This window comes from Geobacillus sp. FSL W8-1251, from assembly GCF_038005945.1.
Lineage (GTDB): Bacteria > Bacillota > Bacilli > Bacillales > Anoxybacillaceae > Geobacillus > Geobacillus stearothermophilus.
Genome location: NZ_JBBOUF010000001.1, coordinates 1,746,122 through 1,802,925 on the forward strand (window position 1 = coordinate 1,746,122; position 56,804 = coordinate 1,802,925).

Consider the following 56,804-nt stretch of genomic DNA (forward strand, 5'->3'; position numbering starts at 1 on the left):
GAGCGAACGCTTCCGCCAAAAATCGAGCGTCAGCGGCTCGGCACGCGTCAGGTCGCGTTGGATCGCCCGCTTGACCACCTGCGTGAACGCGCGGTCGAATACATAGCAGTTGATTTCGCCGTTGAGAAACAGACTGCGCCGGTCAAAGTTGGCGGTGCCGACATCGCACCATTCCTCATCGACGACAATCGTTTTGGCGTGGTAAAATCCTTGGTAAAAGCGGTAAATGCGCGCTCCGGCCTTCAGCATTTGATAAAAATACGGGTAAGCGGCCTCGCGGACAAATAAATGGTCCGCCCGCAGCGGCACAATGACCGTGACGCGCACCCCGCGCCGGATCGCGCGCATAAGCTCGTCAAACAACGGCCGGCTCGGGATAAAGTAGGGGCTGCCGATCATAATTTCTCGTTTTGCCTGCCGGATCGCATCGATATACTGCTCTTCAAGCGCGGCGCCGTCAGTCGCGACAAGCTGGTGGCGGATGGCGCCGGCGTGAAGGGGTGGGAAGTAGCGGCGTTTGTCAGCGACGGTTTTGCCCGTCGCCTCCTCCCAATCGTGCAAAAATTGTTCTTGCAAGTCGTGCACCCCTTCTCCGCTGATTTTTAAGTGATAGTCGCGCCATTCTCCGATGTTAGCGTCCTTTCCACTGTATTCGCGGCCGATGTTAAAACCGCCCATATACCCGACCTTTCCATCGATGACCGTAATTTTTCGGTGGCTGCGGCGGTTGAGGCGGTAAATGAAAAACGGAAAGCGCGGCGGGCGGGCGTAGGCGAATTCGACACCGCTTGCCTTCAGCGAACGGATGAGCGTTTTCGGCAACCCGAGGCTGCCGACCCAGTCCGTCAACAAGCGCACTTCCACCCCTTCCGCCGCTTTTTCCTTTAAAAGTTGGAAAAATGGCGCCGTCGTTTCGTCATGCTTGATGATATAAAACAAAATATGGATATGATCGCGGGCGCGGCGCAGCTCGGCAAAATAATCGGCAAATAAATGCCGTCCATTCACATACAAGGCCATATCGCTCCGCCGCTTTGGGTACACGACTTTTTTGCGCCCGTTGCGGAGGATCAGCCGGCCAAGCTTGTCATCAAGATAAACGAGTGCGAATATGATCACAATAACGGCAATGATGAGCATATTTTTCCCTCCTGTGCGTCGCTTCAGTACTTATTAATGTGTCCTACAACGCGCAAAAATAGCAGAGCGAACACCCGCTTCCGACCTGTCCGCGTTCTTCGCTGCTTGACGTTCCGCTGCACGGGCCCGGCAACGGCATGAGCATGATTTGGCATGGCGAGGAAGCGACATGGAGCGAACCGGTCGCCTCGCTCATCGCTGGCGCGTTTTCCTGGGTTGGGGAAACCAGCCATTTTTGAGCATATTTTGCGCACCTGCGTGGAAAGCGGGGCGCTGTTAGGCGACCGGATCCGGATGAATGCCATCCATTCGCCGCGCGTCTATATGCGGAGCCTTGCGACGCGCCATTCCCGCTCTGAGCTGTCGCCGGCGATCCGCGACGCCATTTCGGTCGTCAAAGCGGCCGGTTTTGATCTCGTCATTGTCGAAACGAGCGGGATCGGCCAGGGCGATGCCGCCATTACCGAAGTATGCGATGTTTCGATGTATGTGATGACAAGCGAATTCGGAGCGCCAACGCAGCTTGAGAAAATCGATATGACCGATTACGCCGATTTGATCGCCATTAACAAGTTTGAACGCAAAGGCTCGGAAGATGCAAAACGGCAAGTGCAGAAGCAGTATCAACGAAGCCATCAGCTGTTTGACCGTGATCTATCGGAAATGCCGGTATACGGCACGATCGCCAGCCAGTTTAACGACCCGGGCACGAATACGCTTTTTGTCGCACTTGTCGATACGAGCAACCGGAAAACGGGAACGAACTGGAAGACGAATTTGAAAACCGTTGCCAACGTTGAAAAGCATAACGTCATCATCCCGAATGAGCGCCGCTACTATTTGCGCGAAATCGCGGAGACGGTCCGCTCGTACCACCGCCGCGCCGAGCAGCAAGTCGAGGTGGCCCGACGCCTCTTCCAAATCGAAGGGGCCATCGAAGCGGCGAAGGAACGGGACGAAGCTGAAGACGTGATCCGCGCGCTCGAAACGCTCAAAGCCGATTACGAAGCGAAGCTGACGCCCGAATCGAAGCGCATTTTGGCGACATGGGAAGAGACGAAAGCGAAATATGCGGCGAAGACATTCGTGACAAAAGTGCGGGACAAAGAAATTGTCACCGAACCTCTCTTTTGCTTTTTTCGCCAAATATGTAGCATAAACCCCGACAATTTGTTTATAATGAATGGTATGTATTCCACTTGCATTCATTTGTTTCATTATATAGAAGGGGAGTGCTGAACTTGAGCCTGCAGCAGCAATACTCGCCAGAGGAATTGCAGGAGATGTCGTTCGTCGAACTGGCGAACCTCATTTTGCTTGACAAGCGCGAGGCGCTGCCGTTCGACCAAATCGTCCGCGAAGCCGCGGCATTAACCGGCATGGCGGAAGACGACATCGCCGCGCGGCTTGCCCAATATTATACCGATTTAAACATCGACGGGCGGTTTATTTGCGTTGGGGAAAACGTCTGGGGGCTGCGTGCGTGGTATCCGTTTGACCAGACGGAAGACGAAACGGTGACGATCGTCAAGCCGAAGAAGAAGAAAAAAGCGCTTGATGATGAATACGATGATTACGAAGAGCTGCTTGACGAAGAGGATCTCGATTACGACGATCTTGATGACTACGATGAGGAAGAGCTCGAGCTTGACGACGAAGAGCTGCTCGAAGACGAGGAATTCGATCTGGACGAAGACGTTGCTTTTGACGATGAGGACATTCTCGACGAAGAACCGTTTGATTTGGACGATGAACCGCTTGACGAAGAGCTGGATCTCGAGGAAGCGGAGGAAGACGAATAACCGCTTGACTTTGTTTGAGGAACTCAGTACAATGTGTGTTGGGCTCTTGAAAAATGGACGAATTCATCAGTCGCTCCCTTACATATGGTAAGTGGAGCATTTTTTATTTGCCCTTTCGCAAACACTGTTATTGTAACTTCGGCAAGGGGGAAGACAAAATGACGAAATACATTTTTGTGACGGGCGGTGTCGTTTCTTCGCTCGGAAAAGGGATCACAGCTGCGTCGCTCGGGCGGCTCTTGAAAAATCGCGGCCTGAACGTGACGATTCAAAAGTTCGACCCGTACATTAACGTCGACCCGGGAACGATGAGCCCGTATCAGCACGGCGAAGTGTTCGTCACCGATGACGGCGCGGAAACGGATTTGGACTTAGGCCATTATGAGCGGTTCATCGATATTAATTTGAACAAATACAGCAACGTCACGACCGGGAAAATCTACTCCGCCGTCATCCGCAAAGAGCGGCGCGGCGATTACCTCGGCGGCACGGTGCAAGTCATTCCGCACATCACGAACGAAATCAAAGAGCGCGTCTTCCGCGCCGGCCGGGAAACGAACGCCGATGTCGTCATTACGGAAATCGGCGGCACGGTCGGCGACATTGAATCGTTGCCGTTTTTGGAAGCCATCCGCCAAATCAAAAGCGACGTCGGCCGCGAAAATGTCATGTACATTCATTGCACGCTTGTGCCATACATCAAGGCAGCCGGGGAAATGAAAACGAAGCCGACGCAGCACAGCGTGAAAGAACTGCGCAGCCTCGGCATCCAGCCGAACGTCATCGTCGTCCGTACAGAAATGCCGATGCCGCAAGAGATGAAAGACAAAATCGCTCTCTTTTGCGACATCGACCCGAAGGCAGTCATTGAGTGCCGCGATGCGGACACGCTCTATGCGGTGCCGCTTATGCTTCAAGAACAAAAGCTCGATCAAATCGTCTGTGAACATTTGCGCCTCAACTGCCGTGAAGCAGATATGACGGAGTGGAAAGCGCTCGTCGAGAAAGTGCGAAACTTGTCGAAAACGACGAAAATCGCCCTCGTCGGCAAGTATGTTGAACTGCCGGACGCCTACATTTCGGTCGTCGAGGCCCTTCGCCATGCCGGCTATGCATTTGATACGGACATTGAGATCCAATGGGTGAATGCGGAGCACGTCACGCGCGACAATGTGGCGGAGTTGCTGAAAGACGCGGACGGCATTTTGGTTCCGGGCGGGTTTGGCGACCGCGGCGTGGAAGGGAAAATCGAGGCGATCCGCTACGCCCGCGAGCAGCGCGTGCCGTTTTTGGGCATTTGCTTAGGAATGCAGCTCGCCTCGATTGAATTTGCCCGCCATGTTGTCGGGTTGTCTGGCGCCCATTCGTCCGAGTTTGACCCGAATACGCCGCATCCGATCATCGACTTGCTTCCAGAGCAAAAGGATGTCGAAGATTTAGGCGGCACGCTTCGCCTCGGCCTGTATCCGTGCAAGCTGCAGGAAGGAACGCTCGCCTACGCTGCGTACGGCGATGAAGTCATTTACGAACGCCATCGCCATCGGTATGAATTCAACAATCAATACCGCCATCTATTAGAAGAGCATGGCTTCGTCTTCTCCGGCACGAGCCCGGATGGACGGCTTGTGGAAATTATCGAGCTGAAAGACCATCCGTGGTTTGTCGCCGCGCAGTTCCATCCTGAATTCACCTCGCGCCCGACGCGGCCGCAGCCGCTCTTCCGCGAGTTTGTCAAAGCGGCGCTTCAATCAAAAGAAGGATATGCCGCCCTAGGCAAGGGGACGGTATAGCCTCCGGCGGCGCAGCAAGAAAGAGGGTGTCCCAACGCAACGGGACACCCTCTCTTTTTAGGCATATTCTTGCAAAATGTCATCAAGCAACACGACAAGCCCATAGTAGATGAACGAAGCGGCGGTCACGGTCGGCATGGCGATGCGACGCCCGTCTTCCGTCGGCACGAGCGGGCGGGACAGTTTGCTGTCGATATGGACAGCGGCCAGCTCCGCCAAGCCCGGCTCGTCTTTGACGAGCGCTGAGACGGCAACCGTATCAACGCCGTGCCCCTGCAGCTGTTCCACGAGGCGGATCGCTTCGTTGTCGTTGGAAAAACGGGCGAATACGAGCGCCCGGTCCGTTTCGTTCCAATCGCCCACTTCCCTTGATTCGATGCGGGCCGCCTTTGGCAGCCGATCCGGACCGAGAAGCGCGGCGGTGACAACCGCGTCCAATTCGCCTGCTCCGTACAGCCAGATGCGCCCGTCGCCGACGACCGCCTGGGCGAGCAGACGCGCCCCGTCCTCAAGCGCCCACTCCTCGTCCGCCGCGATTTTTTGCAGCAACCCGATCGTTTGCGTCGCCAAAATTTTCATCATTTGGCCTCCTTTCTCCGCTATTATACAAAATCCGTAAATGATCCGAAAAGCAAGCAGGAAATACGTTCGGGAAATGCGAAACATTAATAGGGAGAAAACAGGGAATAGAGGTGCATAAATGTGGGAAACAAAATTTTAATCGTCGACGACCAGTACGGCATCCGCATCTTGTTAAATGAAGTGTTTCAGCGGGAAGGGTACGTGACTTATCAGGCGGCCAACGGCATGCAGGCGTTGGAAATCGTCCGCAAACACCATCCCGACCTCGTGCTTCTCGATATGAAAATTCCCGGCATGGACGGCATTGAAATTTTAAAGCGGCTCAAAGACATCGACCCGGACATCAAAGTGATCATTATGACCGCGTACGGCGAGCTGGATATGATTCAGGAAACGAAAGAGCTTGGGGCGCTCATGCATTTTGCCAAGCCATTTGACATCGACGACTTGCGCGCCGCCGTCAAAAGCCATCTTTCTTCGTAAAGCTCTTTTTTGTGTCAGCTGCACTAACGAAGGGAATGGTTGCTGTTTTGCCGGCAAGTTGGTATGCTTATTAACGTAGATGCATTTTGCGCCTGTCGGCCTATGTTTCGCCATGGCGACAAAGACGATAATCAATTAAGGAGGATGGAACCATGCTGTTAGTATCGATGAAAGAGATGCTCAACGAGGCGCTGCGCGGCAAATATGCGGTCGGCCAATTCAACATCAACAACTTGGAATGGACGCAAGCGATTTTAGCGGCCGCCGAAGAAGAAAAATCGCCGGTCATTCTCGGCGTCTCCGAAGGGGCGGCTCGTTACATGGGCGGGTTTAAAACGGTCGTCAACATGGTAAAAGGCTTAATGGAAGACATGAACATCACCGTTCCGGTCGCCATCCATCTTGACCATGGTTCGAGCTTTGAAAAATGCAAAGCGGCGATCGATGCTGGGTTCACCTCGGTCATGATTGACGCCTCCCATCATCCGTTTGAGGAAAACGTCCGCATTACCTCACAAGTCGTAGAGTACGCCCATGCGCGCGGCGTCTCGGTTGAAGCCGAGCTCGGCATTGTCGGCGGACAGGAAGATGACGTCGTCGGCGAAGGCGTCATTTACGCCGATCCGAAAGAATGTGAAGAACTTGTCAAACGGACAGGCATCGACTGCCTTGCTCCGGCGCTCGGTTCGGTGCACGGCCCGTACAAAGGGGAGCCGAAGCTCGGGTTTGCCGAAATGGAGAAAATCCGCGATTTGACCGGCATTCCGCTCGTTTTGCACGGCGGCACCGGCATTCCAACTGAACAAATTCAGCGCGCCATTTCCCTTGGCACATCGAAAATCAACGTCAATACGGAAAACCAAATCGCCTTTACCAAAGCGGTCCGTGAACTGCTTGCCAAAGACCCGAACGTCTACGATCCGCGCAAAATTATCGGTCCGGGCCGCGACGCGATCAAAGCGACGGTCATCGGCAAAATGCGCGAATTCGGCTCGTCCGGAAAAGCGGCGCAATAACGAGCAAACGGCAAGATCGGCCTGGCAGGCAGCTTTCGGTCGTCACCCGGGCTTGCCTGCCTGCGTCCAAATAATGACAAGGAGGGATACGTAGTGAAATTTTTCATTGATACCGCCAATTTGGAAGAAATTAAACACGCCCATGAGCTCGGCATTTTGGCCGGCGTCACGACCAACCCGAGCTTAGTGGCGAAAGAAAACGTTTCGTTCCATGACCGGCTGCGCGAAATTACATCCATCGTCTCCGGTTCGGTGAGCGCCGAGGTCATTTCGACCGATGCGGCCGGCATGATTGAGGAAGGAGAAGAGCTGGCGAAAATCGCTCCGAACATTACCATTAAAGTGCCGATGACGCCGGAAGGGTTAAAAGCGGTAAAAACGTTCAGCGAAAAAGGCATTAAAACGAATGTGACGCTCGTGTTTACCGCCAACCAGGCGCTATTGGCGGCGCGCGCCGGCGCGACATACGTTTCTCCGTTCCTCGGCCGCCTCGATGACATCGGCCATAATGGCTTAGAGCTCATTTCCACGATTGCGGACATTTTCAACATTCACGGCATCGAAACGGAAATCATCGCAGCTTCGATCCGCCACCCGCACCATGTGACGGAAGCAGCGTTGCGCGGGGCGCACATCGCCACCGTCCCGTACAAAGTGCTGATGCAATTGTTCCACCATCCGCTCACCGATCAAGGAATCGAGAAGTTTCTTGCCGACTGGAATCGGCAACAATGAAAATAAGGCGTTTGCCTCTAAAGGCAAGCGGGCTCACCCCGCCCGGCCTTGTCTTCTCATCCGAAAGGTGAAGCCACTTCCGAGCAAAGAAGGGAGACGACGATGGATAAAATCAAAATCATCGGCGGGGATCGGCTGCAGGGAACAATCAAAGTGAGCGGCGCGAAAAACAGCGCGGTCGCCTTGATTCCGGCAGCGATTTTGGCCGAGTCGCCGGTGACGATCGAAGGATTGCCGGACATTTCCGATGTGCGCATTTTAGGAAGCTTGATCGAAGAAATCGGTGGTTCGTTTTCATTTGACGGCAAGAAGGCGGTCATCGACCCGACGAACATGGTTTCCATGCCGCTTCCGAACGGAAAGGTGAAAAAGCTGCGCGCCTCCTACTATTTGATGGGCGCGATGCTCGGACGCTTCAAAAAAGCGGTCGTCGGCCTGCCGGGCGGTTGCCACCTCGGACCGCGCCCGATCGATCAGCACATTAAAGGGTTTGAAGCGCTCGGCGCCACCGTCACGAACGAGCAGGGCGCCATCTATTTGCGCGCTGAGGAGCTTCGCGGAGCCCGCATTTTTTTGGACGTCGTCAGCGTCGGCGCGACGATCAACATCATGCTGGCGGCGGTGCGCGCCAAAGGACGGACGATTATCGAAAACGCGGCAAAAGAGCCGGAAATCATTGATGTGGCAACGCTGCTCTCCAACATGGGCGCGAAAATTAAAGGCGCAGGCACCGATGTCATCCGCATCGACGGCGTCGAAAAATTATCGGGCTGCCGCCACGCCATCATTCCGGACCGGATTGAAGCCGGCACGTACATGATTGCCGCTGCAGCGATGGGCAATGAAGTCGTCGTCGACAACGTCATCCCGCAGCACGTCGAATCGCTGACGGCCAAACTGCGCGAAATGGGCGTGCGCGTCGAGAAGGGAGAAGACCAAATTCTCGTCTGCGGCTCTGATGTTTTGAAAGCGGTTGACGTCAAGACGCTCGTCTACCCCGGTTTCCCAACCGATTTGCAGCAGCCGTTTACCGCCTTATTGACAAAAGCGAACGGCACAAGCATCGTCACGGATACCATTTACAGCGCCCGCTTCAAACACGTCGATGAGCTGCGGCGCATGAACGCCAACGTAAAAGTGGAAGGCCGCTCGGCCATTGTCACCGGACCGGTCCAATTGCAAGGGGCGAAAGTGAAGGCGAGCGATTTGCGCGCCGGGGCCGCGCTTGTGATTGCCGGACTGATGGCTGATGGGGTGACGGAAATTACCGGCGTCGAGCATATCGACCGCGGCTACAGCGGCTTAGTCGAGAAGCTGTCCGCACTCGGCGCCGTCATTTGGCGCGAAAAAATGACCGATGAAGAAATCGAGCAAGTGAAAAACGCGTAACGTCCAGTCGACAAAGGGGAAAGGGAGAACGACGATGGAACGAAGCTTATCGATGGAACTCGTGCGCGTCACCGAAGCGGCGGCGCTTGCCGCCGCCCGCTGGATGGGGCGCGGGAAAAAGAATGAGGCTGATGACGCTGCGACGTCGGCGATGCGCGATGTGTTTGACACCGTGCCGATGAAAGGGACGGTCGTCATCGGCGAAGGGGAGATGGACGAAGCGCCGATGCTGTATATCGGGGAGAAGCTCGGCAACGGCTACGGCCCGCGCGTTGACGTCGCCGTTGACCCGCTCGAAGGGACGAACATCGTCGCGTCCGGGGGCTGGAACGCCTTGGCGGTCGTCGCGGTCGCCGACCACGGCCATTTGCTTCATGCGCCCGATATGTACATGGAGAAAATCGCGGTCGGCCCGGAAGCGGTCGGCATGATTGATATTGAGGCGCCGATCATCGACAATTTAAAAGCGGTGGCGAAGGCGAAAAACAAAGATATTGAAGACGTCGTCGCGGTTGTTCTCAACCGTCCGCGCCATGAGCGTCTCATTCATGAGCTGCGTGAAGCCGGCGCCCGCATTAAGCTCATCAATGACGGCGATGTCGCCGCCGCCATTAACACGGCGTTCGACCATACCGGCGTTGACATTTTGTTCGGCTCGGGCGGCGCGCCGGAAGGAGTGCTCGCGGCGGTTGCGTTAAAATGCCTCGGCGGCGAGCTGCAAGGAAAACTACTGCCGCAAAACGAGGCCGAGCTCGAGCGCTGCAAGAAAATGGGCATTGACGTCAACAAAGTGCTGTGCATGGACGACCTGGTGAAAGGGGACGACGCCATTTTTGCCGCCACCGGCGTCACGGACGGCGAACTGTTGCGCGGCGTTCAGCTCAAGGGGGCGTACGGCCTCACCCACTCGGTCGTCATGCGCGCCAAATCCGGCACCGTCCGCTTTATCGAAGGGCGGCACAGCTTGAAGAAAAAACCGAATTTGGTCTTTAAGTGAGACGTTCCGCCGACGGGCCGGAGCGCCTACACCGCTCATTGGAATCAAACGACAACAATCCCGCGGCTTTCCTTTCCATCCGTCTTGGCGGCGCCGGCATCGAGAGGCGCCGCTTTGCCCGGAACGAAAAAAAGATTGATTAAAAAGCGGAAAAAAGGGTAAAATAGTCGTGTTGCTTATGCAAAAATAAGCTCTGCCATTCTACTTCATTTCAGCCTTCATCCTATTTCGCGCAGGAGACTCCCACTTCAACGACCAAAGGGAGTAAGTGGGAGAGGAATGCGCGTTCCCCCTTTCTTTTGTGTATGATAGAATAAAGGCGTGGAGAAAACCGTTCAATAAAGGCACTCCAATCACGGCTACTCGATGTATGGAGTTGGTTACAGGAAACGTTGTAACCGTAAAACATCGAGCGTAGGTCCGTCTGTTGTGTGTGGAAGCCAAGTACTGCCAACAGACACACCGAGAGAATCGGTAACGATGCAGGCATGACCTGCGTCGTTGGGTAGTCGTCAACCTGCCCCCTGATGCAACCCCAAGTCAAGGAAGGAGGACGAAGTCCGTTTGCACTTCTGGGGAGTTGCAAGCCCCCACTTCAAGCGTTCGCGAAGTGGGGGTAGTTGACTATCTTCTTATACGAAATGAGATCCCTTCGCCTGTCGAACGATGCCCGAACAAACACGATGGGAGAATAGGAAACTTTGCAAAGTGTGGTGTCAAAATGGAATTAACGTTAGCGGCTTTAGAAAACATGAAGCTCAAAGAGCTGTATGAGCTCGCCAAGCAATACAAAATTTCTTATTACAGCAAGTTGACGAAAAAAGAGCTTATTTTTGCCATTTTGAAAGCACGTGCCGAACAAGACGGCCTCTCGTTCATGGAAGGCGTTCTCGAAATCATTCCGTCGGAAGGATTCGGTTTTTTGCGTCCGGTCGGCTATTCCCCGAGCTCGGAAGACATTTACATTTCCGCTTCCCAAATCCGTCGTTTTGATCTGCGCAATGGAGACAAAGTATCCGGCAAGGTGCGGCCGCCGAAAGAGAACGAACGCTACTTCGGCTTGCTTCATGTCGAAGCGGTCAACGGCGAAGACCCGGAAACCGCCAAGGAACGCGTCCACTTTCCGGCGTTGACACCGCTTTATCCGAACCGGCAAATGAAGCTCGAAACGACCCCGGACAAGCTGTCGACCCGCATCATCGACTTGATCGCGCCGGTCGGCTTCGGCCAGCGCGGATTGATCGTCGCGCCGCCAAAAGCTGGGAAAACGATGCTGCTGAAAGAAATCGCCAACAGCATTACGACGAACCATCCAGATGTCGAGTTGATCGTCTTGCTCATTGACGAGCGGCCGGAAGAAGTGACCGACATTGAGCGGTCGGTGCAAGGAGAAGTCGTCAGCTCGACGTTTGACGAGGTGCCGGAAAACCATATCCGGGTGTCTGAACTCGTCCTGGAGCGGGCGATGCGGCTTGTTGAACATAAGCGCGATGTCGTCATTTTGATGGACAGCATCACGCGCCTCGCCCGCGCGTACAACCTGGTCATTCCGCCGAGCGGGCGCACGCTCTCGGGCGGGATCGATCCGGCGGCGTTTCATCGGCCGAAGCGCTTTTTCGGCGCGGCGCGCAACATTGAAGAAGGCGGCAGCTTGACGATTTTGGCGACCGCCCTCATCGACACCGGGTCACGAATGGATGACGTCATTTACGAAGAGTTCAAGGGGACGGGCAACATGGAGCTCCATCTCGACCGCTCGCTCGCCGAGCGCCGCATTTTCCCGGCCATCGACATTCGCCGCTCCGGGACGCGCAAAGAGGAGCTGCTCATCCCGAAAGAACATTTAGAAAAACTGTGGGCGATTCGCAAAACGATGGCCGACTCGCCGGATTTTATCGAGCGGTTTTTGAACAAACTGCGCCGCACAAAATCAAACGAAGAGTTTTTCGCGCTGCTTGAGCAAGAATGGAGAAACGGCGGCCCGCTTCGCCTATAACAAGCTGGTGGAATTTGTCGGGAATCGCCCGTTGCAAATGAGCGGAAAAGCTGTTATAATCTTAACATGTGTGTTTGGACCATCATCGATGTGTTCATACGATGAACCGTCTGCACCGGCCGGGCCGCTTCCGCGAAGCCCCGGCCGTTCCATGCGCGGCGCCCGGCCAAACCGGGAGAAGTCTTGGCTTGGCTGAGCCCGCGCGAACGAATAACTCTGTTTCGATGAGATACAGGGCGGAAGGAGATGAAAACGATGAAACAAGGGATCCATCCAGCGTACAAAAAAGTAATCGTCCGCTGCGCATGCGGAAACGAGTTCGAAAGCGGTTCGGTCAAAGACGAACTGCGCGTTGAGATTTGCTCGGAATGCCATCCGTTCTTCACGGGCAAACAAAAATTCGTTTCGGCAGCGGGCCGCGTCGATAAATTCAATAAAAAATACGGCCTTAAGTAATCAAGGACGGACGAAAGCAGGCAAGCGGTGCGCTTGCCTGCTTTTTCGTGAAACTAGATGGACGGCCCCTGTCGCCAGGGCGCTCCGGCCGTTTTGGCCTGGCCTGGCAGGGGCGCTCATCGTTTCGATGACAGTGTGGAGCGAAAGGAGAGGGCCCGATGTACGTGATGACGCAGTCCGGCTGGCTCGAAGTCATTTGCGGCAGCATGTTTTCCGGCAAATCGGAAGAGCTGATCCGCCGCATCCGCCGCGCTCAGTTTGCCAAACAGGAAGTGAAGGTATTCAAACCAACGATCGACAACCGTTACCGCGAAGATGCCGTCGTGTCGCATAACGGCAATTCGGTGATCGCCATTCCGGTCGCGACGCCTGCGGAAATGTTTCGTTACATTTCCGCCGCCACCGATGTCGTCGCCATCGATGAAGTGCAATTTTTTTCTGATGACATTATCGACGTCGTCCAAACGCTCGCCGACCGCGGCTATCGCGTCATCGCCGCCGGGTTGGATCAAGATTTCCGCGGCGAACCGTTTGGGCCGGTGCCAGCGCTGATGGCGATCGCCGAGTCGGTGACGAAGCTGCAAGCGGTATGCACGGTGTGCGGCTCCCCGGCCAGCCGGACGCAGCGGCTCATTAACGGGGTGCCTGCCTCTTATGATGATCCGGTCATTTTGGTCGGCGCCAGCGAAGCGTACGAACCGCGCTGCCGCCATCACCATGAAGTGCCGGGCAAACCGAACAAATGGTACGGCCGCCCGCTTTCCGAACGGGCAGGCGAATGAAGGCGTACATATTCTTGCCTGTTGCGGACATCCTAACAGCAGGGAGGCGAAATGATGAAACGCATCTGGCTGTTAGGGGTTGTTTTGCTTCTTTCTGCCTGTTCGCTCAACCCGGATCACCCGTCCTACCGTCAGCAAAGCGAAGACAAAAACGGCACGCGGCTGATGACGGATGGACGGCCGAAAATCGATGCCGACCGCGACTTGTACAACAACTTTGACGATCCGGAAAAAACGCGGCAAAATCCGAACTTCATCAGTTTGACCGAAGGAAGCGAAAATCAGCGCGCCGATACGCGCAAAGCAATGCAGCTGATCGAGCGGCGCACCGACTATCGCCCCGTTTCCGTTTGGTTTCACGGCGGCAATATGTATGTCACCGTCGATGTGCCGGATGAGTTGTCTGCTGCAGAGCGGCGGCGCGAGGCGAGCCGCATCGACAAATTGTTGACAAAAGCGATTCCGACATACGAAATTGTTGTGCGCTTGAACTAAAAGCTCCCGCTTGCGAACAGCGGGAGTTTTTGTTTGGCCTTTTTTCATGATATAATTTGAAATTAGACTGTGTGGAAAAACAGAGGTGAGTGATGTGTTTGACCGGTTGGAAGCTGTCGAACAACGGTATGAGAAGCTGAATGAACTTTTAATGGATCCGGAAGTCATCAATGATCCGAAAAAACTGCGCGATTATTCGAAAGAGCAGGCTGATTTGGCGGAAACGGTGCAAACGTACCGTGAATACAAATCGGTTCGCGACCAACTCGCGGAAGCGAAGGCGATGCTTGAGGAAAAGCTCGATCCGGAGCTGCGGGAGATGGTGAAAGAGGAAATTGACGAGCTGGAAGAACGGGAAGAGGCGCTTGTTGAAAAGCTGAAAGTGCTGCTTTTGCCGAAAGACCCGAACGATGAGAAAAACGTCATTATGGAAATCCGCGCGGCCGCCGGCGGTGAAGAGGCAGCGCTGTTTGCCGGCGACTTGTACCGGATGTATACGCGCTATGCGGAATCGCAAGGGTGGAAGACGGAAGTGATCGAAGCGAGCCCGACCGGCCTCGGCGGCTATAAAGAAATCATTTTTATGGTCAACGGAAAAGGCGCATATTCGAAGCTCAAGTTTGAAAACGGCGCGCATCGCGTCCAGCGCGTCCCGGAAACGGAGTCAGGCGGGCGCATCCATACGTCGACGGCGACGGTCGCCTGCCTGCCGGAGATGGAAGAAATCGAAGTCGAAATCAATGAAAAAGACATTCGCGTCGACACGTTCGCCTCAAGCGGACCGGGTGGGCAAAGCGTCAACACGACAATGTCGGCCGTGCGCCTCACCCATATTCCGACCGGCATTGTTGTCACGTGCCAAGACGAAAAATCGCAAATCAAAAACAAAGAAAAAGCGATGAAAGTATTGCGCGCCCGCATTTATGACAAGTACCAGCAAGAAGCGCGCGCCGAATATGACCAAACGCGCAAGCAGGCAGTCGGCACCGGCGACCGTTCCGAGCGCATCCGGACGTACAACTTCCCGCAAAACCGCGTCACGGACCACCGCATCGGATTGACGATCCAAAAGCTCGATCAAGTGCTCGATGGCCACCTCGACGAAATTATCGAGGCGCTCATTTTGGACGATCAGGCGAAAAAATTGGAGCAAGCGAACGATGCGTCGTAACGTCCACGAAGTCCTCGCCTGGGCTTCTTCTTTTTTGCGCGCCCATGGAAAAGAAGAACGGGCGGCGGAGTGGCTGCTGTGCCATCATTTGGCCGTCGATCGGGCCGGGCTGTTCGCCCGCTGGCGGGAGCCGGTTGAGGAAGCGTTGTACGAACGGTTTGCGGCCGATGTGCGTCGCCATGCGATGGAGCATGTGCCGATTCAATATTTGATTGGCTATGAATGGTTTTATGGCCGGCCGTTTCTCGTCAACCGCCACGTGTTGATCCCACGTCCGGAAACGGAAGAGCTTGTACTCGGGGTGCTCGAGCGCCTTCCCCGCCTGTTTGCCGGCCGCCGACGGATCGATGTCGTTGATGTCGGCACCGGCAGCGGGGCGATCGCCATCACGCTGGCGCTTGAAAACGAGCGGCTGTCCGTGACCGCCACCGACATTTCCAAAGAAGCGCTCGCTGTCGCCAAGGAAAACGCCGAACGGCTTGGCGCGCGCGTCGCATTTCGATGCGGCGATTTGCTGCAGCCGTTTATACAAGGCGGACAGACGGTTGATGTTGTCGTGTCCAACCCGCCGTACATCCCGGAGATGGATGCGGCGGTCCTTTCGCCTGTCGTAAAAGAGCATGAGCCGCATACGGCGCTGTTTGGCGGCCGCGATGGGCTTGACTTTTACCGCCGCTTTGCCCGCGAGCTCCCGCTTGTGCTCGGTGTCCCTTCGCTCGCGGCATTTGAAATCGGCGCCGGGCAGGGAAAAGCGGTGGCGGCGCTCTTGGCTGCAGCGTTTCCAGATGCTGAGATTGAGGTCGCCGTTGATTTGAACGGCAAAGAGCGGATGGTATATATGACAAGAAAAAAATTAGATTGATAGGTTTAAAATGAAGCGGCGCCGTCCACAATGGAAGATGAAAGGACGGTGCCGATCATGGTGATCAAGGGACATTCGCTCGCGATTTGTTTATATATCACTCTATTAATCACAGGTGTGCTCATTAACTTGTACGGCCAGCAGACGAACGCCGGGGCAAACGCCGTTGTCGCCATTCCCGATGAGGCGATTCGCCTGCGCATCTTGGCGAACAGTGACGCCGACAAAGATCAACAGCTAAAGCGAAAAGTGCGCGATGCGGTCAATGCGCAAATCAACGGCTGGGTGGCGGAGCTTACGTCGGTGGACGAAGCGAAGCGCGTCATCCGCTCGCACTTGCCGGAGATCGAGCAAACAGTCGCCCGCGTGCTTCGCCAAGAGCAAAGCAGCCAGTCGTACCATGTGCAGTTTGGCTCAGTTCAGTTTCCGACGAAAGTGTACGGCAATTATGTGTATCCAGCCGGCACGTATGATGCCCTTCTCATTACGCTCGGGGAAGGAAAAGGGGCAAACTGGTGGTGCGTCTTGTTTCCACCGCTTTGTTTTCTCGATTTTTCCAACGGCGATGCGGTCATGATGGCGGCGAACCGATCGCCTGCCGGAAAGAATGAACCGGTGTCGGCTGAGAGCGCCCGGTCAATGGAAGCCGGGTCGACGCAAAACAGCGAGGCCGTCGAAGCGGAAGCTGAGGCGATGCGAAGCGGAGAGCAGGCCATCGAGCAGGACGAACCGAAAGAGGAGAGGGATGCGATGGCGGAAACCGAAGATCGCGCCGCTTCGTCCATCCATGCGGATGGCGAGAAGGACAAAGGGGACACGGATGGTCAAGAATCGTCCTTCGTCGTCATGGCCGAGCCGGAACAGCAGGTGGAAGTCAAATTTTTCTTCAAAGAATGGTTCAGCCATCTCATTCCATAAGCATCTATCCACAAAGTTATCCACAAAAACAACAAGTTTATTCACAATTTGTGAATAACTGTGGGAAGAAATCGGGCGGCGATCTGACGCTTGTAAAAAATCCGCCATTTTCAAGATGAATCACGGCGATGGAGAAGGTGAAACGAGTGAAAACACGTGTTTGGATTGTGGATAATATTGTGGATAAACAGCAAGTTTATCCACAAATACGAGAGGCGGCCGAATGGCTGCGGGCGGGGGAAGTAGTCGCGTTTCCGACCGAAACGGTGTACGGTTTAGGAGCGGATGCCGCCAATACGGCGGCAGTGGAGAAAATTTTTGAAGCCAAAGGGCGGCCAAGCGACAACCCGCTCATCGTCCACGTCGCCAGTCGTGCGCAAGCGGAGGCGGTCGCCACGCCGCTTCCGCCAGTGGCTGAGACGTTAATGGAGCGGTTTTGGCCGGGGCCGCTCACCCTCGTTTTGCCGAAACGAGCGGGGGCCGTGTCCGAGCGAGTGACGGCCGGGCTGCCGACGGTGGCGGTGCGCATGCCGGACCATCCGCTCGCCCTCGCCTTGATTGAAGCGAGCGGTCTGGCGCTTGCCGCTCCAAGCGCGAACCGCTCCGGCAGGCCGAGCCCGACGACAGCCGCGCATGTGCTCGCGGACTTAAACGGGCGAATCGCTGGGGTGATTGACGGCGGTCCGACGGGCATTGGCGTGGAATCGACCGTGCTCGACTGCAGCGGGGACGTGCCGGTGATTTTGCGTCCGGGCGGGGTGACAAAAGAAATGTTAAGCGAAGTGATTGGTCATGTCGCCGAGGCGGCCGGCGGCGGGGACGAACAGGCAGCGCCGAAAGCGCCCGGCATGAAATATACGCATTATGCCCCGAAAGCGCCGCTTTGGATTGTCGCCGGCCCACCGGCGTTTTTGCAGCAGCTCGTGGACGAAAGCCGGGCGGAAGGGAAAACGGTCGGCGTGTTGACGACCGAGGAAAACAAGGACCGGTATGCGGCCGATGTCGTGCTGCCGTGCGGAACGCGCCGCGAGCTGACGACCGTCGCCCATCGCCTGTACGACACGCTGCGTCGGTTTGATGAAACGAATGTCGATCTCATTTACAGCGAGGCATTTCCGGAAGAAGGCCTCGGCGCGGCGATTATGAACCGGCTGCGCAAAGCGGCCGGGGGGCGCGTGATCAGCGGCTAGATGATGGATGACGCGGCCGGCAGGCGAGAAAAAGCGACGCCGCCGGGCTGAACCGGCAACAAAACGGAGACGGTTTGGGGCGGTCTATCTTTCATCCGCGCGGCTCGCAACAAAATGGAGACGGTTTTCAAGGGCGGTTGCAACGGCCTTTGGAAATCGTCGTTTTTTTGTCCATCGCTGCTTTGCCGGGCTGCGGCCGTTCCGTGGGCGTGCAGGGCGGGACAACGCCGTCATTCGCCTTTGGGTTGGCAGGAAGCGGCTGGGCCACGCGCCGCTTCTAAAGAGCTCCGGACGCGCATATGCTAGCAGTAAGGCCAGTCCGGGAGGGAAGAGAAATGGGCGCGTTAATCGGCGAGATCATCGCCCTGTCGCTGATGGCGCTGGCGTTAGGGATGGATGCTTTTTCGGTTGCCCTAGGGATGGGGCTGCTGCGCCTTCGGCTCCGGCAAATTTTTTATATCGGGGTGACGATCGGGTTATTTCATATTGTAATGCCGCTAATCGGCATGTTGGTCGGCCGTTTGTTGTCGCGCGAGTTTGGAAGCATCGCGACATATGCGGGCGGGGTGCTGCTGTTATGGCTTGGCGGGAAAATGATCATCGCCTCGTTCCGGAGGGACGATGGCTCGCCGCTGTTTCCGCGTGGGGTGGGGTTGCTTTTTTTTGCGTTCAGCGTCAGCCTAGACAGCTTTTCCGTCGGGCTGAGCCTCGGCATTTTCGGAGCGCGGACGATGGTGACGATTTTGCTGTTTGGTCTGTTCAGCATGGTGCTGACATGGCTTGGGCTTTTTGTCGGCCGCCATTTTCAACAATGGCTCGGCTCGTACAGCGAAGCGCTCGGCGGCAGCATTTTGCTCGCGTTCGGGCTCAAGTTGCTTTTTCTATAAACGGCGGCAGGCGGTTTTCCTTCAGCGAAAAAAGGCGGACTGCCTGCTTTTTTGCGCCTCTTCGCCAAAAAGTTGCGCTTGCTTTTTTCTGAACAATACCCTATTTACGCTTGTAAGGAAAAATCAACACTTTTTGCCGATCCTTGCGCAGAAAACCGCATTGCTTGTCAAGTACGTGTTGCGTTGAAGAGCTTTTTTTGCTCTTTTCCCTATGGTATATTGATGGTAAGTCATTGATATGAAGAGGTGGTTGTATGCCATATCGCATTTTGTTCGTTTGCACGGGCAATACATGCCGGAGCCCGATGGCCGCTGCGCTGCTGGAGAATAAGCAGCTGCCAGGCGTCGAGGTGAAATCGGCCGGCGTGTTTGCGGCGGAAGGGAGCGAGGCGTCGGTTCACGCCAAGACGGTGTTGAAGGAAAAAGGAATCGAAGCGGCCCACCGCTCCTCGCAGCTGAAAAAAGAGCATATCGACTGGGCGACGCACGTGCTGGCGATGACATCCGGCCATAAAGACATGATCGTCGAGCGTTTCCCAGAAGCGAAGGACAAAACGTTTACGTTGAAGCAGTTCGTCTCGGGAACAGACGGCGACATCGCCGATCCGTTCGGCGGCCCGGTCGAGGCGTACCGGGCGGCGCGCGATGAGCTGGAGACGCTCATTGACCGCTTGGCGGAAAAGTTGCAAACAGAACAATGAGGTAAAGAAGTGAGGGGAAACACAAATGGGGGGGACAAGTCGTAAGTTCAGTTTGCGCCTGAAGCTCATCGTTTTTACGACAGCGTTGGCGCTGATCACGTATTCAACGAGCGCCTTTTTCTTGTACGTTTTGTATGATCAGTGGTTCGCCTCATGGAACAAAAGCGTGTTCACGATGATCGTGCTGCTCCTTGGCATCTTTTGGTCCGGAGTGCTTGCCTATTTGGCCGCTGGCTGGATTACAAGGCCGCTGCAACGGCTCGAGGAAGCGGCGGCAAAGGCGACAGAAGGGCATATCGATGAGGATGTTCCGCTGCCCTCTTCCCATGATGAAATCCGCTCGCTGGCTGTCGCGTTCAACCGGATGCTCGGCCATTTGCGCGCCGTCGTCGCCAATGTGGAAGAGAGCGCAGCGCGCACGACGGAAAAGACAGCGGAAATGAGGCAGGCGTCCGAAACAGCGTCAAGCCGTGCACGCGATATTGCAGCGACGATTGACGACATTTCCAAAGGGGCGGCGTCTTCGGCCGAGGCGATCCAAGAAGCGGCTGCGGCGGCCGAGGATGTGCTTGCTATCGCCGTGCAAGTCAAAGAAACAGCCGAGCGAGCGGAACAGTCGGTATATGGGATGGCCGAAACGTTGAAGGCAAGCCGCGATATCACCGATTCGCTCATTAGCGGCATCGATCAGCTGGCTGACGATCAAGAACGGTCGCGGGCGGCTGTCAAGCAGCTCGAAGCACACGCCAATCAAATCGGCAACATTACGTTGCTTGTCGCGGACATCGCCGAACAGACGAACTTGCTTGCGCTCAATGCTTCCATTGAGGCAGCCCGCGCCGGCGAGCACGGCCGGGGGTTTGCCGTTGTCGCCGAGGAAGTGCGCAAGCTGGCGGATGAGAGCGCCAAGGCGGTCAAGAAAATCGCGGAACTGGTCGGCAACATTCAAAATGAAGTCGCCCGTGTGGTGGCGCAAATGGACAAGCAGGTGGCTGCTGCCAACGCTGAGGCGGCGAAAGGGGAGCGCACGAATGAGGCCATTGCGGCCATGGCGGCCTCAGCTGATGAAGTGATCCGCGCCGTCCATGACATCGCTGAGCTGGCGAAGCGTCAAATGGGGCATATGGAGCGGGCCGCGGCGCAAACGCAAGAAGTGGCGGCGATTGCTGAGCAGACGTCCGCCGGCGCGCTCGAAGTGGCGGCGGCGACCGAGGAGCAGGCTGCATCGATCAACGATGTGCATAAACTGGCTGGCGAGTTGGTGGAACAGGCCGAACAATTGCAGGCGGCTGTCGCCCGGTTTCGCACCCGTTGATGCACAGGCAAATATGATTTATCGAAAGGAGGAAGGGCGATTCCTCCCTGGCTTTCGCTATCACGGCGAAGCCTAGGGTTCCTCGCCCGAACGTGATGAAAGTTGCGATTGCTTCTGACCATGGTGGAGTTCGCATTCGTGAGGAAATTAAAGCACTGTTGGATGAAATGGGAATCGAGTACACCGATTTCGGCTGCGATTGCGAAACATCGGTCGATTATCCGGATTACGCGCTCCCTGTCGCGGAAAAAGTGGCGCGCGGCGAATTTGACCGCGGCATTTTGATTTGCGGCACCGGCATCGGCATGACGATCGCCGCCAATAAGGTAAAAGGAGTGCGCTGCGCTCTTTGCCATGACGTCTACAGCGCCAAACTGACGCGCATGCATAACGACAGCAACATCCTCGCGATGGGCGAGCGCGTCATCGGGCCGGGATTGGCACGCGAAATTGCCAAAGCGTGGCTCGAAACGGAATTTGAAGGCGGCCGCCACGCGCGGCGGATCGGCAAAATCGCCGAGTATGAAAACGGACGCTAAGAAACGGTCGAGGCTTGGCTGTTTGGGCGGAATGAGCGGGCGTTTGCAGCGCGCCCGAAGAGAAGGAGGGGGAACATGGACGCACGATTGACCGAATGGCAGCAGCAATGGCAAACGATTTTGCGCGAATTTCGCCGGCAGGCGCCGCTTGGCCGCGGCCAGATCGTGGTGGTCGGCTGCAGCACGAGCGAAGTGCTCGGTGAACGAATCGGCACCGCCGGGTCGACGGATGTGGCAGCCATGTTGTTTGCTGAACTTGATGCATGGCGGCGCGAAACGGGGATCGAGCTCGCCTTTCAATGTTGCGAACATTTGAACCGGGCGCTCGTCGTCGAACGGGAAACGGCGCGTGTCCATGGCCTCGAGATCGTGTCCGTCATCCCAGTGCCGCAAGCGGGCGGAGCGATGGCCGCCTACGCCTATCGAAAGTTCGCTGACCCGGTCGTTGTCGAGGCGATTCGCGCCGATGCCGGCATTGACATCGGCCATACGCTCATCGGTATGCATTTGAAGCCGGTTGCCGTCCCAGTGCGTGTTTCGGTGAAACATGTCGGCCATGCGTACGTCACGCTGGCGAAGACGCGGCCAAAGCTGATCGGCGGCGCCCGCGCCGTCTATACGTTAGAAAACCCGAACGATTTCTGTTCTTTCTAACAATTTCATTCATTTTTCCTTTGAACTTGCCTAGCTGAAGCTGATAAAATAAAAACGAATATTCACTGATTTCGCATAAGGGGGAGCTATTGATGAACTACTTGCCACAACAAGATCCGCAAGTGTTTGCGGCCATTGAGCAAGAGCGGAAACGGCAGCATGCCAAGATTGAGCTCATCGCCTCGGAAAACTTTGTCAGCCGCGCGGTGATGGAAGCGCAAGGATCGGTGCTGACGAACAAATACGCGGAAGGCTATCCGGGCCGCCGCTATTATGGCGGCTGCGAGTACGTCGACATCGTCGAAGAGTTGGCGCGCGAGCGGGCGAAGCAATTGTTCGGGGCGGAGCATGCGAACGTCCAGCCGCATTCGGGGGCGCAGGCGAACATGGCCGTTTATTTCACCGTTCTTGAGCACGGCGACACGGTGCTTGGCATGAATTTGTCGCACGGCGGCCATTTGACGCACGGCAGTCCAGTCAACTTCAGCGGTGTGCAATACAACTTTGTCGCATACGGCGTCGACCCGGAAACCCATGTCATCGATTATGACGACGTGCGCGAGAAAGCGCGCTTTCATCGGCCGAAGCTGATCGTCGCCGGCGCGAGCGCCTATCCGCGCATTATCGATTTCGCCAAATTCCGGGAAATCGCCGATGAAGTCGGCGCCTATTTAATGGTTGACATGGCCCATATTGCCGGTCTTGTTGCGGCAGGTCTCCATCCGAACCCGGTGCCGTACGCCCATTTCGTCACGACGACGACGCATAAAACGTTGCGCGGCCCGCGCGGCGGGATGATTTTATGCCAGGAGCAGTTCGCCAAACAGATCGACAAAGCCATTTTCCCTGGCATTCAAGGCGGGCCGCTGATGCATGTCATTGCCGCCAAGGCGGTGGCGTTCGGCGAAGCGTTGCAGGACGACTTTAAAGCGTACGCGAAGCGCGTTGTCGATAACGCCAAACGGCTTGCCTCCGCCCTGCAAAACGAAGGGTTCACCCTCGTATCCGGCGGCACGGACAACCATTTATTGCTTGTCGATTTGCGCCCGCAGCAGCTGACCGGAAAAACGGCGGAAAAAGTGTTGGATGAAGTTGGCATTACAGTGAATAAAAACACCATTCCGTACGATCCGGAAAGCCCGTTTGTCACGAGCGGCATTCGCATCGGCACGGCTGCGGTGACGACGCGCGGCTTCGGATTGGAAGAGATGGACGAAATCGCCGCGATCATCGGCCTTGTGCTGAAAAACGTCGGCAGCGAACAAGCGCTTGAGGAAGCGCGCCAACGCGTCGCCGCTTTGACGGAAAAGTTTCCGCTCTATCAAGACTAAGCGCCGCCGCTTCGTCCGAAACCGTACGGTGCACCGCCTCCGGATTTGGCGGTGCGCCTTTTTCCGTTCGTTCGGCAGTTGAATAGGCGCTCGTTTTCCAGTAGAATGTATAGAAGTGTAGTGCATACATACGGAAGAGGAGAGTTGACCCATGGGAAAAGTGTACGTCTTTGATCATCCGCTCATCCAGCATAAATTGACCTACATTCGCGACAAGAATACGGGCACGAAAGAATTTCGAGAGCTTGTCGACGAAGTGGCGACGTTGATGGCGTTTGAAATTACACGTGATCTGCCGCTTGAGGAAGTCGAGATCGAAACCCCCGTCAGCAAAGCGAAAGCGAAAGTAATTGCCGGCAAAAAGCTCGGCGTCATCCCGATTTTGCGCGCCGGCATCGGCATGGTTGACGGCATCCTGAAGCTCATCCCGGCGGCGAAAGTCGGCCATATCGGCTTGTATCGCGATCCGGAAACGTTAAAGCCGGTCGAATATTACGTCAAGCTGCCGAGCGATGTCGAAGAGCGCGATTTTATCATCGTCGACCCGATGCTCGCAACCGGCGGATCAGCGGTGGCGGCGATCGATGCGCTGAAAAAGCGGGGTGCGAAAAGCATTAAATTTATGTGCCTGATCGCGGCGCCGGAAGGAGTCAAAGCGGTGGAAACCGCGCACCCGGATGTGGACATTTACATCGCTGCCCTTGATGAGCGGTTGAACGACCACGGCTATATTGTCCCTGGTCTTGGCGACGCCGGCGATCGGCTGTTTGGCACGAAATAACCCGAAGCAGGCCGTTGCCCGTACGGTCGAAAGAGGGGGCCGTGTCCATACCCATCAAGTTAAGAATTTTGGTCTTTGTGCATCGTCAAAAACACGGTATCCTTTCTAACGAACACTCCACGTTAGAAAGGATTTTTTTCATGGAAAAACAAATGAAAGCATGGATTCAAACCATTCGTCAACTCTTTTCTCCCGAAGAATGAACCCGTCTCGCACGGAAAACAGGCTTTATCCGGCGGCAGCGTTCGTTAACGGCGGAAGCCTTTCTGACTCTCTGTGCATGGGGATGTTTCAAGCTCGGATGTATTGGCATCAAAAGGAAGACATTGAAATCAGTGAACGGAAAGCGCTCGATCTTCTCCAATCGTATTGGCACCAGTTGCTTTTGCGTTCGCATATGGCGGAAATCAACCTTTTCTCTCTCCTTTCCCTGTTACGAAAACATGCCAAGAAAGGTCGAAGGAAAGGGGAAGAAACGGCATCAGATATCTTAACGAAATTAGAGATATGGTAGAATTAGATATGGATATAAATACCAAATACCCCTCTTCTGGAGGGGTATTTGGTATGCCCAATAATGGATGTGATCCCCATCATTCACTGCGGGGATGAACACGAGTATCGTCTTAAAAATTTTATACCGCTAAACTTGACGGGTGTGGGGGCCGCGTCCAAACGGGGCCCCCTCTTTCGACATCGAAACAGGGACGCGTCCAGAGTGAGTCGGTTGCTGTAGGCAGGGAAGTGTCCAAAAAAATATATCATTATACACCATTTTTGTGAAAAGAAAATGAGGAATTGTCCCAAATTATTAATATTTACTCTGTGTGAATGATGTTTTATGTGGGAACACATTGACATGGACCAAGCGGTATTGTATGCTTACAATAGGTAGATGCTTACAATTAGGTAGATTGAGAAGGTTTTCACTGTCGGAAATGATCTCTGGTCTAAACGGGCGAGGTATGGTAACCATTATGAAAAAAAATAACCGTCATCCTTTTCGGGCCATCGGCTTGATGTCAGCGATCACATCACAGCTAGTCGGCTGTACATTAGTTGGTTTATTTGGCGGCAGATGGGTTGACCGACAATTGGACAGTGAACCGCTTTTCCTTGTTATTGGTTTGTTGCTCGGCTTAGCAGCGGGGGTGTTCGCCACGCTGAAAACAATTCGGCGTTTTTTTGGGGAATAAGAAACAATGATTGATAGGATCATAAAACGAATACAAAAGCAATCGTCGGTGCTAATGGTGGGTTATGCGGTAGGATGGATATTGACCAGTTATGAAGCGTGGTTTTTTAGTTTGCTCATTGGAACAGCAACAGGGCTGTACAGCATTCGCTTGCTGGCCCGGCGTGTCATAAAAGCAGGAGAAGCGATGGCCGAGGGACGGCGCCCTCCTTCGCTTGGGACCATGATTCGATTTGCGCTGGCTGCCGCCGTTGCGCTGTTTGTGTCCCGGTATCCCCAACATTTGTCCGTTATGCCGGTCGTCCTCGGCTTGGCCACCCCATATATCCTATTGGTAGCAAATCATTTTTTACATAATGACTAATCAGCTGTGTAGAAAGCGAGGTGAGAGAGGATGGAGCATAAAGCGCCGCTTGTCGAATTTTTAGGCCTTACGTTTAATTTATCTGATATGTTGATGATTACGATCACCTGTTTGATCGTTTTCATCATTGCTGTTGCGGCTACTCGCTCGCTTCAGTTGCGCCCGACGGGGATGCAAAACTTTATGGAGTGGGTCTTTGACTTTGTTAGAGGCATCATTAACAGCACAATGGATTGGCAAACGGGCGGCCGCTTTTTGACGCTGGGGGTCACGCTCATCATGTATGTGTTTGTGGCCAATATGCTTGGACTGCCGTTTTCCGTCCATGTCAACGGCGAACTTTGGTGGAAATCGCCAACCGCGGATGCGACCGTTACGTTGACGCTGGCGGTGATGGTCGTCGCCCTCACCCACTACTATGGGGTGAAAATGAAAGGGGCATCCGACTATTTGCGCGATTACACCCGTCCAGTCGCCTGGTTGTTCCCACTTAAAATCATCGAAGAGTTTGCCAACACGCTGACGCTCGGTTTGCGTCTTTTCGGGAACATTTACGCCGGGGAAATTTTGCTTGGCTTGCTCGCCAGCCTTGGCACGCATTACGGTGTGCTTGGCGCTGTTGGCGCAGCCATTCCGATGATGGTGTGGCAAGCGTTCAGTATTTTTGTCGGAACGATTCAGGCGTTCATTTTTACGATGTTAACCATGGTTTATATGGCTCATAAGGTCAGTCATGACCATTGAGCATTCCTTATCATTTCATTAAGGACTTGAAACATTACTTTAACATGGTGAAGGAGGATCTATCAACATGAGTTTGGGTGTACTTGCAGCTGCGATTGCGGTAGGTTTAGGGGCGTTAGGCGCCGGCATCGGCAACGGATTGATCGTCAGCCGTACCATCGAAGGGATTGCTCGTCAACCAGAATTGCGTCCGGTTTTGCAAACGACGATGTTCATCGGGGTCGCGTTGGTTGAGGCGCTTCCGATCATCGGTGTCGTCTTCTCGTTCATTTACTTAGGTCGATAAGAAATCGATATGGAAAGTGATGGCGAAGTTCGTGTCAACGACCACCTTCGCCATTCCTTTATGTGCGGTTTTGCGAGACCGCGTCGGTGCGATAGCTGTCGAAAGGAGTGAAACGCGGTGTTGTGGAAGGCAAACGTATTGGTGCTCGGCGAAGCGGCGCATGGCATCAGCGGCGGCACGATTATTTACCAATTGCTGATGTTCATTATTTTGCTGGCCTTGTTGCGCAAATTCGCTTGGCAGCCGTTAATGAATATCATGAAACAACGTGAAGAACATATCGCGAACGAAATCGACCAAGCGGAAAAACGCCGCCAAGAAGCGGAAAAACTGCTGGCAGAGCAGCGTGAACTGATGAAGCAATCGCGTCAAGAAGCGCAAGCGCTCATCGAAAATGCGCGCAAGTTTGCTGAAGAGCAGAAAGAACAAATCGTCGCCTCGGCCCGTGCGGAAGCGGAACGGGTGAAAGAAACGGCGAAACAAGAAATCGAGCGCGAAAAAGAACAGGCAATGGCCGCGCTCCGCGAACAAGTGGCGTCGTTGTCTGTCTTCATCGCCTCGAAAGTGATTGAAAAAGAGTTGACCGAGCAAGATCAACGCAAGCTGATCGAAGCGTACATCAAAGACGTTCAAGAGGCAGGAGGAGCGCGATGAACCAAGAAGTGATCGCCAAACGGTATGCATCCGCTTTGTTCCAAATCGCGCTCGAACAACAGCAGCTTGACCGGATCGAGGAAGACGTCCGCGCCGTACGCCAAGCGTTGGCGGAAAACGGCGAGTTTTTATCGCTTCTTTCCAACCCGAATCTTTCTTTAGAAAAGAAAAAAGCGCTTGTTCGTGAGGTGTTCGCCGGCGTTTCTGCTCCGGTGAAAAACACGCTTTTGCTTCTTCTTGAGCGCCATCGCTTCGGCCTTGTGCCTGAACTGGCCGATCAGTTTATCGCCCTTGCCAACGATGCGCGCGGCATCGCTGAAGCGATCGCCTATTCGGCGCGCCCGTTGACGGACGAAGAACTGCAGGCGCTTTCTGACGTGTTTGCCAAAAAGGTTGGCAAAGCAACGCTCCACATTGAAAATATCGTCGAGCCGGAACTGATTGGCGGCGTGAAGCTGCGCATCGGCAACCGCATTTATGACGGCAGCGTCAGCGGGCAGCTTGAACGGATTCAGCGGCAGCTCATTGGTTAACATTTGGAGACAGGGGTGAAAGGCATGAGCATTAGAGCGGAAGAAATCAGCGCGCTCATTAAGCAGCAGATTGAAAACTACGAATCGCAAATCCAAGTGAGCGATGTCGGCACCGTCATCCAAATCGGCGACGGGATCGCGCGCGCTCATGGGCTTGATAACGTCATGTCCGGCGAGCTTGTTGAATTTGCCAACGGCGTGATGGGCATGGCGCTCAACTTGGAAGAAAACAACGTCGGGATTGTTATTTTAGGGCCGTATACCGGCATCAAAGAAGGAGACGAAGTGCGCCGCACAGGCCGGATCATGGAAGTGCCGGTCGGGGAGGCGCTCATCGGCCGCGTTGTCAACCCGCTCGGCCAGCCTGTCGATGGCTTAGGCCCGGTGGAAACGACCGAAACGCGCCCGATCGAGAGCCCGGCGCCGGGCGTTATGGACCGGAGATCGGTGCATGAGCCGCTGCAAACCGGGATTAAAGCGATCGACGCGCTCGTGCCGATCGGCCGCGGCCAGCGCGAGCTCATCATCGGCGACCGGCAAACGGGGAAAACGTCCGTCGCCATTGACACGATCATCAACCAAAAAGACCAAAACATGATTTGTATTTATGTCGCCATCGGGCAAAAAGAATCGACGGTCCGCACCGTTGTCGAAACGCTCCGCAAACACGGCGCGCTCGACTATACGATCGTCGTCACCGCTTCGGCGTCGCAGCCGGCTCCGCTTTTGTTCTTGGCGCCGTATGCCGGTGTGGCGATGGGCGAGTATTTCATGTATAAAGGCCAACACGTGTTAGTGGTCTATGACGATTTATCGAAACAAGCCGCGGCATACCGTGAATTGTCGCTCTTGCTTCGCCGTCCGCCGGGTCGTGAAGCGTATCCGGGGGATATTTTCTACTTGCACTCCCGCCTGCTTGAGCGCGCAGCGAAATTGAGCGATGCCAAAGGCGGCGGTTCGTTGACTGCGCTTCCGTTCGTCGAAACGCAAGCGGGCGACATTTCCGCCTACATTCCGACGAACGTCATCTCGATTACGGACGGGCAAATTTTCTTGCAATCGGACTTGTTCTTCTCCGGCGTCCGCCCAGCGATCAACGCAGGGTTGTCCGTTTCGCGCGTCGGTGGGGCAGCACAAATCAAAGCGATGAAAAAAGTAGCCGGGACGCTTCGTTTGGACTTGGCCGCTTACCGTGAGCTCGAAGCGTTCGCCCAATTCGGCTCCGACCTCGATAAAGCGACGCAGGCGAAGCTCGCCCGCGGGGCGCGCACGGTCGAAGTGCTGAAGCAAGATTTGCATCAGCCGATTCCGGTCGAAAAACAAGTGTTGATCATCTATGCATTGACGCGCGGCTTTTTGGACGACATTCCGGTTAAAGATGTGCGCCGTTTCGAGAAAGAGTTTTACTTGTGGCTCGACCAAAACGGCCAACACTTGCTTGAGCACATCCGCACGACGAAAGATCTTCCGAACGAAGACGATCTCAATCAAGCGATCGAAGCGTTCAAGAAAACGTTTGTCGTTTCACAATAAGGCCGGCGGGGGCATATCGCCCCCTCATGCCTGTTAGAACCCGTGCAGCAAAAAGGTGGTGAAACCTTTGGCATCGTTACGCGATATTAAAACGCGCATCAATGCGACGAAGAAGACAAGCCAAATTACAAAAGCGATGGAAATGGTCTCGACGTCGAAGCTGAACCGCGCGGAGCAAAACGCGAAATCGTTCGTTCCATATATGGAGAAAATTCAAGAAGTCGTGGCCAATGTGGCGCTTGGCGCCGGAGGGGCTTCGCATCCGATGCTCGTTTCGCGCCCGGTGAAAAAAACCGGTTATCTCGTGATCACGTCGGATCGCGGTCTGGCTGGCGCGTACAATAGCAACGTGTTGCGCCTCGTGTACCAAACGATCCAAAAACGCCATGCTTCTCCGGACGAATATGCGATCATTGTCATCGGCCGCGTCGGGTTGAGCTTTTTCCGCAAGCGGAACATGCCGGTCATTCTCGACATCACCCGCTTGCCGGACCAGCCGTCGTTTGACGATATTAAAGAAATCGCCCGCAAAACGGTTGGGTTATTCGCCGACGGTACGTTTGACGAGCTGTATATGTATTACAACCATTACGTGAGCGCGATCCAGCAAGAGGTGACGGAACGGAAGCTTCTTCCGCTCACTGACTTGGCGGAGAATAAGCAGCGCACGGTGTACGAATTTGAACCGTCGCAAGAAGAAATTTTGGACGTCTTATTGCCGCAGTATGCGGAAAGCCTCATTTACGGCGCATTGCTCGATGCAAAAGCAAGCGAACACGCCGCCCGCATGACGGCGATGAAGAACGCAACGGACAATGCGAACGAGCTCATTCGCACATTGACGCTTTCCTACAACCGCGCTCGCCAAGCGGCGATTACGCAAGAAATTACGGAAATTGTCGCCGGAGCAAACGCCTTGCAATAGCGGACTAGCAAGTTAGGAGGGAAAACGATGACAAGAGGACGCGTTATCCAAGTCATGGGTCCGGTTGTAGACGTCAAGTTTGAGAACGGCCACTTGCCGGCGATCTACAACGCCCTGAAAATTCAACATCAAGCGCGCAACGAAAACGAAGTCGACATCGACTTGACATTGGAAGTCGCCTTGCACCTTGGCGATGATACAGTACGGACGATCGCGATGGCGTCCACAGACGGCCTCATCCGCGGCATGGAAGTCATCGATACCGGTGCACCGATTTCGGTGCCGGTCGGCGAAGTCACGCTTGGCCGCGTGTTCAACGTCTTGGGAGAGCCGATCGACCTCGAAGGCGACATTCCGGCTGACGCCCGCCGCGACCCGATTCACCGTCCGGCGCCAAAATTCGAGGAATTGGCGACCGAAGTCGAAATTTTGGAAACGGGGATTAAAGTCATTGACTTGCTTGCCCCGTATATTAAAGGCGGAAAAATCGGTTTGTTCGGCGGCGCTGGCGTAGGAAAAACGGTCTTGATTCAAGAGCTGATCCACAACATCGCCCAAGAGCACGGCGGGATTTCCGTCTTTGCTGGCGTCGGCGAACGGACGCGCGAAGGGAACGACTTGTACCATGAAATGAAAGACTCCGGCGTTATCAGCAAAACCGCCATGGTGTTCGGGCAAATGAACGAGCCACCGGGGGCGCGGATGCGCGTCGCCTTGACCGGTTTGACGATGGCGGAGTACTTCCGCGATGAGCAAGGGCAAGACGTGCTGCTGTTTATCGACAACATTTTCCGCTTCACGCAGGCTGGTTCGGAAGTATCGGCATTGTTAGGACGCATGCCGTCGGCTGTTGGTTACCAACCGACATTGGCGACGGAGATGGGCCAATTGCAAGAGCGGATCACGTCGACGGCGAAAGGCTCGATCACCTCGATTCAAGCGATTTACGTCCCGGCCGACGACTATACGGACCCGGCTCCGGCCACGACGTTCTCGCACTTGGATGCGACGACGAACCTGGAGCGGAAGCTCGCGGAGATGGGGATTTATCCGGCCGTTGACCCGCTCGCCTCGACGTCGCGCGCGCTGGCGCCGGAAATCGTCGGCGAGGAGCACTATCAAGTCGCCCGCAAAGTGCAGCAAACACTGCAACGTTATAAAGAATTGCAAGACATCATCGCCATCTTAGGGATGGACGAACTGTCGGACGAAGACAAACTCGTCGTTCACCGCGCCCGCCGCATCCAGTTCTTCTTGTCGCAAAACTTCCACGTGGCGGAGCAGTTCACGGGCCAACCGGGCTCCTACGTGCCGGTCAAAGAAACGGTGCGCGGCTTTAAAGAAATTTTGGAAGGCAAATACGACCATCTTCCGGAAGATGCGTTCCGCTTAGTCGGCCGCATTGAAGAAGTCGTTGAAAAAGCGAAAGCGATGGGTGTCGAAGTGTGACCCGGGATAGGGGGATTGGACAATGAAAACGATCCACGTGAGCGTCGTTACTCCTGATGGCCCGGTGTACGAAGACGATGTTGAAATGGTCAGCATCAAAGCGAAAAGCGGCGAGCTCGGCATTTTGCCGGGGCACATCCCGCTTGTCGCCCCGCTCGAGATCAGCGCGGCCCGGCTGAAAAAAGGCGGCAAAACGCAATACATTGCTGTCAGCGGCGGCTTTTTGGAAGTCCGCCCGGACAACGTGACGATTTTGGCTCAAGCTGCTGAACGGGCGGAGGACATTGACGTCCTCCGCGCCAAAGCGGCGAAAGAGCGGGCGGAGCGCCGCCTGCAAAGCCAGCAGGATGACATCGACTTCAACCGGGCCGAACTGGCGTTGAAACGCGCCTTGAACCGCTTGAATGTAGCGGAAATGAAGTAAGCAGAGGAGCGGATGTTCCTCTGCTTTTTTTATCTTAATTAGGCGAGAAGACTCCCACTTCAACGAAGCGAAGCGGAGTAAGTGGGAGATGAATCGCCTTAACTATATTTTGCTGAAAATAGGATAGATTCAGTAAAATATAGACGGCAGATCATTCATCATTGATGGGCGGAGATTAAAAAGTATAAATCAATGGTTTAACAAAGAAAATGCCAGACTTCAAAGCATAAAAGATAAGCAAAAAATCAAAGGCACCACTCGTAAACAGGCTTTGCTTGCTATGAATCGCAATAATAAAGTGAATGATTATATCAACAAGACTTGCCGTTACATCATTAACTACTGTATTGAAAATCAAATTGGCAAACTTGTCATTGGCTATGCGGAAACATGGCAACGCAATATTAATCTAGGAAAAAAGACAAATCAAAACTTTGTCAATATTCCTCTCGGTAACATAAAAGAAAAACTAGAATATCTTTGTAAATTTTACGGCATTGAATTCTTGAAACAGGAAGAATCATATACGTCTCAAGCCAGCTTTTTTGACGGCGATGAGATTCCTGAATATAATGCCGACAATCCAAAAGAATATAAGTTCAGCGGCAAACGTATTAAGCGCGGCTTGTATCGAACAAAGTCTGGCAAACTAATGAATGCTGATGTCAATGGCGCATTAAACATCTTAAAGAAAAGTAAAGCTGTAGACCTGAGTGTCTTATGCTCTAGCGGCGAAGTGGACACGCCTCAAAGAATAAGGATTGCTTGAAGCAGTCAAACTTCTTTGGAAGCCCCCACTTCAAATTTTCGCTAGAAAATTAAGTGGGGGTAGTTCACTGCCAGATCACTTGAAGCTGCGGCTTTCTCCTCTGCGTTGCGGTCTTTCTGCAAGCCGAAACATGCGTCATTCCTCGTCCTTTCCCCTTTGAGGCGGCAACGATCAAGGGGCATCATTGCAGCCATGGCATTGGCATCATACTCCGCGGAGCTTTGCGTGTGAGTAAAATATTTGTGGGTGACATTCAGGAATGATTCCCGACGAGAGTTGCGAACTTTTGTTCGCGACGATCGTCGGGGCCACCAAGCGAAGCGTGGTAGAAAAAAGCAAATGTCATGCAAAAAGGACTCTCTCCCTGCTATGATGGTGATTGTCAACATCAACCGAAAACAGGAGGGAGAGAGTCCATGAAACATCTTACCACAGAATGGCCTTTATTAAAAGAGCTGGAGGAACAATTAGTCAGAACTCTTCAAAAGGTGTTCGCTGTCTTGTTGGCGGCCCTTTTGGAGGAGATTGATCAACAACTGGCGGAAGCGCGGGACAAGCGCCGGTATCAGCTGAAAGACAAACGGCCGACTACGATCCAAACGCTGTTTGGAGAAGTGACGTTTCGACGGAACGACTACTATGACCGGCAAACGGGGAACTATACCTTCTTGCTGGATGCCGAATTAGGCTGCTGGAAAGACCAAGGGCTTCGGGCGTTTCTGAGGGCGATGGCGGCCCGAATCGACGGGATTTGGCGGAGAAATGGGCAGTTGGTGGAGGAAGAAGAGACCCGAACGGCGGCCTCGGCCTCAACAAAGTCCAAGCGGATCGAACAGGCCAAACGGAAGGCCGGACGGTTATGGGCAGATGTGGTGCGTCAGAATCTACCGTGTCTGCAGCGGTCATCCGGGACGCCGATCCATCAAGCGTTGTCGGCGCTTCGGGATTTTGGTTGGGTGTAAAAAAATGGAATACAATATCATCACTTCAAGATGAGGGATGAGAGTCCGAAAGCGCTTACGATATGAATTCCTGAAAATGGTTCGCTAACTAGTGATTGACAACGCCCGTAGTGAACCGAAAAAATGTTCTCCACAAAGTCTTGACTGACTCCGCCCAATTTGGGCATTTTGGCGATTTTTTGCCGTAACGGTACAATAAGGGGAGAGGGAACCCTCTCCTCTTTTTTGTTGAACAGAGGGGAAACCGCCTCATCAAGAGGATGGGGGACGTTTGCATGGTTTAGGAGGAGGTGGAGCGCGGTGATGCCCATCATCGGTCAACAGGCGCTGCTGTCGATTATCATTCATTTAGTGTTCATGGCGGTGACGTGGTGGACGCTGCAAGCTGTCCGGCTTGAAGTGCTTCTGAAGCCGAACCGCGTCGTCCAAGGGCGGCTGCTGTACATTTTATTGACGATTGCGATCGGCTCAACGGTTGCGAACTTTTTCCTCGACTATTGGGCATGGTCGACCGATTTGCCGTATTTGTTTCGCGACTAGCAGCGCCCCGTCCGCGGCAGGGCAGGCTTCATGCCGCCGACACGCTCGTTTTGGCCGCAACAGGCTATGCGATCGGCCGCGCGCGGCCGACGCATCTTCCATATGGCGCCATTGATCTGCATGGGTGGCCGGGTCTTTTTCGGCCGAGTGGACGATCCGTCCACTCTATTTTTATGCATGAAAACGATTTCAAAAATCGCCGGTTGTCGATTTTTTGGACGTATGTTCCCTGTCCTGGTGGCAACAATAACAAGTAAGGAGAGGAAGGGAACGAAGATGAGAAAAAACCGGATGAAATGGCTGCTGGCGCTCATGCTGGCCAGCCTGTTTTTCGCCGCCTGGCAATACCGGACAGAAGGCGCGCAGGGGGACGAATGGTCAAAACCGATGGAAACGATGGCGCGCACGCTGGCGCAACACGGTGCTTCGCTTGGCCGCTGGGTCATTTACACAAGAGAGTATGCCCGCGATATTCAAAATGATGCGGACTTTTTCAAAAAAATGGCGGAATTGAAACAAACATATCGTTCGTTTCACTGGTCGTTTGCCAAAAGCGGACATTGGCAAAAAGCGATCGGCAAAAACGAGCACGCCTTCTTCCAAGAACAAATCCAGCTCGTGATGACCGTCACAAACGGTACGCCGCAAACGTATATCCTCTATGAAGCAACGGGCCCCAAATGGAGCCGGATTGGGTGGAAAGAAGCAGCACGCCAGATTCAAATGAAGACGAACGGCCTATTTGTGAACGACCCTACATTTTATGCTTGTATTGAAGGCGAATTCAATGGTAATATGAAAGGTGGTTTGTTCGATCAGGCTTCTCGGCTGGTGCGCGACTTTCAAGCGAAACCGGTTGAGTGGTTGCGGGAAGAGTCATTCGTTTCCCTGTCTGCATATACTGGGCAGTGGAAGAACGTTCTCCCGGCCGCCAAGCAACAGCCGATCAACCTGCAACTCGCCTTGAGGGAAAGATTGGGCGGCAAGACGCGCGTCGTTGTTGGAACCCCAATCATTACCATTGAATATTAATATAGAGAAATTGGACGCGGAGGGGAATACCTTGGAAAAGATCATCGTCCGTGGCGGAAACCGGTTGAGCGGCACCGTCAAAGTGGAAGGCGCAAAAAATGCCGTTTTGCCCGTCATTGCTGCCACCTTATTAGCGACAAAAGGAACTAGCACGATTCATGATGTGCCTGCTCTTTCCGATGTATATACAATCAGTGAGGTGCTCCGCTATTTAGGCGCCGATGTGCAAATCGCCGGCAATACGGTAACGGTCGATGCGACCGCTCCGCTGACGGTGGAAGCGCCGTTTGAATATGTGCGGAAAATGCGCGCTTCCGTGCTCGTCATGGGACCGCTGTTGGCCCGCAACGGCCGCGCCCGCGTCGCCTTGCCGGGTGGCTGTGCCATTGGTTCGCGCCCGATCGATCAACATTTAAAAGGATTTGAAGCAATGGGCGCCTCCGTGAAAGTCGGCAACGGCTTTATCGATGCAGAAGTGAACGGCCGTCTCCGCGGCGCCAAAGTATACTTGGACTTTCCAAGCGTTGGGGCAACGGAAAATATTATGATGGCCGCGGTGCTCGCGGAAGGTACAACTGTGATCGAAAACTGCGCCAAAGAGCCGGAAATTGTCGATTTGGCGAACTTTTTGAACGCGATGGGCGCCAAAGTGCGCGGCGCCGGGACCGGCACGATTCGAATCGAGGGAGTTGACGAGCTCGTCGGCACGTCCCACACCGTCATCCCGGATCGCATTGAAGCTGGCACCTTTATGGTGGCAGCCGCCATCACCGGCGGCAACGTCCTCGTGCAAGGAGCGGTTCCCGAACATTTAAGCTCGCTCATTGCCAAGTTGGAAGAAATGGGCGTGACGATTATCGAAGAAGAAAACGGGGTGCGCGTCATCGGTCCGGAAACGTTGAAAGCCGTCGACATTAAAACGATGCCATACCCAGGGTTTCCGACCGACATGCAATCGCAAATGATGGCGCTCTTGTTAAAAGCCGAAGGCACAAGCATGATCACCGAGACGGTATTTGAAAACCGCTTCATGCATGTGGAAGAATTCCGCCGGATGAACGCGGATATTAAAATTGAAGGGCGCTCTGTCATTATTAACGGTCCGTGCCAGCTGCAAGGCGCTGAAGTAGCGGCCACCGATTTGCGTGCTGCCGCCGCTTTGATTTTGGCTGGACTTGCGGCGGACGGCTACACGCGCGTGACCGAGCTTCGTCATCTTGACCGCGGCTATGTCCGCTTTCATGAAAAACTGGCCGCGCTTGGCGCTGACATTGAACGCGTTCGGGAAGAAACAGAACAACTCGACCCGATCCAAGCGATCGAATGGAACGGATAATGGCGAAAAAACGACCGTGAACTGCCTGTTTCGGCGGGGAATGGTCGTTTTTTTGCATTTTCTCACGCCCAGACCTAAAAACGGGAATTGACGCTTATCGAATGGTCGTTTTTTGCATTCTCTCCCCCCGCTTGGCCGGCCAATGCCGGCTCTCCGCTTTCCGCTGCACGGAAGAGGGCGCGCATCCGCTCGTTCAAGGACAGGAGGAGACGCGAAAGAAAACAGTCATATATACTTGTCCGAGCCCATAACTATAAGTAACGAACGGAAGCCATGCAGGCATTGATTGATCATGTCCGCTTGGGCTTAGAAAATGCATATTGGGGGCTCGGCTATGGTGAAACGACTGAAACCGGTCATCGTACTTGCACTATGCCTGTTTGTGGCCATCCTCGTCATTCCTGCAGCGCTTGTCCTGCCGTTTTACGATGGGAAGGTGGCGAAATTGACGGAACAGTTGCAGAAGCACGAACAACTCCAGCGTTCGCAGGCAGCCGAAGGGCCTTCCATTGACGTGGCGGTTTACCGAAGCAAAGAACAGCGCGTGGAAAAAATCCCCCTTGAACAGTACGTCATCGGAGTGGTGGCGGCGGAAATGCCGGCCGAATTTGAGCTCGAGGCGTTAAAGGCGCAGGCCTTAACGGCACGAACGTATATCGTCAAACAGATGCTCGCCAACCAGCCGTTCCGCCTGCCGCAAGGAGCGAATGTGACCGACACAGTGGCGCACCAAGTGTATTACAGCGATGACGAACTGCGGAAGTTATGGGGAAGCGATTACGACTGGAAGATCAAAAAAGTGACCAAAGCGGTTCTGGATACGCGCGGGCAAATTTTAACGTACAACAACGAACCGATTGAAGCGCTCTTCTTTTCCACAAGCAACGGGTATACAGAAAATTCTGAAGCGTACTGGAAAAACGATATCCCGTATTTAAAAAGCGTCGTCAGCCTATGGGACAAACAATCCCCGAAGTTTTATCAGCGAAAAACGATGTCTGTCGTCGAATTTGAGCGGAGGCTCGGAATCGTGCTGCCAAAAGACGGATCCGTCGGTGTCATTTTATCGCGCACGCCCGGCCGTCGAGTCGGCGAGGTGAAAATCGGCGGAAAGACGTTCACGGGCCGCGAAGTGCGTGAACGGCTCGGCTTGCCGTCGAGTGATTTCACCTGGGTGCGTAGCGGGAATGACATCATCATTACGACGAAAGGTTACGGCCATGGCGTCGGCATGAGTCAATACGGCGCCAACTTTATGGCCAAAGAAGGGAAAACGTACGCCGACATCGTGAAGCATTATTACCGAGGCGTCCGCATCTCTTCAGCGACCGCCTTTTTGAACAAGTTGACCGCCAAACAATGACGGGGCGTCCGCTCCGATTTTTTTTTGCATAAAATGCGGGGGAATATCAAAAAATAAGCGAAAAAATTGTATTCGGCGTGTATATCTTTTCCTCTTTCTGTTCAAAATGGTTGCTGAGGTGATGAACATGAGAGAGGAACAAAAACAACCGTCGCTGAAGCGTTTCTTCCGCAAGCGTTGGGTATTTCCGGCTATTTATCTATCTTGCGCAGCGTTGATCGTCGCGGGCGCACTTTGGTTCCAAGTGGGCAAACAAGAGAAGTCGGGTGAAAACGACACCGTGAAAAACGGCACCGCCCAGCAGGAAAACCCGGCTGTTCCGGTCAATGAAACGGTCGAAAACATCGCGATGCCTGTGCTTGACCCGAACGCCGTGCAAGTCAAAACACCGTTCTATGATGACAACGCATCAGAACAGGAACAGGAAGCAGCCCTCGTCTTTTACGATCATACGTACCATCCGAACCAAGGGATCGACCTTGTGCGCCAAGACGGCAAAACGTTTGACGTTACGGCTGCATTAAGCGGCACGGTAACGAAAGCGGAAAAAGACCCGATTTTAGGCTACGTTGTGGAAATCAATCATGAACAAGGGGTCACGACCGTCTATCAATCGCTGGCCGACGTGAAAGTGGAAGCAGGCGATACGGTGAAACAAGGCGAAGTGATTGGCAAGGCAGGGCAAAGCGAGTTTAACAAACAAGCAGACATCCACGTCCACTTTGAAATTCGCAAAGACGGCAAACCGGTCAACCCGATCGACTATATCGACAAACCGTTGACCGCCTTGACCGACAAAGCCGAAGACAACGCCGGAACAGATAACGCCAACGCAAGCGAAGAGAAGAACGTGACGCCAAGCGACGAAACCGCGCCGAGTGAACAAAGCCCGGCCAAGGAAACCGAACAAACGCCGGCTGATGACAACAAAACGGCGCCAAGCGACCATGAGCAAGACCAACATGATGACGCGTCTTCCTACAAAACGCCAGACGCCTCGATCGGCATGGCGAGAGCGTAATCGACAAGGCGTCGAGCAAGAGGAAACGAAAAACGCGACGAAAAGGCCTGTCCGTTTGCCAAGACAAGCGGGCGGGTCTTTTTGGTTTTGATGTTTCGAAATCCAAACGGGGAAGCACAGCGACCAAAAGGGTACGTTCTCCATATTGACGAACGAGTGCCTTCGTGTTCCTATCGCGGCTATGAAGTGTGGGAAATCCCGCCGAACGGGCAGGGGCTTGTCGCGTTGATGGCGCTCAACATCATGAACGGGTTTGACGTGCCAAGCGTCCCGGATGTCGAGACGCACCACCGGCAAATCGAGGCGATGAAGCTGGCCTTTGCCGATGGAAAAGCGTACATCGCCGACCGCCGTTATATGAGCTGCAGCCCAGACGAGCTGTTGTCGGAGTCGTTTGCCGCCATGCGCCGGGCGCAAATCGGCGCGGAGGCGCTCACGCCGGAGCCGGGGACGCCGCCCAAAGGCGGCACGGTCTATTTGGCCGCCGCCGACGGCGAAGGGAATATGGTCTCCTATATTCAAAGCAATTACATGGGCTTCGGCTCCGGCCTCGTCGTCCCAGGCACGGGCATCGCCCTGCACAACCGCGGCCATAACTTTGTCTTCGATGAACGTCATCCGAACGGGCTGGCGCCAAGGAAAAAGCCGTACCATACGATCATCCCCGGCTTTTTGACGAAAGGTGGCGCACCGGTCGGCCCGTTCGGCGTCATGGGCGGATTTATGCAGCCACAAGGGCACCTGCAAGTGATCATGAACACCATCGATTTTGACTTGAACCCGCAAGCGGCGCTCGATGCGCCACGCTGGCAGTGGATGGAAGAAAAAACGGTGCTCGTCGAGCCGCACTTCCCGCGCCATATCGCCGAAGCGCTCGCCCGCAAAGGGCATGACATTCGCTTTGCCTTAGACGGAGGTCCGTTCGGCCGCGGACAAATCATTTGGCGCGATCCTGACACCGGCGTGCTTGCCGCCGGGACGGAGCCGCGCACGGACGGGGCGGTCGCCGCTTGGTGAGACTCACGATAAAGGGATGACTTCGATGAACCAATGGCATTTATTTCTTGCTTTTTTTCGCGTCGGCATGCTCGGGATCATGGCGATCGACTTTTTTCGCGAGTCGTACGAAGGAGCCGGGCTCGTCCAAATGGTGTGTATCGCTGCCGCCAGCGCCTTGTTGATGTTCGGCAAATGGCGCCTCCATCCGGCGTACGTCATCGCCTTGGCGCTCGTGTACGGGGCGGTGTTTCTCTCGCCATGAATGGCCTCTATGGCTAAAGAAAGATGGAAGGGATGCTTCCTCACAGTGACGGAAGCATCCCTCTTGTCGTCATTGTTGCCGTTGACAGGCGAACGGGCGCCCTCTCTCACCGGGCTGTTGGCCAACTCGGCACGAGCGGCGTTTGGCATGCGCCGCATGCGGCCGGCCGTTTGACTTGTCATTCGCCCGAAGCCTCATTGCACCGTAAACGTCACTTTCGCCCGCGCGTTCGGCCAGTTTTGGTCGGCGAGCCACCACTCAAGCGTATATGTTCCGGGCTCCAGGCCGCGGAACGTCTCCTGAAACGACAGCTTTTCCCCTTGTTTTAACGTGCGCTCTTCGTAAATTTGTGCAAACATCTTCCCTTCGCTGTACTGCTTCACCTTTTGGCCATCGCGGTACAAAATGTAGTCATACTTTTTCGAGCTCGTGAACGTCACCGTTTGCACGCGCTCCGTTTGGTTTTTGACCGTAAACGTAAACACGTAAGCATCGTTTTGCTTTTCGTATGTGAGTGACGGCTCCAACGTTCCGGCGATGATCCCTTTCCCGCCTGTGGGCGCTGGTTTGCCCGCTGGAGCGGAGCCAAGCAAATCATCTTTCGCCTGCGGGCGCTCGTTGCCGCTATTATACATAAACAGCGCACTCGCCGCCGCCACCCCGGCCAACACGGCTGCGACGCCGATCATTTTTCCTTTGCCCATGCCAGATCCTCCTTTTTTCCTCTCTATACATAGTCGTTTCCCATTTCCCTTCCGTTACAAACCGCAAAAAAATTGTGAAAAAACCGTTGTCCGCCTTGATATTTCTGGTATATATTCCCGTTTTGTCTAATAAAATGTTACAAATTGAACAGCAATGAGAGTGGTTGAGGTGGGGATCGTTCACAACCGGCAAGCGACGCGGCGAAGACGCTTCCAAGACATCCAACGAAAGCGGCGCTCATCAGTGGCAAGACGAGTCTCATTTCACACTTCTCACTTCTCACATCCAACTTAGGGAGGGCGAGTGGTGTGCACGATTACATCAAAGAGCGTACGATCAAGATTGGCAAGTATATCGTGGAGACGAGGAAAACCGTTCGCGTCATCGCGAAAGAGTTTGGCGTGTCGAAAAGCACCGTGCATAAAGACTTGACCGAACGGCTGCCGGAGATCAATCCGGAGCTGGCCCAAGAAGTGAAACAAATCCTCGATTACCATAAATCGATCCGCCATTTGCGCGGCGGGGAGGCAACGAAGAAAAAGTATAAAAAGCAGACGGTGAAAAACAACTGACTTTTTCCTTGCCATCTGCCGTTTGCAGTATCATTCCGGGGGGCAAATATGGTAGAATAATCTATTAGGAATGATTTCAGGGCAGAGGCAAGGAGGAGCATGTATGTTCTCACGAGATATCGGCATTGACCTAGGCACGGCGAACGTCCTCATTTTCGTCAAAGGCAAAGGCATCGTACTCAATGAGCCGTCCGTCGTGGCGATCGATAAACACACGAACAAAGTGCTAGCAGTCGGCGAAGAAGCACGACGAATGGTCGGACGTACTCCTGGGAATATTGTTGCCATTCGGCCGCTCAAAGACGGCGTCATTGCCGACTTTGACATTACAGAAGCGATGCTGAAGCATTTCTTAAGCAAGCTCGACCTAAAAGGCTTTTTCGCCAAACCGCGCATTTTGATTTGTTGCCCGACGAACACGACATCGGTCGAACGGAAAGCGATCAAAGAGGCAGCAGAAAAAAGCGGCGGCAAAAAAGTGTACTTGGAGGAAGAGCCGAAAGTCGCAGCCATTGGCGCCGGAATGGACATTTTTCAGCCGTGCGGAAACATGGTCGTTGATATTGGCGGTGGCACGACCGACGTGGCGGTTCTCTCGATGGGGGACATTGTCACCGCCTCTTCCATTAAAATGGCCGGGGACAAGTTCGATATGGAAATTTTAAACTACATCAAGCGCGAATATAAGCTGCTCATCGGGGAACGAACGGCCGAGGAGATTAAAATCAAAGTCGCAACGGTATTCCCAGGCGCACGGACCGAAGAAATCGACGTCCGCGGCCGCGATCTCGTCACCGGACTGCCGCGCACGATCACCGTCCGTTCGGAGGAGATCGAACGGGCGCTTCGCGAGCCGGTGTCCTTGATTGTACAAGCCGCGAAAAGCGTGCTCGAGCGCACGCCGCCGGAACTGTCGGCCGACATCATCGACCGAGGCGTCATCTTAACGGGCGGCGGCGCCCTCTTGCATGGAATCGATCAGTTGCTTGCCGAAGAGCTGAAGCTGCCGGTGTTCATCGCCGAAAATCCGATGGACTGCGTCGCCCTTGGCACCGGGCTGATGCTTGAGAACATCGACCGCGCGTCGAAATCGCAGTTGGTGTAAAAAAGGAAAAGCAGGGGATGCGGCTGCCGCCCCCGCCCGCCTATAATGGAATCAACAAGCCGCCCGCCAACGCCGGCAGCGGCTTTCTGCCACGAATTTTCATGGACAAGCGAGGGAGCTGTCATGCTAAGAGGATTGTATACCGCCGCGAGCGGCATGCTCGCCCAGGAGCGGCGCGTCGAGATGCTGACCAACAACTTGGCGAACGCCGAAACGCCGGGATACAAAGCTGATGCAGGAGCGATGAGAGCGTTTCCGGAACTGTTGATGAGCCGCCTCGAGGACGAGCCGATTCCGACCGCCCCGCCGCGCGCCATTCTGACGCAAACGGCGATCGGGCCGCTCCAGACGGGTGTCTATATGCAAGAACTCATCCCGAACTTCCGCCAAGGGGATATGAAAGAAACCGGTCTCTCCACTGATGTAGCCTTAGTCGATGGACAAGTCCCGGTCGACCCGGCAAGCGGGCAGCGCGGGGCGCTCTTGTTTGCCGTCGAAAACGGCCAAGGCGACATCCGGTACACGCGCAACGGCCATTTCACCGTGAGCCCGGACGGCTATTTAACCACGCAAGACGGTTGGTATGTGCTCGATGGCAACGGCGAGCGTATCGCCGTTCCGAATGAAACGTTCGCCGTCCGCGACGACGGGACGATCATCACCGGAAACCGGGAAATCGCCCGCCTTGGCGTCGCCTTCGCCGCCAACCCGCAAACATTGGTGAAGGAAGGAAACGGCCTGTTCCGCAGCACGGCAGGGCCATTGCCGCAGGCGCCCGGCAATGTCACGTATACCGTCAAGCAGCGGTTTCTCGAACGGTCGAACGTGGACGTTGAGCGGACGATGACCGACTTGCTCGCGGCTTACCGAACGTTTGAAGCAAACCAAAAAATCATCCAAGCGTACGACCGCAGCTTGGACAAGGCCGTCAATGAAGTCGGCCGCCTGAAATGATGACAAAAGGAGGACAAGCCCGTGCTTCGTTCGATGCTCACCGCCGCCAACACGATGAACGCCTTGCAAGAGCGGCTTGATACGATCAGCCACAACATCGCCAACAGCAACACCGTTGGCTTTAAACGGCGCGAAGCGAGCTTCGCTGAGCTCCTCGCCCAGCAAGTCGACCGCCTCCCCGCCGACGAAGCGCCACGTGAGACGCCGGCCGGCGTGCGTTACGGCAACGGGGCGCGCCTCGCCTCGACGATGCTTGTGTCTGTTCAAGGAGCGCTCGTCGAGACCGGCCGCGCGCTCGATTTCGCCTTCACCGCCGCCAACCAATGGTTTCGCGTTCAAGTCGCCAATGCCAACGGTGACACAACGATCGGCTACACCCGCGCTGGCAACTTTTCTGTCACTCCTATGGACGGGCGTCTTGCCCTCGTGACAAGCGACGGCCGCCCGGTGCTCGATGAAGCGAATCGGCCCATCGAATTTCCCAACGGCACAACCGGCTTTCAGCTCTCCCCAACCGGGACGCTGACGGCCACGGATGCCAGCGGTGCGGTTGTTGCCCGCGTGAACCTTGGCGTCACCGCCATTGACCGTCCGCAGCTTCTCGAAGCCCAGGGCGACAACGTCTTCACCTTGCCGGATGTCCCTGGCGCCGCTCGGGAGCTCAACGGCAATTTGCGTGGCCAAATCCGCGTCAAGCAAGGCGCCTTGGAACAGTCGAACGTCGACCTTGGCGAAGAAATGGTTGGCCTAATGGCGACAAACCGAGCGTATCAGCTGAACGCCCGCGCCATTTCCATTTCGGAACAAATGCTCGGGCTGATTAACGGCATGCGCTCCTCATAAGGAGGATCGCGATGAGTGACGAGAGGCATCAAGAGCGTATGCATCGGCCGTCTTCCCGGATGGCAAGGCGGAAAGGTCGAGTGAGAAAGAGCCCGCCGGCTCCCGCTGAACCGGAAGCCCAAGCCCTTCCGGCTGAAGAGGAGGCGGCCGCGCCGCGCCGTTTCGCGCGCACCCGGCTCATCCCGATCTGGCTTCGGCTCGTGATCGTCACCGTTCTTATGGCCATCTGCCTTGCGGCGGGAGCGGTCGTTGGCTACAGCGCCATCGGCGACGGAGCGTGGCTTGACGTGTTCCGCCCGTCGACGTGGCAGCACATTCTCGACTTTGTCGAAAAAGGGACGTAAGCAGCACCTCGCCGCGTCATCGTCTTGATGATCATGAAAAAGGAGTGTTTCTATGCTTGACATCCAACAAATCCAGTCCATCATCCCGCACCGCTATCCGTTTTTGCTTGTTGACCGCATTCTGGAAATCGAAGAAGGAAAGCGCGCCGTCGGCATCAAAAACGTCAGCGCCAACGAAGCGTTTTTCGCCGGCCACTTCCCCGAATACCCGGTCATGCCCGGCGTGTTGATCGTCGAGGCGCTCGCCCAAGTCGGCGCCGTCGTCCTCCTGCAAAGCGAAGAAAACCGCGGCCGCCTCGCTTTTTTCGCCGGCATCGACAACTGCCGCTTTAAGCGGCAAGTGAAACCAGGCGACCAAATTCGCCTGGAAGTCGAAATTCTCCGCGCCCGCGGCGCCATCGGCAAAGGCAAAGGCACCGCCACCGTCGACGGCGAACTCGTCTGCGAAACAGAGCTCATGTTCGCCCTTGGTGAGAAAACAAACGGCTGACCAACGCGCGCTCCTTTGCGGGGCGCGTATGTTCATTCCCCTAAACGCCACCTCCGCATTTGTTTCATTCCCCTTGCATGAAATGCGCTCTTCTGGGAAAGATAAACAAGGACCGGTCTTACATAAGGTCACAACAACACGAAGAAAGGAGAAGGTGCCATGAAAAAAAAGGCGTTGCTGTTCAAACTGTTCAGCGCCATCGTCGCCCTCTTTTTAGCGTCCGGATGCAATGGCGACAAAGACAATCCGCCGCCGCCAAACAACAATCAAAACGATGTCAACGACCAAGACGTGAACCCGGCCGATGACATCAACCAAGACGATGACGTCGACAACGACCAAGACAATGACGGCATCCCGGACAACCGCGATGCTGATTTGAACGACAACCAAAACAATCAACTCCCGCCGGGAGATGACACGAACAACGGACCGGGCGATGATGAGCGCGATACGGTTCCGGACCGCGAAGACCCAATTGAAGACCCGCAAGACGCTAACGACAAAGACAATATAGACGAATAACGAAAAAAGGCTGCCGATCGAGGCGGCCTTTTCGTTTCGCCAAAATTAGTACCGATTTCGGCTAGATATGTTTCGCTTCATTCGCTATAATGGGAATGTCGATTCATGTTCGAAAGATCGGGGCAGAGGTCGAACATCGGGATGTTCTTGCGGAGGAAACATTTGTACAACCTTCCCTTTTGCATCAGAGGGGGCGTACGTACCGCGAACGTCAACCAAGAAGGAGACAGACAAGAGAGGGGGAATACTGGTGGAAGAAACAATCAGCCTGCGCGAACTGTTCGAAACATTGCGCAAACGGCTTTGGCTCATCGTGCTGATCACCGCGCTAGCGACCGTTGTAAGCGGTGTGGTCAGCTATTTTCTATTAACGCCGATTTATCAGGCATCGACGCAAATTCTCGTCAACCAGGCGAAATCCGAGCAGCAGCTCTACAACTTCAATGAAATCCAAACGAACGTGCAGCTCATCAACACGTACAGCGTCATCATCAAACGCCCGACGATTTTGGAAAAAGTGAAAGACGAGCTCCGCCTCGACCGGACGATCGACGAGCTGAACGAACAGATTCAAGTCTCAAGAGAAAAAGACTCACAAGTGTTCTCTGTCACCGTCCAAGATCCAGATCCAGCCATGGCGGCCAAGATCGCCAACAAAACCGCGGAAGTGTTCAAAAACGAAATCGTCAAAATCATGAACATCGACAACGTAACGATTCTCTCGAAAGCGGAAGTGAAAGACCATCAAGCCCCGGTCAAACCGAAGCCATTGCTGAACATGGCCATCGCCTTTGTCGTCGGCTTGATGACGGGTGTAGGGCTTGCGTTCTTGCTTGAATATTTGGACAACACGATCAAAACGGAAGAAGACGTCGAAAAACATCTCGGCCTGCCGGTGCTCGGTGCGGTCAGCGTCATTACGGCGGAAGGTGGGCAAAAAGCGAAACGCGAAACCGTCATTCCACAAACAAGAGGTGAAACCATTGGCTCGTAAACCAGCAGCATCAATCCGCAAAGCGGAGCGGAAGCTGATCACATTTGACAATCCGAAATCGCCCATCGCAGAGCAATATCGGACGATCCGGACGAATATCCAATTTTCATTCGTTGATGCGCCGCTTCGTTCCTTAATTGTCACGTCAACGGGGCCTGGCGAAGGAAAGACGACCACCGCGGCGAACTTGGCGGTCGTCTTCGCCCAGCAAGGGAAAAAGACGCTACTTGTTGATGCTGATTTGCGCAAACCGACGGTCCATTACACCTTCCGGTTAAACAACTACATGGGATTAACGAACGTTTTGACGGGCTCGGCCCCGCTGTTGCCGACGTGCCAAACGACCGAAATCGATCACTTGTCGGTTTTGACGTCGGGCCCGATTCCGCCCAACCCCGCCGAGCTCCTCAGCTCGAAAGCGATGGCGCAATGCCTCGAACAGCTGTATGAGACGTTCGACTTTGTCATCTTCGACACTCCGCCTGTCTTGGCCGTGACAGACGCGCAAATTTTAGCCAATCAATGCGACGGCACCATCTTGGTCATCGAAAGCGGCGGCACGGAAATCGAGGCGGCCGTCAAGGCGAAGGAGCTGCTCGAAGCGGCCAACGCCAAACTGCTCGGCGTCGTTTTGAACAAGCGGAAGCACCGCGACGGCGGCTATTATTACTACTATCGATACAAATAACCACAAACGGCTTCCCTAACGCGCGGGAAGCCGTTCTGATAGAGAAAAGGGGGAGAGCCGTTGAGAAACTTCATCCTCATCTTATTGTTCACCGCCGCCTGCCTTGCCTTCATCATAACCGGGCATTTGTACTGGGAACGAAAAATCGACGCCACCGTGCAGGCGGCGCGGGCGAAAGTCGAAACATCCGCCAAGCAGGAAACGGAGACGAGCCAAACGGAAGCGATCCTCGCCCGCGCTAGGCAGCTGCCAACCGCCGTGCAAGCCGCCATTAAACGGGCTGTCGAGGAAAAACGCCCGATCCGCCTTGTGATCGCTGGTTCGGAATCAACGCCAGAGAACGGCGGCTGGCCTGAATTATTGAAACAAGCGCTCGATGACGCCTACGGGAAAGGCGTGTTTCACATCACCGTCCACGAATACGACGGTTTGACGACCGCCGACGCCGATCGGCAGCGCATCGCCGCCGACTGGGCCAAGGATAAGCCCGATCTGGTCTTGTTGGAGCCGTTTTTATTAAATGACAACGGAGTCGTGACGATCGACGACACGCTCGCCCACATCCAATCGATCCTCGCCGGGCTCAAATCCGCGGCCCCGCATGCAGTCGTGATCTTGCAGCCGCCGAACCCGATTTACAACGCTACATACTATCCAAAACAAGTCGAAGCACTCGAACGGTTCGCAAAAGACAACGGATACGCCTACTTCGATCACTGGTCCGCCTGGCCTGACCATAAAAGTGAGGAACTAAACCAATACGTTGATCCGGAAAGTGACCTGCCGACCGCAGAAGGCGCCAAAGTGTGGGCCAATGCGCTCGCCAAGCGCTTCATCGCCCAATAAAAACGCGCACCTTACAAGGTGCGCGTCTCATTTACTTCGCCGCTGTTGCCTTCAACTCCAGATGCTCTTTCAACTCATTTGAAATCGCCAACCGTTCGCTCTCCGGCACAAGCAAGTAATAAATGCCGTTGATTTTCGTCTCTTGTCCCGTAATATGCAGCTGCTTAATGTGCTTGCGGGCGTCTTTGTAATTCGCTTGAATTTCTTTCATTTCCTCAAACGTCAAGTTCGTTTTCACGTTTTTCCCGATCGCCGCGAGCACATCGCTGTAATTCGTGAGCGACGAGAAGCTGGCGCCTTTCTCAATAATCGCTTGAATGATCTGCTTTTGCCGGTCCTGGCGCCCGAAATCGCCGCGCGGGTCCTCTTTCCGCATGCGGGAGTATTTCAGCGCTTCGTCCCCGTTTAACGTAATCTCGCCTTTCGGGAAGTGCGTTCCTTCATACGTAAAAGCGAACGGGTTGTTCACCGTCACTCCGCCGACCGCATCGACGATGTCGCGGAAGCTTTCCATGTTGACCTTAATGTAGTAGTCAATGGGAATATCTAAAAAGTGTTCCACCGTCGCCATCGTCATCTCCACTCCGCCAAAGGCGTACGAGTGGTTGATTTTATCTTTCGTCCCTTTTCCGATAATCTCCGTTCTCGTATCGCGCGGCACGCTCACCATGTCAATCGACTGCTTGTTCGGATTCACCGTCATGACAATCAGCGTATCTGCACGCCCGCGATCCCCTTTGCGTTCATCGACACCGATCAACAAAATGGAAATCGGCGTTTTCCGTTCCACCGATACTTTTCCTTCCCGTTTTTTCGATTGCCAGTTGATCTCTTCATGCATCTGATCCGCTGTTTGTTCCATATTATGGTAAACGGAATAGGCAAACGCCCCCGCACCAATCACAAGCAACGCAACGATGATCCCGACCCATCGCATCCATCTTCGTTTTTTTCGCCGTTCTGCTCTCATGTCCAACCTTCCTTCGATTTTAAAATTCATCATTATGATTATAGTTTGTTTTCCTTGGTGAAACAACTAGAAGAATGTGCGAACCTATCAAATTTTGGCAAATCATGTCCACTGTTCACGAAACAGCCAACAAATGGCGCCAGCAGAACTTCTTTTTCGACAAAAAGCGACAAAAAACGCGATTGCTATGACGAATCTCCTATGCTATGATTAAGGGTGTTCAAGGTATTGGAAAACGATAGAGAAGAGGGAGACGGTGATGATCGATATTCATAGCCACATTTTGCCGGGTGTTGATGACGGGGCGCAAACGATGGACGACGCCATTGCGATGGCGAAGGCAGCTGTCGATGAAGGCATTACCACGATCATCGCCACTCCCCATCATCGCAATGGAAAGTATGATAATCCCGCGCCAAATGTCATCACTGCCGTCCAACGGTTAAACGAGCAGCTCCAACAAAACCAAATTCCGTTGACTGTATTAGCAGGTCAGGAGGTTCGCATCCATGGCGATGTGCTGAAACATTGGGAACAGGGCGACATCCTCTCGCTCACCGGGGAAACGCCGTACATTTTGATCGAGTTTCCGTCCGACCATGTTCCACGCTATGCGAACCAGCTGCTGTTTGAGATGCAGCTGAAAGGACTCACTCCTGTGATCGCCCATCCGGAGCGGAACGCTGAAATCATCGAAAAACCAGATCGGCTGTACGAGCTCGTCCAAAAAGGCGTCCTTACCCAAGTGACTGCCGCCAGCGTCGTGGGCCGTTTCGGAAAAAATATTCAGAAGTTTTCAATGCAGTTGATCGAAGCGAACTGGGTGCACTTCATTGCCTCAGATGCTCATAATCTCACAAGCCGTTCTTTCCAAATGCGGACGGCTTATGATACGATCGACTGCGAATTCGGCATTGATGCCGTCTATTTCTTCCAAGAAAACGCCGAACAGCTCGTCAACGGGCAAACTGTATACCGCGACGAGCCCGTGCGGATCAAAAAGAAAAAATTTCTCGGCCTCTTTTAGGAAGAAGCGCCTCAGCCAACAGGCTGGCCCGACTGTTTCAGCCATTTGTTGACCCGTCTCCTATTTTAGTCAACAAAACCGAAACAGCTTCCTTTTTTCTTTCCGGTGATGTCTCCTTACCGTTATCAATGGAGGCACTTGGCCATGCCGTGGGTGGGGACGATGACGGTCCTGGCACCTTAGACGCCCGTCGTCGAGGGTGTGGTGTGAGGGCGGGTTAGATGCCCGATTTTTCACTCGTTTTTATCTAATTCAGTGATTATGAGTCAGGCGTATCGTTTATAATAGAAAGATAGAGGATCCGTAATCTGTGAAAAGAGGCGATACGCGCATGGAACAAACTTGGGCGTTAAAGGTTGAGCGATTTGGAAAGATCAAACAGGGGGAAATCGATATTGCCCCGTTGATGTTGTTTGTCGGCGACAACAACAGTGGGAAAAGCTATCTGATGTCGCTTCTTTGGGGGGTGTTGTCCGAGGGGCGCAAGCTGTTTCCAAAAGACCCTCCGAACACGTCCACGTACAAGGAAATCGATCGCTTTCTTGAATCGTCTATCGGCGATGACTGCCTCATCCAAGACCGTGAAGCGCAACTGTTTGTCCAATGGTTTAATGATGTTCTCAGAAACAAAAAAAGCGAGTTGGTTCGAACGATTTTTCGGCGCAAAATCCCGATCGGTTCGTTAAGCATCGAGCGGTACCGCCGTTCTGAACCGTTGCGAATCATCTTTGAAAAGAAAGATTCGCTCCAAGGCACACGTTTTTCGACGGGGAAACACTATATTCGCATCCCGTATACGGATCGAAGCAAGGGACAAGCGACAGAGCGGTATCGCATGGCTCAATACATTACGTGGAATTTGCTGATGGATGGACTTACATCGCCGTTTTACCCGCCATCCAGACAAGGCGGCATCCAAGGGCGGGCCATTGGCGAAGCGCTGTATTTGCCCGCTTCGAGAACAGGGTTCATGTTGTCTTACAAGGCGCTGGTGCAAGAAATGATGGAACGGATGATCAACGAAGAACATGAGGAACCATCCCTTGACTTCACGTTGCCTGTCTATCGATTCTTGCAAGCGTTGTTGCGTTTGGAGGAAAGCGGACAGTCGAAATATGCGGACATCGGACGATTTATTGAAACCGAGATTGCCAACGGAACCATGGACCAAGAAAAAGGACCGATTCCATCGTTCTACTATTGCCCACAAGGCAAACAAGAGCGCTTGCCGTTATACGTCACATCGTCGCTTGTAACTGAACTGTCGCCGCTCATTTTGTTTTTAAAATCAAAAGCAACGTACCGTTCACTCTTTTTTGAAGAGGCAGAAGCGCATCTGCATCCACGCGTCCAGCGCATATTAGCGACAGCGCTTGTCAAGTTGGCCAACCGAGGCATGCCGGTGTGGTTGACCACCCATAGCGATATTTTGTTCCAACAGGTGAACAATTTGATCAAACTTCACCAGCATCCAAAGAGAGAACAGTTGATGAAAACGTATGGCTATGTCGATGAGGACGCGATTGATCCGAAAAAGGTGAGGGCGTACCAGTTCCGCATGCAAGGCCAAGACACGATCATCACGCCGCTCATTCCGACCGAAAACGGCTTTCCGGCGGAAACGTTCAATGAAGTTTTGGGGCATGAAGTTCCTCATCAACGCATTCCACTGAATGACTCCGGACAAGGAGAATACACGTTGTAACGTTTCCCTGCCGCGCCATGCTATAATGGCGTCAAGGAGGTGAAGCCATGAGCCAAGAGCTGAAAGAATTGCTTCGTTCCGTCTTGCAAGAAGAACTGAAACCAGTCCACGACAGGCTTGAGCGGTTGGAAGGAACAGTCGGACACATTCGTCAAGACGTATCGCAGCTGCAGCAAGACGTATCACAACTTCAGAAGGATGTCACCCATCTGCAACAAGGCCAACAGACATTAGAAACCACGGTTTCCCAAATTCAAAAGGACGTTGCCCAGCTCCAAGAAGGGCAGAAGGCGTTGCAGCGTGAGATCGTCCAGCTCCAAGAAGGCCAACGGACATTGGAAACGACGGTCTCTCAAATCCAAAAAGACATCACCCATCTGCAACAAGGCCAACAAACACTAGAACACGAGATGGCCGGCATGAAGCAGATGCAAGAGCGAATCCTCGAAGAGCTGCGTATTTCCAAACACAATCAAGCACTCATTTTAAACGATGTCACCAGCATAAGAAAATCCGTCGATGTCACCGTCTCGTACTTGCAGCGCCGATCCGATGTGATGTTCGACAAACTGATCGATCATGAAAAAGAAATCTTGAATCTGAAATCAAAAATGCCAAACTAAGTCCCGAAAAGGGGCTGTTTTTTATGCCCATATGCATCGGCGCATCGGCGCAGCTGCGGTTGCACCGATGCGCGGGGGCATAGGGGCCAACTATACATAGGGGGGGTTACGTACCACGTCAACTACCCCCACTTAGCTAACGCTTGAAGTGGGGGCTTGCAACCATACCCGTCAAGTTTAGCGGTATAAAATTTTTAAGACGATACTCGTGTTCATCCCCGCAGTGAATGATGGGGATCACATCCATTATTGGGCATACCAAATACCCCTCCAGAAGAGGGGTATTTGGTATTTATATCCATATCTAATTCTACCATATCTCTAATTTCGTTAAGATATCTGATGCCGTTTCTTCCCCTTTCCTTCGACCTTTCTTGGCATGTTTTCGTAACAGGGAAAGGAGAGAGAAAAGGTTGATTTCCGCCATATGCGAACGCAAAAGCAACTGGTGCCAATACGATTGGAGAAGATCGAGCGCTTTCCGTTCACTGATTTCAATGTCTTCCTTTTGATGCCAATACATCCGAGCTTGAAACAGAAACGTCTGGGTGACCAAAATGGCAATCAACGTCCCGTATAAATGGCATTCGAAACGTTCTTTTTTCATCTCCTTGACTTTCTCCAAATCAAATACGGATTTCCAGGCTTTAAACAACAATTCAATTTGCCAGCGCAGGGAATAGAGCTCATAAACCTGTTGACCATCAAACGACTCTTGTGGTAAATTCGTCAGTAAGATGTGGTATTTCTTTTGTTCGAGGGTTTGGCGTGCCAGCGCCTTCCCTTTTCTTTTTTCCTTTTTCCGCACATACGCCATCCGTTTTTGCCATTCTTCCGCCGTCAGACGGCGGAAAACCAACCGTGGAACATACAAGCGTTCATGTCCGATGTACACATGTTCCATTTCCACTGATTCCCCTTCCTCTAATTGATTCCCAAGGGATTCCCAATCCCATTCCTTCCACTGGCCATTCTCCTTGATATACACTTTCATATCGGAACGGAGCCGAGTAATATAATACGCTCCGCGGGCGTCGATCTCGGACAGTGCGGCAACGGAGAAAAAGCCCAAATCCCGAATACATAGGTCATTCGGTAAAATCGTATGCTGGGCATGATAGGCAAAACGAGCGTCCGAGTCATTGGCCGATTGAACGCATAGCTGAAGGCAGGCGCCGGATAACAAGTCATATTCAAACTGAATTTTCACCCCCGACGAAACGGAACCTCGATAGTCTTCCCCATAGTCAGCGGGAACCAAAAAGCTGGTTGAGTCCAAAATCCGCAGGCGGGTAAAACAAGTTCGATAGGTCTCCATGGCTGACAAAAGCAATGGACGTTGATGCAGGAGGAGAAGGAAAAACACTTCTCGCAAAAATGCCACGGCCCGATCGGTAAAACGCTGATTCAAGCCTTCGCTTGAAAGGGAACAGCCATGCCAGAGCGTCAAGGCCGCACACAACCGCTGAAGCGACTGTTTGGCCAGTGAGCCATCTCCCCATGCACAGAGAGTCAGAAAGGCTTCCGCCGTTAACGAACGCTGCCGCCGGATAAAGCCTGTTTTCCGTGCGAGACGGGTTAATTCTTCGGGAGAAAAGAGTTGACGAATGGTTTGAATCCATGCTTTCATTTGTTTTTCCATGAAAAAAATCCTTTCTAACGTGGAGTGTTCGTTAGAAAGGATACCATGTTTTTGACGATGCACAAAGACCAAAATTCTTAACTTGATGGGTATGGGGCTTGCAACTCCCCAGAAGTGCAAACGGACTTCGTCCTCCTTCCTTGACTTGGGGTTGCATCAGGGGGCAGGTTGACGACTACCCAACGACGCAGGTCATGCCTGCATCGTTACCGATTCTCTCGGTGTGTCTGTTGGCAGTACTTGGCTTCCACACACAACAGACGGACCTACGCTCGATGTTTTACGGTTACAACGTTTCCTGTAACCAACTCCATACATCGAGTAGCCGTGATTGGAGTGCCTTTATTGAACGGTTTTCTCCACGCCTTTATTATATCATACACAAAAGAAAGGGGGGAACGCGCATTCCTCTCCCACTTACTCCCTTTGGTCGTTGAAGTGGGAGTCTCCTGCGCGAAATAGGATGAAAAAAGTACGCAAAGCGATCATCCCGGCAGCGGGGCTCGGCACAAGATTTTTGCCGGCAACGAAAGCGATGCCGAAAGAAATGCTTCCGATTGTCGATAAACCGACGATTCAATACATCGTCGAAGAAGCGATCGCCTCAGGGATCGAAGACATCATCATCGTCACAGGGAAAGGAAAACGCGCCATCGAGGACCATTTCGACAACGCGTTTGAACTTGAACAAAACTTAATTGAAAAAGGCAAATACGACTTACTCGAAAAAGTAAAAGAGCCATCGAAAGTCGACATTCACTACATTCGCCAAAAAGAACCGAAAGGACTTGGCCACGCCGTTTGGTGCGCCCGCAACTTTATTGGCGACGAACCGTTTGCCGTTCTGCTTGGTGACGACATCGTCCAAGCGGAAACACCGTGCTTAAAACAATTAATCGATCAATATGAACAAACACTTAGCTCTGTGATCGGTGTCCAAAAAGTACCTGACAATGAAACACACCGCTACGGCATTATCGATCCACTCGAACAACATGGACGCCGTTACCAAGTCCGCCAATTCGTCGAAAAACCAGCACCAGGCACCGCGCCATCCAACTTAGCCATTATGGGAAGATACATACTTACACCGGAAATCTTCTTATTCCTTGAAAAACAAGAAGCCGGCGCCGGCGGCGAAATCCAGCTCACCGACGCGATTCAAAAGCTAAACGAAATCCAGCGCGTCTTCGCCTACGAATTCGAAGGCAAGCGCTACGACGTCGGAGAAAAGATCGGATTTATTAAGACGACGATTGAGTTTGCGTTGCAACATGATGAATTAAGAGAAGACCTTATTCAATTCATGGAAAAACTATTAAATGATGTGAAAGTAGAAGAGAAATAAAGGGGGAGACGGAGATTTGGCAAAACCAGGCAGTACCGCGACTGTCGAAATCAAACGTCACCATCGAGTGGCCGTAAACGATAAAAAAGGATATTTAATTGCCAAGCGAATCATGGATATATGCGGAGCGTTAATAGGTCTTATTTGTTTATCGTGGCTATTTCTTATTGTCGCGCTCCTTATTAAACTAGAAGATCCAAAAGGTCCCGTATTTTTTAGACAAGTTCGCGTTGGCAAAAATGGCAAAGAGTTTTATATGTACAAATTCCGCTCGATGGTGACAAATGCGGAGGAATTGCTAGAATCTCTGCTTCATTTAAATGAAGTAACCGGGGCGATGTTCAAAATGAAGGAGGACCCTCGTGTCACGAAAATTGGGAAGTTTATTCGTAAGACAAGCATTGATGAACTCCCACAATTATGGAATGTATTAAAAGGCGAAATGAGTTTAGTAGGTCCGAGACCACCGCTTCCAAGGGAAGTAGCACAGTATACGGAGTATGATAAACAGCGATTGCTTGTGACACCGGGGTGTACGGGGCTTTGGCAAGTGAGTGGGAGAAATGATTTGGGATTTGATGAAATGGTTGAGTTAGATTTGAAATATATTCGTGAAAGATCACTGTTATATGATATAAAGATTATATTTAAAACAATTAAAATAATGATTAGACCGAATAGTGCTTATTAAGATTAAATAGAAAATTGGGTTAATTCTTATATAAAACAAGCCTTGATAAAACTCCTCAACCGATTAGTGTATTAAAAGGAGAAATGAGTTTGGTTGGACCGAGACCAGTGGTTGAAGAAGAACTGGAAGAATACGGAAGGGAAGTTTCAAAATTTTTATCAGTCAAGCCAGGAATTACAGGCTATTGGCAGGTAAGCGGGAGAAGTGAGGTTGGGTATCCTGAGAGAGTAGACTTGGAATTATTTTATGTATATAATCAATCGTTGTTTTTAGATATAGTGATTCTCGTAAAAACAGTGTTCATGGTTCTTTTAAGGTAACTATTCAGC

At 53.6% G+C, this 56,804-nt stretch carries 61 protein-coding genes and 4 pseudogenes (1 of these 65 cut by a window edge); 60 read left to right on the forward strand and 5 right to left on the reverse strand.

Going from position 1 to position 56,804, the window contains the following annotated elements:
* Positions 1–1,140: the 5' portion of a cardiolipin synthase gene (gene cls / locus NSS88_RS09150; RefSeq protein WP_055358463.1), read on the reverse strand. 51 nt of this gene lie to the left of the window's left edge; the window shows 1,140 of its 1,191 coding nt (coding positions 1–1,140); its start codon is at positions 1,138–1,140; its stop codon lies beyond the left edge, outside the window.
* Positions 1,141–1,407: 267 nt separating this feature from the next.
* Here cls and NSS88_RS09155 point away from each other — a divergent pair.
* The 3 genes and pseudogenes from NSS88_RS09155 to NSS88_RS09165 form a co-directional block, all read left to right on the forward strand.
* A pseudogene (locus NSS88_RS09155) lies at positions 1,408–2,262 on the forward strand (methylmalonyl-CoA mutase); the annotation flags it as partial.
* A 119-nt stretch (positions 2,263–2,381) separates the two neighbouring features.
* Positions 2,382–2,942: a DNA-directed RNA polymerase subunit delta gene (gene rpoE / locus NSS88_RS09160; protein ID WP_055358511.1), complete on the forward strand. Its 561-nt coding sequence runs from the start codon at positions 2,382–2,384 to the stop codon at positions 2,940–2,942.
* A gap of 158 nt (positions 2,943–3,100) precedes the next feature.
* Positions 3,101–4,732: a CTP synthase gene (locus NSS88_RS09165; protein ID WP_044745379.1), complete on the forward strand. Its 1,632-nt coding sequence runs from the start codon at positions 3,101–3,103 to the stop codon at positions 4,730–4,732.
* A 57-nt stretch (positions 4,733–4,789) separates the two neighbouring features.
* Here NSS88_RS09165 and NSS88_RS09170 read toward each other — a convergent pair whose 3' ends face one another.
* Positions 4,790–5,311 (reverse strand): DUF2529 domain-containing protein, encoded by a 522-nt coding sequence (locus NSS88_RS09170; protein ID WP_055358512.1) that lies wholly within the window; start codon positions 5,309–5,311, stop codon positions 4,790–4,792.
* A 123-nt stretch (positions 5,312–5,434) separates the two neighbouring features.
* Here NSS88_RS09170 and NSS88_RS09175 point away from each other — a divergent pair, with 123 nt between their 5' ends.
* From NSS88_RS09175 to NSS88_RS09375, 41 genes and pseudogenes are all read left to right on the forward strand, one after another.
* Positions 5,435–5,797 carry a response regulator gene (locus tag NSS88_RS09175; protein ID WP_033008416.1) on the forward strand — a complete coding sequence of 121 codons (363 nt, stop codon included), beginning with the start codon at positions 5,435–5,437 and terminating at the stop codon, positions 5,795–5,797.
* 152 nt (positions 5,798–5,949) lie between these two features.
* Positions 5,950–6,813, forward strand: coding sequence for a class II fructose-bisphosphate aldolase (locus tag NSS88_RS09180; RefSeq protein ID WP_055358513.1), 864 nt, complete (start codon positions 5,950–5,952; stop codon positions 6,811–6,813).
* A gap of 93 nt (positions 6,814–6,906) precedes the next feature.
* The gene (gene fsa / locus NSS88_RS09185) at positions 6,907–7,548 is read left to right on the forward strand and encodes a fructose-6-phosphate aldolase (protein ID WP_033008413.1); all 642 of its coding nucleotides are present in this window, start codon (positions 6,907–6,909) and stop codon (positions 7,546–7,548) included.
* A 102-nt stretch (positions 7,549–7,650) separates the two neighbouring features.
* On the forward strand, positions 7,651–8,937 hold the full coding sequence (locus NSS88_RS09190; RefSeq protein WP_033017333.1) for a UDP-N-acetylglucosamine 1-carboxyvinyltransferase: 1,287 nt from the start codon (positions 7,651–7,653) through the stop codon (positions 8,935–8,937).
* Between the two features lie 34 nt (positions 8,938–8,971).
* Positions 8,972–9,934, forward strand: coding sequence for a class II fructose-bisphosphatase (glpX, locus tag NSS88_RS09195; protein WP_055358515.1), 963 nt, complete (start codon positions 8,972–8,974; stop codon positions 9,932–9,934).
* A gap of 721 nt (positions 9,935–10,655) precedes the next feature.
* Complete coding sequence (gene rho, locus NSS88_RS09200) at positions 10,656–11,930, forward strand: transcription termination factor Rho (RefSeq protein ID WP_049626037.1); 1,275 nt, start codon at positions 10,656–10,658, stop codon at positions 11,928–11,930.
* Between the two features lie 255 nt (positions 11,931–12,185).
* Complete coding sequence (rpmE, locus tag NSS88_RS09205; protein WP_008880715.1) at positions 12,186–12,386, forward strand: 50S ribosomal protein L31; 201 nt, start codon at positions 12,186–12,188, stop codon at positions 12,384–12,386.
* A 158-nt stretch (positions 12,387–12,544) separates the two neighbouring features.
* Positions 12,545–13,168 (forward strand): thymidine kinase, encoded by a 624-nt coding sequence (locus NSS88_RS09210; RefSeq protein WP_055358516.1) that lies wholly within the window; start codon positions 12,545–12,547, stop codon positions 13,166–13,168.
* A gap of 54 nt (positions 13,169–13,222) precedes the next feature.
* Complete coding sequence (locus NSS88_RS09215; protein ID WP_055358517.1) at positions 13,223–13,663, forward strand: hypothetical protein; 441 nt, start codon at positions 13,223–13,225, stop codon at positions 13,661–13,663.
* 94 nt (positions 13,664–13,757) lie between these two features.
* Complete coding sequence (gene prfA, locus NSS88_RS09220; RefSeq protein WP_033008402.1) at positions 13,758–14,834, forward strand: peptide chain release factor 1; 1,077 nt, start codon at positions 13,758–13,760, stop codon at positions 14,832–14,834.
* Complete coding sequence (gene prmC, locus NSS88_RS09225) at positions 14,824–15,696, forward strand: peptide chain release factor N(5)-glutamine methyltransferase (protein WP_033017325.1); 873 nt, start codon at positions 14,824–14,826, stop codon at positions 15,694–15,696. Before prfA ends, prmC begins: the two co-directional genes overlap by 11 nt.
* Before the next feature lie 30 nt (positions 15,697–15,726).
* Complete coding sequence (gene spoIIR, locus NSS88_RS09230; protein WP_341084128.1) at positions 15,727–16,614, forward strand: stage II sporulation protein R; 888 nt, start codon at positions 15,727–15,729, stop codon at positions 16,612–16,614.
* 128 nt (positions 16,615–16,742) lie between these two features.
* Positions 16,743–17,804, forward strand: coding sequence for an L-threonylcarbamoyladenylate synthase (locus NSS88_RS09235; RefSeq protein WP_044745375.1), 1,062 nt, complete (start codon positions 16,743–16,745; stop codon positions 17,802–17,804).
* Positions 17,805–18,139: 335 nt separating this feature from the next.
* Positions 18,140–18,691: a manganese efflux pump MntP gene (locus NSS88_RS09240; protein WP_339239808.1), complete on the forward strand. Its 552-nt coding sequence runs from the start codon at positions 18,140–18,142 to the stop codon at positions 18,689–18,691.
* 254 nt (positions 18,692–18,945) lie between these two features.
* On the forward strand, positions 18,946–19,392 hold the full coding sequence (locus NSS88_RS09245) for a low molecular weight protein arginine phosphatase (RefSeq protein ID WP_061580740.1): 447 nt from the start codon (positions 18,946–18,948) through the stop codon (positions 19,390–19,392).
* Between the two features lie 25 nt (positions 19,393–19,417).
* Positions 19,418–20,707 (forward strand): methyl-accepting chemotaxis protein, encoded by a 1,290-nt coding sequence (locus NSS88_RS09250; protein WP_033008393.1) that lies wholly within the window; start codon positions 19,418–19,420, stop codon positions 20,705–20,707.
* A gap of 95 nt (positions 20,708–20,802) precedes the next feature.
* Positions 20,803–21,246 carry a ribose 5-phosphate isomerase B gene (rpiB, locus tag NSS88_RS09255; RefSeq protein WP_033008391.1) on the forward strand — a complete coding sequence of 148 codons (444 nt, stop codon included), beginning with the start codon at positions 20,803–20,805 and terminating at the stop codon, positions 21,244–21,246.
* A gap of 75 nt (positions 21,247–21,321) precedes the next feature.
* Positions 21,322–21,900, forward strand: coding sequence for a TIGR01440 family protein (locus tag NSS88_RS09260; protein ID WP_055358519.1), 579 nt, complete (start codon positions 21,322–21,324; stop codon positions 21,898–21,900).
* A gap of 92 nt (positions 21,901–21,992) precedes the next feature.
* On the forward strand, positions 21,993–23,231 hold the full coding sequence (gene glyA / locus NSS88_RS09265) for a serine hydroxymethyltransferase (RefSeq protein ID WP_053532734.1): 1,239 nt from the start codon (positions 21,993–21,995) through the stop codon (positions 23,229–23,231).
* A gap of 151 nt (positions 23,232–23,382) precedes the next feature.
* The gene (upp, locus tag NSS88_RS09270) at positions 23,383–24,012 is read left to right on the forward strand and encodes a uracil phosphoribosyltransferase (protein ID WP_033017312.1); all 630 of its coding nucleotides are present in this window, start codon (positions 23,383–23,385) and stop codon (positions 24,010–24,012) included.
* A gap of 301 nt (positions 24,013–24,313) precedes the next feature.
* Positions 24,314–24,526 carry a hypothetical protein gene (locus tag NSS88_RS09275; protein WP_235468594.1) on the forward strand — a complete coding sequence of 71 codons (213 nt, stop codon included), beginning with the start codon at positions 24,314–24,316 and terminating at the stop codon, positions 24,524–24,526.
* A 463-nt stretch (positions 24,527–24,989) separates the two neighbouring features.
* Positions 24,990–25,208 carry an AtpZ/AtpI family protein gene (locus NSS88_RS09280; RefSeq protein ID WP_033008425.1) on the forward strand — a complete coding sequence of 73 codons (219 nt, stop codon included), beginning with the start codon at positions 24,990–24,992 and terminating at the stop codon, positions 25,206–25,208.
* 6 nt (positions 25,209–25,214) lie between these two features.
* On the forward strand, positions 25,215–25,571 hold the full coding sequence (locus tag NSS88_RS09285; RefSeq protein ID WP_033017477.1) for an ATP synthase subunit I: 357 nt from the start codon (positions 25,215–25,217) through the stop codon (positions 25,569–25,571).
* Between the two features lie 30 nt (positions 25,572–25,601).
* A complete protein-coding gene (atpB, locus tag NSS88_RS09290) occupies positions 25,602–26,315 on the forward strand; it encodes a F0F1 ATP synthase subunit A (protein ID WP_015376063.1) in 714 nt (237 codons plus the stop codon).
* A 67-nt stretch (positions 26,316–26,382) separates the two neighbouring features.
* Positions 26,383–26,601: a F0F1 ATP synthase subunit C gene (atpE, locus tag NSS88_RS09295; protein WP_011232830.1), complete on the forward strand. Its 219-nt coding sequence runs from the start codon at positions 26,383–26,385 to the stop codon at positions 26,599–26,601.
* A 120-nt stretch (positions 26,602–26,721) separates the two neighbouring features.
* Positions 26,722–27,255 carry a F0F1 ATP synthase subunit B gene (locus NSS88_RS09300; protein WP_183084009.1) on the forward strand — a complete coding sequence of 178 codons (534 nt, stop codon included), beginning with the start codon at positions 26,722–26,724 and terminating at the stop codon, positions 27,253–27,255.
* Positions 27,252–27,788 (forward strand): F0F1 ATP synthase subunit delta, encoded by a 537-nt coding sequence (locus tag NSS88_RS09305; protein WP_061580742.1) that lies wholly within the window; start codon positions 27,252–27,254, stop codon positions 27,786–27,788. Before NSS88_RS09300 ends, NSS88_RS09305 begins: the two co-directional genes overlap by 4 nt.
* Before the next feature lie 24 nt (positions 27,789–27,812).
* Positions 27,813–29,321 carry a F0F1 ATP synthase subunit alpha gene (gene atpA / locus NSS88_RS09310; RefSeq protein WP_033017480.1) on the forward strand — a complete coding sequence of 503 codons (1,509 nt, stop codon included), beginning with the start codon at positions 27,813–27,815 and terminating at the stop codon, positions 29,319–29,321.
* Between the two features lie 67 nt (positions 29,322–29,388).
* Positions 29,389–30,246: a F0F1 ATP synthase subunit gamma gene (locus NSS88_RS09315; RefSeq protein ID WP_033017481.1), complete on the forward strand. Its 858-nt coding sequence runs from the start codon at positions 29,389–29,391 to the stop codon at positions 30,244–30,246.
* A 27-nt stretch (positions 30,247–30,273) separates the two neighbouring features.
* Positions 30,274–31,695, forward strand: coding sequence for a F0F1 ATP synthase subunit beta (atpD, locus tag NSS88_RS09320; protein ID WP_055358520.1), 1,422 nt, complete (start codon positions 30,274–30,276; stop codon positions 31,693–31,695).
* A 22-nt stretch (positions 31,696–31,717) separates the two neighbouring features.
* Positions 31,718–32,119, forward strand: a complete 402-nt coding sequence (locus NSS88_RS09325) for a F0F1 ATP synthase subunit epsilon (protein ID WP_033017484.1) — start codon at positions 31,718–31,720, stop codon at positions 32,117–32,119.
* Positions 32,120–32,261: 142 nt separating this feature from the next.
* Positions 32,262–32,888 (forward strand): annotated as a pseudogene (locus NSS88_RS09330) (RNA-guided endonuclease TnpB family protein); the annotation flags it as partial.
* Between the two features lie 416 nt (positions 32,889–33,304).
* Positions 33,305–33,850, forward strand: a complete 546-nt coding sequence (locus NSS88_RS09335; protein WP_080986873.1) for a UPF0236 family transposase-like protein — start codon at positions 33,305–33,307, stop codon at positions 33,848–33,850.
* A gap of 300 nt (positions 33,851–34,150) precedes the next feature.
* Positions 34,151–34,390 (forward strand): DUF1146 family protein, encoded by a 240-nt coding sequence (locus NSS88_RS09340; RefSeq protein ID WP_033011771.1) that lies wholly within the window; start codon positions 34,151–34,153, stop codon positions 34,388–34,390.
* Positions 34,391–34,666: 276 nt separating this feature from the next.
* Complete coding sequence (locus NSS88_RS09345) at positions 34,667–35,422, forward strand: YwmB family TATA-box binding protein (protein WP_341084155.1); 756 nt, start codon at positions 34,667–34,669, stop codon at positions 35,420–35,422.
* Positions 35,423–35,453: 31 nt separating this feature from the next.
* A complete protein-coding gene (gene murA / locus NSS88_RS09350; RefSeq protein WP_049624888.1) occupies positions 35,454–36,758 on the forward strand; it encodes a UDP-N-acetylglucosamine 1-carboxyvinyltransferase in 1,305 nt (434 codons plus the stop codon).
* 334 nt (positions 36,759–37,092) lie between these two features.
* Positions 37,093–38,121: a stage II sporulation protein D gene (spoIID, locus tag NSS88_RS09355; protein ID WP_033013675.1), complete on the forward strand. Its 1,029-nt coding sequence runs from the start codon at positions 37,093–37,095 to the stop codon at positions 38,119–38,121.
* Between the two features lie 127 nt (positions 38,122–38,248).
* Positions 38,249–39,142, forward strand: coding sequence for a M23 family metallopeptidase (locus NSS88_RS09360; RefSeq protein WP_053532599.1), 894 nt, complete (start codon positions 38,249–38,251; stop codon positions 39,140–39,142).
* Between the two features lie 162 nt (positions 39,143–39,304).
* Positions 39,305–40,159, forward strand: a pseudogene (locus NSS88_RS09365) (gamma-glutamyltransferase family protein); the annotation flags it as partial.
* Positions 40,160–40,184: 25 nt separating this feature from the next.
* A complete protein-coding gene (locus tag NSS88_RS09370) occupies positions 40,185–40,403 on the forward strand; it encodes a chromate transporter (RefSeq protein WP_341084159.1) in 219 nt (72 codons plus the stop codon).
* Positions 40,404–40,448: 45 nt separating this feature from the next.
* On the forward strand, positions 40,449–40,577 hold the full coding sequence (locus NSS88_RS09375; RefSeq protein WP_255407700.1) for a hypothetical protein: 129 nt from the start codon (positions 40,449–40,451) through the stop codon (positions 40,575–40,577).
* Positions 40,578–40,597: 20 nt separating this feature from the next.
* Here the strand turns inward: NSS88_RS09375 and NSS88_RS09380 are convergent, their stop codons facing one another.
* Positions 40,598–41,107 (reverse strand): BsuPI-related putative proteinase inhibitor, encoded by a 510-nt coding sequence (locus tag NSS88_RS09380; protein ID WP_341084164.1) that lies wholly within the window; start codon positions 41,105–41,107, stop codon positions 40,598–40,600.
* 309 nt (positions 41,108–41,416) lie between these two features.
* Between NSS88_RS09380 and spoIIID the strand changes: the two genes are divergently transcribed.
* The 10 genes from spoIIID (at position 41,417) to NSS88_RS09430 (ending at position 48,469) form a co-directional block, all read left to right on the forward strand.
* Positions 41,417–41,680, forward strand: coding sequence for a sporulation transcriptional regulator SpoIIID (gene spoIIID / locus NSS88_RS09385; protein WP_011232801.1), 264 nt, complete (start codon positions 41,417–41,419; stop codon positions 41,678–41,680).
* Positions 41,681–41,783: 103 nt separating this feature from the next.
* The gene (locus NSS88_RS09390; RefSeq protein ID WP_033013679.1) at positions 41,784–42,785 is read left to right on the forward strand and encodes a rod shape-determining protein; all 1,002 of its coding nucleotides are present in this window, start codon (positions 41,784–41,786) and stop codon (positions 42,783–42,785) included.
* Positions 42,786–42,908: 123 nt separating this feature from the next.
* Complete coding sequence (locus NSS88_RS09395; RefSeq protein ID WP_049626538.1) at positions 42,909–43,739, forward strand: flagellar hook-basal body protein; 831 nt, start codon at positions 42,909–42,911, stop codon at positions 43,737–43,739.
* Positions 43,740–43,760: 21 nt separating this feature from the next.
* Complete coding sequence (locus tag NSS88_RS09400; protein WP_341084167.1) at positions 43,761–44,582, forward strand: flagellar hook-basal body protein; 822 nt, start codon at positions 43,761–43,763, stop codon at positions 44,580–44,582.
* A gap of 11 nt (positions 44,583–44,593) precedes the next feature.
* Positions 44,594–44,926, forward strand: coding sequence for a DNA-directed RNA polymerase subunit beta (locus NSS88_RS09405; protein WP_033013682.1), 333 nt, complete (start codon positions 44,594–44,596; stop codon positions 44,924–44,926).
* 52 nt (positions 44,927–44,978) lie between these two features.
* Positions 44,979–45,416 carry a 3-hydroxyacyl-ACP dehydratase FabZ gene (gene fabZ / locus NSS88_RS09410; protein WP_033013683.1) on the forward strand — a complete coding sequence of 146 codons (438 nt, stop codon included), beginning with the start codon at positions 44,979–44,981 and terminating at the stop codon, positions 45,414–45,416.
* 159 nt (positions 45,417–45,575) lie between these two features.
* The gene (locus NSS88_RS09415; protein ID WP_341084169.1) at positions 45,576–45,941 is read left to right on the forward strand and encodes a hypothetical protein; all 366 of its coding nucleotides are present in this window, start codon (positions 45,576–45,578) and stop codon (positions 45,939–45,941) included.
* A 250-nt stretch (positions 45,942–46,191) separates the two neighbouring features.
* Entirely contained in the window at positions 46,192–46,935 is a 744-nt protein-coding gene (locus NSS88_RS09420; RefSeq protein ID WP_341084173.1) for a YveK family protein, read from the forward strand.
* A complete protein-coding gene (locus tag NSS88_RS09425; RefSeq protein ID WP_341084175.1) occupies positions 46,925–47,623 on the forward strand; it encodes a CpsD/CapB family tyrosine-protein kinase in 699 nt (232 codons plus the stop codon). Before NSS88_RS09420 ends, NSS88_RS09425 begins: the two co-directional genes overlap by 11 nt.
* A 60-nt stretch (positions 47,624–47,683) precedes the next feature.
* Positions 47,684–48,469, forward strand: coding sequence for an SGNH/GDSL hydrolase family protein (locus NSS88_RS09430; protein ID WP_341084177.1), 786 nt, complete (start codon positions 47,684–47,686; stop codon positions 48,467–48,469).
* A gap of 31 nt (positions 48,470–48,500) precedes the next feature.
* On the opposite strand, the gene tagU is transcribed toward NSS88_RS09430, so the two are convergent.
* Positions 48,501–49,439: a polyisoprenyl-teichoic acid--peptidoglycan teichoic acid transferase TagU gene (gene tagU, locus NSS88_RS09435; protein ID WP_341084179.1), complete on the reverse strand. Its 939-nt coding sequence runs from the start codon at positions 49,437–49,439 to the stop codon at positions 48,501–48,503.
* A 259-nt stretch (positions 49,440–49,698) separates the two neighbouring features.
* On the opposite strand from tagU, the gene NSS88_RS09440 reads away from it, so the two are divergent.
* From NSS88_RS09440 to NSS88_RS09450, 3 genes are all read left to right on the forward strand, one after another.
* Positions 49,699–50,466, forward strand: coding sequence for a tyrosine-protein phosphatase (locus tag NSS88_RS09440; protein WP_341085375.1), 768 nt, complete (start codon positions 49,699–49,701; stop codon positions 50,464–50,466).
* 331 nt (positions 50,467–50,797) lie between these two features.
* On the forward strand, positions 50,798–52,171 hold the full coding sequence (locus tag NSS88_RS09445) for an AAA family ATPase (protein WP_341084183.1): 1,374 nt from the start codon (positions 50,798–50,800) through the stop codon (positions 52,169–52,171).
* Positions 52,172–52,218: 47 nt separating this feature from the next.
* Positions 52,219–52,794: a hypothetical protein gene (locus NSS88_RS09450; RefSeq protein WP_341084185.1), complete on the forward strand. Its 576-nt coding sequence runs from the start codon at positions 52,219–52,221 to the stop codon at positions 52,792–52,794.
* A gap of 310 nt (positions 52,795–53,104) precedes the next feature.
* Here NSS88_RS09450 and NSS88_RS09455 read toward each other — a convergent pair whose 3' ends face one another.
* Positions 53,105–54,436, reverse strand: a complete 1,332-nt coding sequence (locus NSS88_RS09455) for an IS4 family transposase (RefSeq protein ID WP_061580603.1) — start codon at positions 54,434–54,436, stop codon at positions 53,105–53,107.
* Between the two features lie 463 nt (positions 54,437–54,899).
* Here NSS88_RS09455 and galU point away from each other — a divergent pair, with 463 nt between their 5' ends.
* The 3 genes and pseudogenes from galU to NSS88_RS09470 all read left to right on the forward strand — a co-directional run.
* Positions 54,900–55,784 (forward strand): UTP--glucose-1-phosphate uridylyltransferase GalU, encoded by an 885-nt coding sequence (gene galU, locus NSS88_RS09460; protein ID WP_341084187.1) that lies wholly within the window; start codon positions 54,900–54,902, stop codon positions 55,782–55,784.
* Positions 55,785–55,800: 16 nt separating this feature from the next.
* Positions 55,801–56,475, forward strand: coding sequence for a sugar transferase (locus NSS88_RS09465; protein ID WP_445297961.1), 675 nt, complete (start codon positions 55,801–55,803; stop codon positions 56,473–56,475).
* A 23-nt stretch (positions 56,476–56,498) separates the two neighbouring features.
* Positions 56,499–56,795 (forward strand): annotated as a pseudogene (locus NSS88_RS09470) (sugar transferase); the annotation flags it as partial.
* Between the last annotated feature and the right edge of the window lie 9 nt (positions 56,796–56,804).

What these genes read in the sequence shown, in the direction of transcription:
- NSS88_RS09415 (WP_341084169.1), top strand. Translation starts at nt 45,576, where the DNA reads ATGAAAAAAAAGGCGTTGCTGTTCAAACTGTTCAGCGCCATCGTCGCC.
- spoIIR (WP_341084128.1), top strand. Translation starts at nt 15,727, where the DNA reads ATGGAAGATGAAAGGACGGTGCCGATCATGGTGATCAAGGGACATTCG.
- NSS88_RS09345 (WP_341084155.1), top strand. Translation starts at nt 34,667, where the DNA reads ATGAGAAAAAACCGGATGAAATGGCTGCTGGCGCTCATGCTGGCCAGC.
- glpX (WP_055358515.1), top strand. Translation starts at nt 8,972, where the DNA reads ATGGAACGAAGCTTATCGATGGAACTCGTGCGCGTCACCGAAGCGGCG.
- NSS88_RS09285 (WP_033017477.1), top strand. Translation starts at nt 25,215, where the DNA reads ATGATTGATAGGATCATAAAACGAATACAAAAGCAATCGTCGGTGCTA.
- spoIID (WP_033013675.1), top strand. Translation starts at nt 37,093, where the DNA reads ATGGTGAAACGACTGAAACCGGTCATCGTACTTGCACTATGCCTGTTT.
- NSS88_RS09395 (WP_049626538.1), top strand. Translation starts at nt 42,909, where the DNA reads ATGCTAAGAGGATTGTATACCGCCGCGAGCGGCATGCTCGCCCAGGAG.
- NSS88_RS09215 (WP_055358517.1), top strand. Translation starts at nt 13,223, where the DNA reads ATGAAACGCATCTGGCTGTTAGGGGTTGTTTTGCTTCTTTCTGCCTGT.
- NSS88_RS09390 (WP_033013679.1), top strand. Translation starts at nt 41,784, where the DNA reads ATGTTCTCACGAGATATCGGCATTGACCTAGGCACGGCGAACGTCCTC.
- atpB (WP_015376063.1), top strand. Translation starts at nt 25,602, where the DNA reads ATGGAGCATAAAGCGCCGCTTGTCGAATTTTTAGGCCTTACGTTTAAT.
- NSS88_RS09450 (WP_341084185.1), top strand. Translation starts at nt 52,219, where the DNA reads ATGAGCCAAGAGCTGAAAGAATTGCTTCGTTCCGTCTTGCAAGAAGAA.
- rpiB (WP_033008391.1), top strand. Translation starts at nt 20,803, where the DNA reads ATGAAAGTTGCGATTGCTTCTGACCATGGTGGAGTTCGCATTCGTGAG.
- NSS88_RS09455 (WP_061580603.1), bottom strand. Translation starts at nt 54,436, where the DNA reads ATGGAAAAACAAATGAAAGCATGGATTCAAACCATTCGTCAACTCTTT.
- atpD (WP_055358520.1), top strand. Translation starts at nt 30,274, where the DNA reads ATGACAAGAGGACGCGTTATCCAAGTCATGGGTCCGGTTGTAGACGTC.
- NSS88_RS09405 (WP_033013682.1), top strand. Translation starts at nt 44,594, where the DNA reads ATGAGTGACGAGAGGCATCAAGAGCGTATGCATCGGCCGTCTTCCCGG.
- upp (WP_033017312.1), top strand. Translation starts at nt 23,383, where the DNA reads ATGGGAAAAGTGTACGTCTTTGATCATCCGCTCATCCAGCATAAATTG.
- NSS88_RS09325 (WP_033017484.1), top strand. Translation starts at nt 31,718, where the DNA reads ATGAAAACGATCCACGTGAGCGTCGTTACTCCTGATGGCCCGGTGTAC.
- NSS88_RS09275 (WP_235468594.1), top strand. Translation starts at nt 24,314, where the DNA reads ATGTATTGGCATCAAAAGGAAGACATTGAAATCAGTGAACGGAAAGCG.
- NSS88_RS09165 (WP_044745379.1), top strand. Translation starts at nt 3,101, where the DNA reads ATGACGAAATACATTTTTGTGACGGGCGGTGTCGTTTCTTCGCTCGGA.
- NSS88_RS09170 (WP_055358512.1), bottom strand. Translation starts at nt 5,311, where the DNA reads ATGAAAATTTTGGCGACGCAAACGATCGGGTTGCTGCAAAAAATCGCG.
- fabZ (WP_033013683.1), top strand. Translation starts at nt 44,979, where the DNA reads ATGCTTGACATCCAACAAATCCAGTCCATCATCCCGCACCGCTATCCG.
- NSS88_RS09260 (WP_055358519.1), top strand. Translation starts at nt 21,322, where the DNA reads ATGGACGCACGATTGACCGAATGGCAGCAGCAATGGCAAACGATTTTG.
- galU (WP_341084187.1), top strand. Translation starts at nt 54,900, where the DNA reads ATGAAAAAAGTACGCAAAGCGATCATCCCGGCAGCGGGGCTCGGCACA.
- NSS88_RS09360 (WP_053532599.1), top strand. Translation starts at nt 38,249, where the DNA reads ATGAGAGAGGAACAAAAACAACCGTCGCTGAAGCGTTTCTTCCGCAAG.
- NSS88_RS09380 (WP_341084164.1), bottom strand. Translation starts at nt 41,107, where the DNA reads ATGGGCAAAGGAAAAATGATCGGCGTCGCAGCCGTGTTGGCCGGGGTG.
- atpE (WP_011232830.1), top strand. Translation starts at nt 26,383, where the DNA reads ATGAGTTTGGGTGTACTTGCAGCTGCGATTGCGGTAGGTTTAGGGGCG.
- NSS88_RS09335 (WP_080986873.1), top strand. Translation starts at nt 33,305, where the DNA reads ATGAAACATCTTACCACAGAATGGCCTTTATTAAAAGAGCTGGAGGAA.
- rho (WP_049626037.1), top strand. Translation starts at nt 10,656, where the DNA reads ATGGAATTAACGTTAGCGGCTTTAGAAAACATGAAGCTCAAAGAGCTG.
- NSS88_RS09240 (WP_339239808.1), top strand. Translation starts at nt 18,140, where the DNA reads ATGGGCGCGTTAATCGGCGAGATCATCGCCCTGTCGCTGATGGCGCTG.
- NSS88_RS09370 (WP_341084159.1), top strand. Translation starts at nt 40,185, where the DNA reads ATGAACCAATGGCATTTATTTCTTGCTTTTTTTCGCGTCGGCATGCTC.
- atpA (WP_033017480.1), top strand. Translation starts at nt 27,813, where the DNA reads ATGAGCATTAGAGCGGAAGAAATCAGCGCGCTCATTAAGCAGCAGATT.
- NSS88_RS09180 (WP_055358513.1), top strand. Translation starts at nt 5,950, where the DNA reads ATGCTGTTAGTATCGATGAAAGAGATGCTCAACGAGGCGCTGCGCGGC.
- NSS88_RS09445 (WP_341084183.1), top strand. Translation starts at nt 50,798, where the DNA reads ATGGAACAAACTTGGGCGTTAAAGGTTGAGCGATTTGGAAAGATCAAA.
- NSS88_RS09280 (WP_033008425.1), top strand. Translation starts at nt 24,990, where the DNA reads ATGAAAAAAAATAACCGTCATCCTTTTCGGGCCATCGGCTTGATGTCA.
- tagU (WP_341084179.1), bottom strand. Translation starts at nt 49,439, where the DNA reads ATGAGAGCAGAACGGCGAAAAAAACGAAGATGGATGCGATGGGTCGGG.
- rpmE (WP_008880715.1), top strand. Translation starts at nt 12,186, where the DNA reads ATGAAACAAGGGATCCATCCAGCGTACAAAAAAGTAATCGTCCGCTGC.
- NSS88_RS09190 (WP_033017333.1), top strand. Translation starts at nt 7,651, where the DNA reads ATGGATAAAATCAAAATCATCGGCGGGGATCGGCTGCAGGGAACAATC.
- NSS88_RS09440 (WP_341085375.1), top strand. Translation starts at nt 49,699, where the DNA reads ATGATCGATATTCATAGCCACATTTTGCCGGGTGTTGATGACGGGGCG.
- NSS88_RS09235 (WP_044745375.1), top strand. Translation starts at nt 16,743, where the DNA reads ATGGAGAAGGTGAAACGAGTGAAAACACGTGTTTGGATTGTGGATAAT.
- prmC (WP_033017325.1), top strand. Translation starts at nt 14,824, where the DNA reads ATGCGTCGTAACGTCCACGAAGTCCTCGCCTGGGCTTCTTCTTTTTTG.
- NSS88_RS09210 (WP_055358516.1), top strand. Translation starts at nt 12,545, where the DNA reads ATGTACGTGATGACGCAGTCCGGCTGGCTCGAAGTCATTTGCGGCAGC.
- NSS88_RS09305 (WP_061580742.1), top strand. Translation starts at nt 27,252, where the DNA reads ATGAACCAAGAAGTGATCGCCAAACGGTATGCATCCGCTTTGTTCCAA.
- NSS88_RS09250 (WP_033008393.1), top strand. Translation starts at nt 19,418, where the DNA reads ATGGGGGGGACAAGTCGTAAGTTCAGTTTGCGCCTGAAGCTCATCGTT.
- NSS88_RS09245 (WP_061580740.1), top strand. Translation starts at nt 18,946, where the DNA reads ATGCCATATCGCATTTTGTTCGTTTGCACGGGCAATACATGCCGGAGC.
- glyA (WP_053532734.1), top strand. Translation starts at nt 21,993, where the DNA reads ATGAACTACTTGCCACAACAAGATCCGCAAGTGTTTGCGGCCATTGAG.